Below are 57,671 nucleotides of genomic sequence, written 5' to 3'. Positions count from 1 at the left end.
CGAAGACTTGCTTGCGAAAGACCTGCCGTTGGAGCCTGCCCCGGAGGACAGGCCGCAGCCGTCCATGTCCGGCCGGCAGATCCCTTCGCTGCTCGACTGGCCGGCAGGCGAACGCCCGGCGCTCCGGATCGTCGAAAACGCCGGCCGCCGCCAATCCGACAAGGTCATCCAGCTCGAGGAGCGTCGTTCCAACCGCCGCGACGGGCTGACCCCCGTCGAACAGGCTGCTTTCCGCGAGATCGCCCGCCAGCTCGACAATTTCGTCGGTCGCCGTAACGAGGAAAAGAAGCCGGGGACCCCGGTCGAGGCGGACGTATCCGTTGTCGAACAGAACGAGCCGACCGCGATAGAGCCCACCCAGCTCGAACAGGAGACTGTGCGCGAGGAACCTGTCGCCCCCGTTTCAGAAGAGATTTCCGAGGAAGAGGCGGTCGCATTCGCCGAAGGAGCGAACGAGGCTTTTGCCGACGCGCCGATCGAGCCCACTGAAGAGGCGGAAGATGCCGCAGAGGCGCCTGCCGACCCGCATCCGGAACTGTCCGACCGTGAACTGTTGAGCCAGATGATCCCGGTCCGCGAGCGGATCGGTCTTTCCGCGGAAATCGTCGACCAGATGCCGGTGGCGCTTCTCGTGCATAGCGGCGACCTTTTGATCCACGGAAATCCTGAATTCCTGCGGCTGACCGGTTATGCTTCGATCGACGAACTGGCGGAAGTCGGCGGTCTCGATGCGCTGCTGCAGCGCCAGGATCTCGAAGGCAAGACGGCTGAGGCCGGCGGCATGGTCGTGGTGCGCGCCGACGATGAACTGGTGCCGGTGACGGCACGCCTTCAATCCGTCCGCTGGGACAATTCGACTGTCCTCATGCTGGCGCTGATGCCGGTCGTGGCCGAGGTACAGGGCTCCACCGAGGACGGCCAAGCGGCAGAAGTCATTCCGTTGCGCGCACCGCGCGCCGCCGACCAGCTGGCAAAGCTGCAGGTCGAGGTAACGGAACTGCGCGCGATCCTGGAAACGGCCACCGACGGCGTGGTCATCATCGGTGCGGAAGGCGACATACGTTCGCTGAACCGGGCGGCGAGCGCGCTCTTCAACTACGATAATGAAGAGATCAGCGGCAAACCCTTCGTCACGCTGTTTGCGCACGAGAGCCAGCGGGCGATTCTCGATTATCTCGCAGGCCTTGCCGGCCACGGCGTCGCCAGCGTCCTCAACGACGGCCGCGAAGTGATCGGCCGCGAAGCTTCCGGCGGATTCCTGCCGCTGTTCATGACGATCGGCAAGCTGACCTCCTCGAACGGGTATTGCGCCGTCATCCGCGACATCACCCAGTGGAAGCGCACCGAAGACGAGTTGCGTACCGCCAAGCGCGCCGCCGAGACCGCAAATGCCCATAAGAGCGAATTCCTCGCCCATGTGAGCCATGAAATCCGCACGCCGCTCAACGCGATCATCGGCTTTGCCGACATGATGGCGAGCGAGCGCTTCGGCCAGATCGGCCATGCGCGTTATGTCGAATATGCCAACGACATCAGCCGCTCCGGCCGACACGTGCTCGATATCGTCAACGACCTCCTCGACATTTCCAAGATCGAGGCGGGCGAGATGGAGCTTGATTTCGTGGCCGTCGGCCTCAACGAAGCCGTTTCGGAAGCCGTCTCGCTGGTGCAGCCGCAGGCAAACGGCCAGCGCGTCATCATCCGCACGGCCCTCTCGCATGCCGTGCCGCAGGTGGTCGCCGATCCGCGCTCGATCAAGCAAATCGTCCTGAACATCCTGTCGAACGCCATCCGCTTCACGCCCTCGGGCGGCCAGATCGTCGTCTCCACCGCCTACGAGACCAATGGAAACGTGGTACTTCGCGTCCGCGACACCGGCATCGGCATGACCCGCTCGGAACTGGAGCTTGCCATGAAGCCGTTCCGCCAGGTGTCGAGCGCCTCGCACAAGCGCGGCGACGGTACCGGTCTTGGCCTGCCGCTGACAAAGGCGATGGTCGACGCAAATCGCGCCGCCTTCGCGATCACTTCGGCGCCGAACGAGGGCACGCTGGTGGAGATTACCTTCCCTTCGCCGCGGGTGCTTGCGAATTGATCAGGAGATTGTAACCGGATTTGGCATGCCGCAGGTAATACCCTGTTTCTCGCCAACGGGACACGGTTGCGATCTGGAATATCAGCATCTCAGAGTTGAGAATAACGTGAAAAGAAAGGCAGCCGAAGCTGCCTTTGAAGTTTAATGCTGTCCAACGAGGGTCGGTGGAGACGTCATGTCTATGAAAGCTCGCGGCTAGGCGTATTTCATACACGAGACGAAACCATGTTGCTCCACTTTTGATCAAAGCGGCTTAATAGCGCGTTAACGGCGCTCCATTTCTGGAATTTATGCTGGAGATGTACCGTATCGATACATCTCGCCTCGTCGGGGATACCCGGCCATTCAGCTTTTCAACTCGGCAAGGCCGTCGAACAGATCAAGCGCTTCCGGGTTGGCGAGCGTCTCCTTGTTCCTGACCGCCCGGCCGTGCACGACGTCGCGGACTGCGAGTTCGACAATCTTGCCGGACTTGGTGCGGGGGATATCGGCGACCTGAATGACCTTGGCCGGCACGTGGCGCGGCGATGCGCCGGTGCGGATGCGGGCCTTGATCGCCTTGCCGAGATCGTCACTCAGCGTCAGGCCGTTCGCGAGGCGGACGAAGAGGATGACGCGGACGTCGTCGTCCCAGTCCTGGCCGATGCAGATGGCTTCCGCGACCTCCTCCATCTGCTCCACCTGATTATAGATCTCGGCGGTGCCGATCCGCACGCCGCCCGGATTGAGCGTCGCGTCCGAACGGCCGTGGATGACGATGCCGTCATGTTCGGTCCATTCGGCGAAATCGCCGTGGCACCAGACATTCTCGAAGCGCTCGAAATAGGCGGCGCGATATTTCTGGCCTCCGGGATCGTTCCAGAACATGAGCGGCATGCACGGGAAGGCCTTGGTGCAGACGAGCTCGCCCTTTTCCCGGCGCACCGACTTGCCGTCGTCGTTCCAGACGTCGACGGCGAGCCCCAGGCCCGGCCCCTGGATCTCGCCGCGCCAGACCGGCTTCAGCGGATTGCCGAGCACGAAGGTGGAAACGATGTCGGTACCGCCCGAAATCGAGGCCAGATGCACGTCGGATTTGATGCCTTCGTAGACAAAGGAAAAACCTTCCGGCGATAGCGGCGAACCGGTGGAGATGACGAGCCTGAGCGCGGCCAGATCGTGGCTCTGCTTCGGTGCGATGCCGCCCTTGCGGACCGCGTCGATGTATTTTGCCGAGGTGCCGAACACCGCGAACTTTTCAGCTTCGGCATAGTCGAACAGGGCATTGCCATCCGGCGCAAACGGCGAACCGTCGAACAGGCAGAGCGTGGCGCCGACTGCAAGGCCTGACACCAGCCAATTCCACATCATCCAGCCGCAGGTGGTGAAATAAAACAGCTTTTCGCGGGGCTTGAGGCCGCAATGGAAGCGATGTTCCTTGAGATGCTGTAGCAGCGTGCCGCCGGCCGAATGGACGATGCATTTCGGCACCCCGGTCGTACCGGACGAGAAGAGAATGTAGAGCGGATGGGAGAATGGCAACGGCGCGAACTCGATCGCCCGCGCCTCGTAAGGGGCCGTGAAATCCGTAAGCGTGCGGGCATCGGCAAGCGATGCAGCGAGCGTGGAGGCGTCGCCGGCATAAGGCACCACCAGAACCGGTGTCTTCAGGACCGAGGAAACCGCCCTCACCTTGGCGGCGACGTCCTGAAGCTTGCCGTTGTACCAGTAGCCGTCGCAGGTGATGAACAGCTTTGGGTCAATCTGGCTGAAACGGTCGAGCACGCCCTGTTCACCAAAATCAGGTGAACAGGAAGACCAGATGGCACCGATCGAGGCGGCGGCCAGCATGCAGGCAATGGTTTCCGGCATATTCGGCATCATCGCAGCAATCCGGTCGCCCTTCTCGATACCGAGCACCCTGAAGGCCTGCTGCAGACGAGAGACTTCGGCGCGAAGCCTATCCCAGGACCAGCGATAGCTCACCTTGTCCTCGCCGCGGAAGATCAGCGCGTCTCCGGCGCCTGTTCCGGAGAGCAGATTTTCGGCGAAATTCAGCGTGGCATCAGGGAAAAAGCGAGCGTCAAGCATGTCTTCGCCGTTGATCAGCACTCGGTCGCCACGCTCGCCCTTGACGCCGCAGAACTCCCAGACCGCGGACCAGAAATCGGCGCGCTCGCCGATCGACCACGCGTAGAACGCATCATAGTCGGGAAAACTTTTGCCAAAGCGCTCGGCGCACCAGCTGATGAAATGATAAAGCGGGGTTTTCTGCTGTGCTTCCGCCGAGGGGCTCCAGAGCGGCTGTTCATTGCCCATTCCCATTCCTCCACCCTCGGAGAACCCCACCCCGACATCGGAACCAGGGTTCTGCCCCATCTCCCTCCACGCCAGATCCTGCAAGGTCGCAGCGTATCGGTTTTTATAGCATGTTGCACCGCATTATAAAGGAGACCGCCAGGGAAGTTTCACGGATTTGCGCGAACCCGGCATTTCCTATAATGCGCGTGTGATCATGCTCACCAATCCGTTCGGACATCTGCGGAAGAACCTGAGCCGCCCGCTGGGCCGGCGGTCGCGCCGCGTTCTGATCGGCGCCATCGTCGCAGTGTGCCTCTTTTCGCTTTTCCAGCTCATCGCGCCGTTCCTGGTTTCATCGACCGTGGTGCGCGAAAGCATGGAGCGGGCGGTCGCCGAATGGACCGGCCACGATGTGACGATTGAGGGGACGCCGGATATCCGCTTCTGGCCGGAGCCCAGGATCACGCTCAGGGAGATCACCATCCGCAAGCAGGCAGAGGGTGGTGAGCGGGTGCTCGGCCGGGTCTCGCGGCTTTCGGCCTCCTTCGATCTTCTTCAGGCTCTGCTCGGACAGCCGGAGTTCAAGGATTTTCGCCTGACGAACCCGGAGATCTATGTCCTCAGGGAGGCCGACGGCAGGCTCGACTGGGCGAATGACGGGCTGCTCAGCCGCGCCGTGCGCGATGCGCGGCCGGACGGCAGCAGTCAGGCACTGGCGACGGATGACGATGCGCGGATGGGCGATGTCCGCATCAGCAACGGGACATTCGAGATCTCCGACGTCGCCAGCGGCCGGATCACGCGGTTCCAGTCGATAAACGGCACGCTCGACTGGCCCTGGCTGTCCCGGGGCCTGGAACTGAAGGCGGATGCCAATCTCAACGGCCAGGCGCTGACGCTGGATATGAGTTCGACGCAGCCGCTGCTGCTGCTCTCGGGCAAAAGCGGCAATATCTCCGGCACGATGGCATCCGCTCTCTTTCATGGCCAGTTCCGCGGCGTCGCCAATCTGGCGGCGCATGCGTTTCTTTCCGGCGATGCCGAACTGACAGTTCCCGACCTTTCGACGGCGATGCGCTGGGCCGGGCTGAACTTTGCCGGTGTCGAGCGCCTGAAGAGCTTCTCGTTGAATACCCGCCTCGTCACCAACGAAGACATCCTGCGCTTGGACAACCTGTCCCTCGGCCTGAACGACGCCAAGGCGACCGGCATACTCGATCTCGTGCTGCCGCCTGACCGGCCGGCGAGGCTCACCGGTACGCTCGCCTTCGACCGGATGGACCTTTCCGCAGCGCTTGCCGCCATCGCGCCGCGCGCCATGGGTGACACCAGTCGGGGCAATAGCCATCTCGCCGGCCTGGAACTCGACCTGAGGCTTTCCGCCCGGCAGGCGACGCTCGGGCCTTTCCAGCTTTCGGAAGCCGCCGTAAGCATCATGAACGTCGGCGAGCAATCGCGCATCGACATCGCCGACAGCGATTTCGAGACCGGCCGACTGACCGGCCGGATCGCTACGGTGAAGGGCGGTACGGCCGGAGCCGTGGCGCTGCGCCTTGCCATCCAGGACGCGGATTTCGGCAATATCGTCAGGGAACTTGGCCTCGCCGGCCCGCTTCCGGCGGCGCGCGGGTCGCTGGATCTGGCGCTCGACGTCGATCGGCCGCTGGAACCGGAAGCCTGGCGCAATGCGAAAGGCACGCTCCGCTTTCGGACGGACCGCGGCTCGCTTTCCGGCGTCAATCTTGCCGGTGTCCGGCAGCTTGCAGCCCAAAAACCCTATTTTCCATTAAGCGATGCCGGTAGCGGCAGCCTGGAATTCGACCATATCGACATCTCCGCCAATCTCGCGGATGGTTCGGCGGATATCCGCGAAGGAAAGATCACCGGCCCTTCCGAGAACCTGACGCTTTCCGGCGTTGTTCCCTATATCAACAGCAGCCTCGCGCTCTCCGCAACCATCGAGCCGATTGCGCAGGGCACCAAGGCGGCACCGCTGATAGTCTTCATCGGCGGCTCCTGGCCGAACCCCGTCATCTGGCCCGTTTCGCAAACTCCGGCGAAGCCCCTACAATGAACCGAACCAACCGGATGGGGGTTATCTGGTGTCGAGATTCCTGATCAATCTATGCAAGGCGCTGCTCGCCTGCCTCATCATGGGCGCAGTGCTCAGCTTCTTCGGCATCACCATGCCGACGCTACTGGCGCTCCTGCATCTGACGCCGGACGATATCAGGGTCGGGCTCGAAAACGCCTATATCTGGTCGGTGCCGCGCATCGTGCTCGGCGCCGTCATCGTGCTGCCGGCGTGGCTGCTCATCTATATCTTCCTACCGCCGCGGGGCGAATGATCGTCAGGTCGTGCCGCGAGCGGCGACATGCTCGTCGCGGATGCGGCGCATTTCCGTCTGCTTGGTGCTGATCGAGGCGATGATGACGCCGATCGTCACCAGCCCGATCAGGATGGTGCAGATCGCATTGATCTCCGGTGTGACGCCCAGGCGCACCTGGCTGTAGATCTTGATCGGCAGCGTCGTGGCACCCGGACCGGTCGTGAAGCTCGCGATGACGAGGTCGTCCAGCGACAGGGTGAAAGCCAGCATCCAGCCGGCGATGACGGCGGGGAAGATCAGCGGCAGGGTGATCTTGAAGAAGGTCTTGACTGGAGGACAGCCGAGATCGAGCGCCGCCTCCTCGAGGCTGAGGTCGAAGGTCAGCAGCCGCGACTGCACGACGATCGCCACGTAGCACATGGTGAACGTCGTATGCGCGATAACGACCGTCCAGAAACCGCGATCGATACCGACGGCGACGAACAGCAACAGCAGCGACAGGCCGGTAATCACTTCCGGCATGACGAGCGGCGCATAGATCATCCCGGAAAACAGCATCCGGCCGCGAAAGCGCGTGAACCGCACCAGGGCAAGCGCCGCAAGCGTGCCCAGCACGGTGCCGATCGTGGCGCTGATGACGCCAACGCGTGCGGTCACCCAGGCGGCATCCATGAGGCCCTGGTTCGACCACATGGTGCGATACCATTGCAGCGAAAACCCGCCCCAGACCGTGACGAGCTTGGAAGCATTGAAGGAATAGACCACCAGGATGATGATCGGGATGTAGAGGAAGGCAAAACCGAGGGTAAGGACGGTGGCGTCGAAGCGGGATGATTTCATCTCAAGCCACCTTCTTCTGCTGGTTCTGGAAAATCATGATTGGCACGACCAGCATGATCAGCAGGATGACCGCCACGGCCGATGCCAGCGGCCAGTCGCGATTGCCGAAGAACTCCGTCCACAGCGTCTTGCCGATCATCAGCGTGTCGGCGCCGCCCAGCAGGTCCGGGATGACAAATTCGCCGGTGATCGGAATGAAGCAGATCATCGAACCGGCAATAACGCCAGGCAGCGACAGCGGGAAGGTGATCTTCCAGAACGCCTTCCAGGGCGGGCAGCCGAGATCGCTTGCGGCCTCCAAGAGCGTATTGTCCATCTTCTCCAGTGCCGAATAGAGCGGCAGGACCATGAAGGGCAGGTAGGAATAAACGATTCCGATGAAGACGGCATAATCGGTGCGCAGGATCTGCACCTGATCGTCTACGCCGAGCAGGCCGACCGACCGGAACAGCAGCGTCAGCAGTCCATCGGGTTTCAGGATGCCGATCCAGGCATAGACGCGGATCAGGAACGACGTCCAGAACGGCAGGATGACCAGCATGACCAACGTCGGCCGCAGCATCGTCGGCGCGCGGGCCATGGCGAGCGCCATCGGATAACCGATCAGCAGCAGCAGGAAGGTTGAGATCACGGCGATGCGCAGCGAAGACAGGTAGGCTTCGATGTAAAGAGGGTCGCCGGTCAGGAAGAGGTAGTTGTCGAAGTCGAGTTCCGAGACGAAGTCGCCGAATGCGCCAAACCCTTCAAAGAGCGGCGTATAGGGCGGCATGGCGATCGTCGTCTCCGACAACGATATCTTGAAGATGATCAGGAAAGGCGCTGCGAAAAACAGCAGCAGCCAGAGATAGGGAACCGCGACCACCAGCCAGCGGGCGGGATTGGGTTTGTTGGCGGGGTGGGTTTCGGAAACGCTTGCCATCTCCCTGTCCCCCGCTCAACGCGTCAACACGAGGCCGGCATCGAGCGGCCAGGTGAGCCACACCATGTCGCCGAATGTGATCGGCCGGTCGACGAGGCGGGAGACGTTGGCCTGCGCCGCACGCACCACTCGGCCATCCGCGAGCCTGACGAGAAAAACCGAGAAGTCGCCGAGATAACCGATGTCCCAGACTTCGCCGTAAACCGCATTGGCCGAGATATCGGCCGGCTGATCGGCCGAGATACGCACCTTTTCCGGCCGCACCGCGAAAGCGACCTTGTCGCCCTTCACCGCCTGGCATTCCTGCTCGACGGAGACGGCGATCCCGTCGCAGTCGATCCTGACCGAGCCGGGCATGCCGAGGGCGCTGTCCGTCGAGGTGACCGTGCCTTCGAGGATATTGATGTCGCCGATGAAATCCGCAACGTAGCGGCTGTTCGGCGCTTCGTAGATCTCGGCCGGCGTTGCCACCTGCATGATCAGGCCCTTGTCCATGACCGCGATACGATCGGACACGGTCATCGCCTCTTCCTGGTCGTGGGTGACGATCAGGAAGGTGAGGCCGAGCTTGGTCTGCAGGTCCATCAGCTCGAACTGCGTCTCTTCGCGCAGCTTCTTGTCGAGCGCACCGAGCGGTTCGTCGAGCAGCAGCACCTTGGGGCGCTTGGCGAGAGACCGGGCGAGCGCGACGCGCTGGCGCTGACCGCCGGAAAGCTGGTTCGGCTTGCGTTTGGCGAACTGCTCCAGCTTGACGAGCTTCAGCATCTCCTCGACACGGGCGGCGACCTCACCCTTCGGAAGATTGTCCTGCTCCAGGCCGAAGGCGACATTCTTTTCGACCGTCATATGCGGGAAGAGCGCGTAGGACTGGAACATCATGTTGGTGGGCCGGCGATAGGGTGGCACGCCGGAAATATCCTTGCCCTGCAGCAGGATTCGGCCTTCGGTCGGCTCCTCGAAGCCGGCGAGCATGCGCATCAGCGTCGTCTTGCCGCAACCGGACGGCCCGAGCAGCGAGAAGAACTCCCGCTCGTAGATATCGAGCGTCAGGTTATCCACGGCGGTGAAGGTGCCGAACCGCTTGGTGATGTTTTCGAAACGGATGAACGGAACCGCTGAAGGATCAGCCCAGGGAGAAAATTTGCGTTTAACCGGCCCAAGAGATTTCGCCATGCCTTACCCCATTTCGCCCCGATGGCCGCCCGAAAGTAATCGGGGCAGACGTTTCCGCCTGCCCCGCCCTTGATCAGCTACCGGTCTTGATCTGCGTCCAGACCCGGTTCAGGACCCGCTGCTCGCGCGGCCCGTATGGCGAAATGGTGAAGAGCTTCTTGACGACGTCTTCCGGTGGATAGGCGGAGGGATTTTCCAAGACTTCCTTGTCGATGAACTTCTGCGAAGCCAGGTTGCCATTGGCGTATTGAACGAAGTTGGAAGCCTTGGCGATGACTTCCGGCTTCATCAGGTAGTTGATGAAGGCATGCGCCTCATCGACATGCTTCGCGTCCGCGGGGATCGCGAGGTTGTCGAACCACATATACGTGCCTTCCTTGGGAATGACGAACCGGATCTTGACGCCGTTCTTGGCTTCCTCGGCGCGGGTCTTGGCCTGCAACACGTCGCCCGACCAGCCGATGGTGATGCAGCTGTCGCCATTGGCGAGTTCATCGATATAGGCCGACGAATTGAAGGTCTTCACCGACTTGCGAATTTTCGAGTAGACGGCGCCGCCGGCTTCGAGGTCCTTGGTGTCCTTGCTGTCGGGGTTCTTGCCGAGATAGTTCAGCGCGATCGCAAAAGTCTCGTCGGATGCATCGAGGATGTTGATGCCGCAGGACTTCAGTTTTGCGGCGTTTTCCGGCTTGAAGAGAACATTCCAGCTGTCGATCGGCACGTCGCCGAGTGCGGCCTTCACCTTGTCGACGTTATAGCCGATGCCGGTGGTGCCCCACATGTAGTTGACGGCATACAGATTGCCGGGATCGTATTTCGCCAGCCGCTCGGTAACCACCGGCCACATGTTGGAAAGATTAGGCAGTTTCGACTTGTCGAGCTTCTGGAACACCTTGGCCTGGATCTGACGGGCCAGGAACGGGCCGGTCGGCACGACGACATCGTAACCGGAGCCGCCAGCCAGAAGCTTGGTCTCCAGCATCTCGTTGTTGTCGAACACGTCGTAGATGACCTTGATGCCGGTCTCCTTGGTGAAATCCCCCAGGATCGATTCATCGATATAGTCCGACCAGTTGTAGACGCGGACTTCACGCTCCTGGGCCAGAGCAGCCGTCGCGGCGAAAGCCGCCGCGGCAACTGCGGCGGCAAGGCTGAGCAAATGACTTTTCATGATCTCTCCTGTTCCAGTTTTGTCTGCGCAATCGTCAAATCGCGCCTAATTCCCTTATATTTTTTCGCGAGAGTAAAAAGTAATTTTACACCCCACAAGGGGGAATGTGCGCCGCCGCAAAACTCATTGAAAATCGAAGGCACTGAGACCGGTCACCATCTCATCCAGACCGAGCGGTCTCGTGACCGGAGGCTCGGCGCGGGAGAGGCAACCCTGCCTTTCGCAGAGCCGGCAGGCGGTGCCGGCAAGCACCGTTCCGACGGCCCCCGGCAGTGCCTCGCCATAGACGGTGTCGCCGCCGCTCGACAGATCGCAGCCGAGAAGAATTGCCGTACGGCGGATACGCTCGCCGAATCCCGCCTGCGGGCCTTCGAGCGTGCGCGACACCGTTAGGAATGCGGCGCCATCCGGCATCTCGACCCGATCGACGAGAACCTGCCCCGGCTGAAGGAAGGCGGCATGAAGGCCGAGCTTCGGACAGAGCCCGCCGAAACGTGCTTGCGGGAACCCCTGCGCACCGGCACGGCGGATGGCGTTACCGGCGTGATCGACTTCCATCAGGAAAAACGGAATGCCCGGCGTGCCGGTCCGGGCAAGCGACGTGAGCCGGTTGGCGGCCTGCTCGAACGACACGTCGAAACGGGAGCGCAATACGTCGAGGTCGTATCGGGCACGCTGGGCCGCCGTGAAAAAAGCCCCATAAGGCATCATCAGCGCATGGGCGGCATAACGGGCGAGCTCGAAGCGGCCGATGCGACGCGCCTCGTTGGTGGAAAGTTTTAGATCATCGAGTTCGGCGGCGATCTCCTGGCCCAATGCAAGCAGCGCCACTTCCATGGCAAGCTCGCGCGTCCGGTCGAAGGGCGAGAGCCGTTCTGACAGAAACAGCCGCATGGAATGGCGGTCGTACCGCCGGCGCAGGTTCGGCATGGCATGAACCGGCAGCGTACGCACCACGATGCCGTGCTCGTTCTTCGCCCAGGCCTTCAAGGCGCCAGGCAGTTCGTCGCCGGTCCCGAGCCTAGCCATGAAAGTTTCGGCCGCATCCTCGACACGCGCGAAAAAGTTGGGGCGACGCTGCAGCGTCTCGCGCACCTCGTCGATCGGCAGGCGCGTGCCGGCGATCGAGGTCTCGTGACCCTCGCGGGCCAGCAGATCGGAAAGATCCGAAAGCCGGGCCGCTTGCTCGCGATAAGCGCGATAGAGCTTCATCAGCCCCAGCGCCGCGTTGGGGGCAGCTTCCGCCACCTCGATGATTTCCTGATCCCCCGGGATCTCGCCCGCCAGCAGCGGATCGGCGAACACCTCGCGCAGCCGCCCCGCAAGGCCGCCACCTTCCCCCTGCAGCGTATCGAGATCGACCTTGTAGACCGAGGCAAGCTTCAAGAGGAGCTGGACCGTGAGCGGCCGCTGGTTGCGCTCGATGAGGTTGAGATAGGAGGGCGAAATGCCTAGCGCTTCGGCCATGGCCGTCTGGGTGAGCCCAAGCCCCAATCGCACCCGCCGTACCCGCGGGCCGGCAAAAATCTTTCGCTCCGTCACTTTTGTCACCGCTTTTACAAAATCGGCCAGCCCGCCGCATTTACCATTGTGACATCTTCACAGAACCCTTTGTGAAAGACAAGACAACCTAACCCCTTTCATACCCGCATTTTTGTATCTTTTCTGGCAGTGCAGCATTCTTTTCTGTAAATTCAGTCACATCAAAAGCGCCATATCTTGGCTCGCCGATTTACATAGGAGGAAAGCAATGACAGATTTTTACACGCTGGTTCCAGGCGCTCAAAAAGGGCGTTTCGAGGGTGTCGAACGCCCTTACTCCGCCGAGGACGTGAAGCGGCTGCGCGGTTCGGCCGAGATCCGTTATTCGCTTGCCGAGATGGGCGCCAACCGGCTGTGGTCGCTGCTGCACCGCGAAGACTTCGTCAACGCGCTCGGCGCGATGACCGGCAACCAGGCCATGCAGCAGGTCCGCGCCGGGCTGAAGGCAATCTACCTCTCCGGGTGGCAGGTCGCGGCCGATGCCAATACCGCATCCGCCATGTATCCGGACCAGTCGCTCTATCCGGCCAATGCGGCACCGGAACTGGCGCGGCGCATCAACCGCACCCTGCAACGTGCCGACCAGATTGAGACCGCCGAAGGCAAGGGTCTTTCGGTCGAGACCTGGTTCGCGCCGATCGTTGCGGATGCGGAAGCTGGGTTCGGCGGGCCGCTCAACGCCTTCGAGATCATGAAGGCATTCATCGAGGCGGGCGCCGCCGGCGTCCATTACGAAGACCAGCTCGCATCGGAAAAGAAGTGCGGCCATCTCGGCGGCAAGGTGCTGATCCCGACCGCCGCACATATTCGCAACCTGACGGCCGCGCGGCTTGCCGCCGACGTCATGGGCACGCCGACGCTGGTCATCGCCCGCACCGATGCAGAAGCGGCCAAGCTGCTCACCTCGGATATCGACGAGCGCGACCAGCCCTTCGTCGACTACGATGCCGGCCGGACAGTGGAGGGCTTCTACCAGGTCACGAACGGGCTCGAACCCTGCATCGCCCGCGCCGTCGCCTATGCGCCCTATTGCGATCTCATCTGGTGCGAAACCTCGAAGCCGGATCTCGAACAGGCCCGTCGGTTTGCGGAAGGGGTCCACAAGGCGCATCCCGGCAAGATGCTCGCCTATAACTGCTCGCCGTCGTTCAACTGGAAAAAGAACCTCGACGACGCGACGATCGCCAAGTTCCAGCGGGAACTGGGTGCGATGGGCTACAAGTTCCAGTTCATCACGCTCGCCGGTTTCCACCAGCTGAATTTTGGCATGTTCGAGCTCGCCCGTGGCTACAAGGACCGCCAGATGGCCGCCTATTCGGAGCTGCAGGAGGCGGAATTCGCCGCCGAGATCAACGGTTATACCGCCACCAAACATCAGCGCGAGGTCGGCACCGGCTATTTCGACGCCGTCTCCGTCGCCATCACCGGCGGACTTTCGTCCACCACCGCAATGAAGGAATCCACGGAACACGACCAATTCCGGCCGGCTGCGGAATAAGCCTGAACCCCATCACAAGGAGGAGAACCGACATGAACATCCAGACCCACGTCAAGGAACGCGCAGAAGAGCAGTCGACGGCGATGACGCCCGACCAGCAGGCAGCAATCCGCACGCTTGCCAACGATCTGCACCGCCTCAACCATGCAATCATGAAGGCGGTCGAGGCCGGGGTTTCGGTGGAGCTCGTCCGTTCCGCCCGGCACCATGGCGGCGGCGGTCATTGGGGCGACCTGATGATCCCGGTCGTCGTCACCAACCGGATGCAGTGATCGAAAGACAGGTTTAAGGCTGGCGGCCTGCGAAAAGCGGGCCGTGGCCGCGGACGAACTTCACCATCCGATCGACCACCGCGCGGATATCCCGGCGGTGGCGATCGTCGTTGTTCATGACGATCCACTGATTGTGGCGCAGGCTTTCGATCTCTCCTCCGACGCGCTCCAGCCGCATGTCCTGATCGCCGACGAAACAGGGCAGGACCGCGGTCCCGGCGCCGCCAAGTGCCAGATCACGCAGAGAACGCGGGCGGTTGACGGTGACGACCACCTGACCTCCCCGTTCCTGATGCGGCCAGCGCAAATAGGCGGAAATCGCGTCCTCCTCCGAGACCGCAAGCCAGCGTTCGGCAGCCGAGGGATGGGCGTTGCGGGCCCGATAGGCCGCATAGGCGACTTCCCCGAGCCTGGTCGCCGCGAGGTTCGGCTCGTCCGGTTCGAACGCGCGGATGCCGATATCGCTTTCCCGATGCACAAGGCTCGCTCGTCGCTCGGCGACATAGAAATCGAGGCGGAAGTCATCGCGCTCAGTGCGGATAAGCGAGAGATTGCGGGTGAACATCCAGGCAAGCCAGGTGCCGCAGGCGACCCGCACCAGTGTCGAACCGGCGCCTTCCCGTTTCCAGCTCTCGATGCGGCGGGCGGCGCCTTCCATCTCCAGAATCTGGGCAAGCAACGCAGACCCGTCGGCGGTCAGCTGATAGCCGGTACGGCTGCGTAAAAACAACGGCCGCCCGACTGCCTCTTCCAGATCGAGCATCCTCCGGCCGATCGTCGCGGGGCTCAATCCGGTGATGCCGGCAGCACCGGACAGGCCGCCAAGCCGGGCGACCTGCATGAAAAGCTCGTAGGCATCCCAGTTGATGTTTTTCATGAGTGAAAGACATAGCGGGAAATCGGCGGTACAAGAAGCAGTTTTTGAGGTTTAATAGAGGAGACGATTTCCACAAACGGAGCAATTCCGATGCATGAGAACATCGTCGCAGCCGCCTTTTCCTATCCCTTCGGAACAAAGTCCATCCGTCGTGACGTAGCCGCGGAAAACGATTTTTATGAACGTTACGCCCAGCCCTATCCGAGCTGGTTCGCCAGCCTGCTGCGGTTCAGGAGCAGACGTAAAGGCGGCGTCACCCCTACTTTGACATCCGCAAATATTACGCAGCGCGAGAGTAACGGGAACGACTGCTCGTATCGATGCGGAACTGCTCTACCAGTTCAAGCAGGGCATCCGCTTCGCTTGCAAGGCGTCGGCTCGCTTCCGTGGTTTCGCCGACCATCGCGCCGTTCTGCTGGGTCATCTGGTCCATGCGGTTGACGGAGTTGTTGATGTCCTGCAATGCGGCCGACTGATCCTGGCTGGCGGTCGCGATCATTTCCACGTGCTGGCTGACGCCGGTGATCTGCTGGCTGATCGCCGCCAGCACTTCGCCCGCCTCCTGCACCAGGCCGGCACCGGAGCCGACCTCCCGGCTCGACTGGGTGATCAGGTCCTTGATTTCCTTGGCGGCACTGGCGGAACGTTGCGCCAGTTCGCGAACTTCCTGCGCCACGACGGCAAAACCCTTGCCGGCCTCGCCGGCACGGGCCGCCTCGATGCCGGCATTGAGCGCCAGCAGGTTGGTCTGGAAAGCGATGTCGTCGATCACCTCGATGATCAACTCGATCTTTCCCGAAGCCTCCTCGATGCGTCCCATGGCGCCGACCGCATTGCTCACCACCGTGCCGGAACTGTCGGCACTTTTCTTGGTGAGCGAAACGGCGCGGTTGGCCTCGTGGGCGCGTTCGGCCGAAGAACGGACCGTTGCGGTGATCTCATCAACGGCGGCGGCCGTCTCTTCGAGGGAAGCTGCCTGGGTTTCGGTGCGTCGCGAAAGCTCTTCCGAGGAATGGCTGAGATCGGCACTGCTCTTCTGGATGGAGAGCGTGCTTTGGCGGATGTGAGAAAGCGTATCGCGCAGCCGGATGATAGAGCCATTGAAGTCGGTGCGAAGTTGTTCCAGCCGACCGGAGAACTGCGTCTCGATCGTGCTCGACAGATCGCCATCAGCCAGGCGGGCCAAAGCCGCACCCAATTCGCTGACTGCCGTGTCGATTTGACGGTCGACACGTTGTTTTTCGGCATCGTTGCGGCGGCGTTCGGCCTCCGCTTCGGCGCGATCCTCGGCACTGCGGCTTTCCATCTGTCGCTTCTCACGCGCCGCTTCCCGGAAGACTTCCAAGGCGCGGGCGATATTGCCGAATTCGTTGCGGCGTTCAGCATAGGGTATTTCGGTGGCGTCATTGCCTTGGGCAAGCGCATGCACGGTGCCAGTCAGCACGCCGAGCGGCCGGAGCAGCATGCGAAGGGCGAACAGGCTTGCAATGCCGACGACGAGGAGAGCGGCGAGCGACGTGCCGATGACGACATAGCCCGCGGTAGCGATATGGGCGAAATAGACTTCCATCGGAATGCCGATGAAAAGCAGACCGGTGACGCCGTTCGAAGCATTGGTGATCGGGAAATAACCCGTCATGAAATCCTTGCCGAACAACACTGCGGGACCGAAATAGGCCTCTCCGCGCACCAGAAACGGCTGCGCCGGGTGCTCTGCGGCAAGCTTGGTCCCGACCGCCCGCTCGCCCTTTTCCGTCTTCACATTGGTCGATATCCGGACATAGTCGGTGCCCTTCTTTTCAAACAGGGTCGCGACGCCGCCGATGGCTGTTGCCGTGCGATCGACCATGTCATGATCTTTCACCGTCCCCTCGCCTTGGCTGACACGGATGACCGCGCCGTCGCGGATCTCGCTTTTGGCGCCATCCAGCTCAAGATCGTAAAGCAGGCTCATGGTGCGTATCGCCTTGCGCGCATCTCCCCTCGCCGTATCCATGATATCGCCGCGCAGGTAGGCATAGGTGAGACCGCCAACGGCCATCACCGCGAGGAAGATCATCAAGAGGCAGAGAAGAACGATCCGCGATACCACGGATGACGGCAGGATTTTGATCATAAAAGGCCAGCTTCCCCACAAAACTATGAACTGACCGAATATCGCTGGCGGAAGTGAAAAATTACTAAATTTGAATGTATTGAATTAAAGAGGCCGCCGAGGTGCGGAGCTGACGCAAACCGTAGGTCGGAAATGCGCAAAACAAGACGCCAGCGCTCGCGAGCGTGGCTTAAGACCGCCGCCATTCAGGCGCGCGATAAGATCGAAGAGCGGAAGCTCTTAGAAGAAAAGCGTCGGAAGCGCGAGGAGCGCGGCCGTTGCACCGATGGCGATCGCGAGAAAACGCAGGCGAATGAGCTTCTGGTTATCCTGAACCTTAGCGATTGCGATTGCGCGGGCACGGCTGGGTCTCTGCATGGAAACGGCACTCCAAGGCAAGTTGCTCTGGCGCTCCAGCCGCCACCGGCAGGAAGCGCATGCCTGCCTTAAACCACAGGAATTGGCTGGCATTAAGGCAGGATGGGGCGCTCACATTAACAACTGCTGAATCAACTTATACTACAATGCGTCCCCACAAACATGGCCCGAAGCCCAGGCCCATTGGAAATTGTAACCGCCGAGCCAGCCGGTCACATCCACGCATTCGCCGATGAAATAAAGGCCGGATACCGCCTTTGCCTGCATCGTCTTCGAGTCCAGTTCGGACGTATCGATGCCACCGAGCGTCACCTCGGCCGTCCGGTAACCTTCCGAGCCGGCGGGTCGGATGGGCCAGGTCTGGATCGAGGCGGCCAGGCCCTCGATCGCCTTGTCGGGCAGATCGGCGAGGTGGGCTGTCAGGCCGCGCGCCTCGACGAAGAACTGCGCCAGCCGTTTCGGCAGCACCTCCGCCAGCACCGTCTGCGCCGCCTGGCGACCGTTGGCCTTGCGGGCTGTCTTGAGCATCGCTGCGATATCAAGATCGGGCTCGATGATCAGCGTCACATCATCCCCTTCGCGCCAATAGGACGAGATCTGCAGGATGGACGGACCGCTCAAACCCCGGTGGGTGAAGAGCAGTGCCTCGCGAAACGCTGTCCTGCCGTGACGGACCTCGGCCGGCACCGAGATGCCGGAAAGCGGCGAGAGCTTTTCGAGCAGGTTCGGGTCGAGCGTCAGGGGCACGAGCGCCGGCCGCGTCTCGACGATCTTCAGGCCAAACTGCCGGGCGATATCGTAGGCAAAACCGGTGGCGCCCATCTTGGGGATCGACTTGCCGCCGGTCGCAACCACCAGGGATGCCGCCTCCACCGGTCCATCGGAGGTGCCGATGCGGAAACCTTCTGGCGTCTTCTCGATCGACGTGACCTGCTTCTGCAGTTCAAGCACCACATTCGCCGCCTTCATCTCGGACAGCAGCATGCGGATAATGTCCTTGGCGCTGTCGTCGCAGAAGAGCTGGCCGAGCGTCTTTTCGTGCCAAGGAATGCCGTGGCGTTCGACCATGTCCAGAAAATCGCGCGGCGTGTAACGCGCCAGCGCCGACTTGGCGAAATGCGGATTGGCGGAGAGATAGTTTTTCGCGCTTGCATGGATATTGGTGAAGTTGCAGCGTCCGCCGCCGGAAATGCGGATCTTTTCGCCCGGCGCCTTGGCGTGGTCTAGCACGAGCACCGAACGGCCGCGCCCGCCTGCGCGGACGGCGCACATCATGCCAGCCCCGCCGGCGCCCAAAACCACCACATCGAATTTCCGCGTCACCGCATGCTCCCTGTTTCGATATCTGCTGTTTTCGATCGGCAACTCAAAGTCAATGGCGTCTCCCCCTCGCCATTCGTCAATCCGTGGTTATGATGGAACATCCGATCAACCTCACCCCGATGTGTCATGCCGCGCAAAAAAAACGCTCCCGCCCTCGCAACCGGCACCGTGGCGAAAGCCGCGACCGCCCAGCCGACGCTCACTTCGCTCAGAGGGGTCGGGGACTGGCGGGAGGCCGCCGCGTGGCTTCGGGCACGGGGGATAGAGGATATCGAGTGCATCACGCCCGATCTCGCCGGCGTGCCGCGCGGCAAGATGATGCCGTCCTCGAAGTTCACCTCGAATACCTCGCTCGCGCTGCCGTCGGCCCTCTACCGGCACACCATTTCCGGCGAATACCCGGAAGAGACCGGCACCTTCCGCTACGAGCCGCGCGACAGCGATTTGAAGCTGGTGCCGGATCTTTCGACGCTTTCGGTTGTACCCTGGGAAACCGACCCGACCGCACAGGTGATCTGCGACATCGTCGATACCGAAGGCAAGGCGGTTCCCTATACGCCGCGCAACGTGCTGAAGAACATCCTCAAACTCTATGAGGAGCGGGGCTGGAAACCGGTCGTGGCGCCGGAAATCGAATTTTATCTCGTCGCCAAGAACGACGACCCGGACTATCCGCTGCATCCGCCGAAAGGCCGGTCCGGCCGTTCCATCCTCGGCGGCCAGGGTTATTCGATCGCCGGCATCAACGAATTCGACGAGCTGATCGACGACATCTACCATTTCTCGGAAAAGCAGGGCCTCGAGATCGATACGCTGATCCACGAGGAAGGCCCGGCGCAGCTCGAAATCAACCTGCGCCATGGCGATCCTATCGAACTCGCCGACCAGGTGTTCATGTTCAAGCGCACCATCCGCGAGGCGGCCATGAAACACGGCATCTACGCCACGTTCATGGCCAAGCCGATGCAGGGCCAGGCGGGTTCGGCAATGCACATCCACCAGTCGGTGGTCGACATCAAGACCGGCAAGAACGTCTTCTCGAACCCGGATGGCTCCGCTTCGAAGGAATTTTTCCACTTCATCGGCGGCATGCAGACCTATGTGCCGAAGACGCTCGCCATGATGGCGCCCTATGTGAACTCCTACCGCCGCCTGACGCCCGACATGTCGGCGCCGGTCAACAATGCCTGGGGTTACGACAACCGGACCACGGCCTTCCGCGTGCCGGTCTCGGATGCGAATGCCCGCCGCGTGGAAAACCGCCTGCCAAGCTCGGACGCCAATCCCTATCTGGCGCTTGCGGCCTCACTCGGCTGCGGCCTGCTCGGCATCATGAACGCGATCGAGCCGGGACCGCCGACCGAGGATACAGCCAACGAGGGGTCGATCGAACTGCCGCGCGGCCTGCTCGAAGCCGTGTCGCTGCTCGAATCCGATCCGGCGCTTGCCAGCGTCTTCAGCTCGGAATTCATCGGCCTCTATGCGGGCGTCAAGCGCGGCGAATTCGAGACCTTCATGCAGGTTATCAGCCCCTGGGAGCGGGAATTCCTGCTTCTCAACGTGTGAGGGCTGCTCCTTGGATGCATGGCAGAGCCCGATCGCACCGGGGATTTCCTGGTATCAGGCAACAGTCCGCGAGCGGCCGACCTATCCGGCGCTCGACGGATCGAAGACGGTCGATGTGGCGGTCATCGGCGGCGGCTATACCGGCCTGCAGGCAGCCTATAATCTGGCAGAAGCCGGCATCTCCGTCGCACTGATCGAGGCCAGCCGGTTCGGCGACGGCGCCTCCGGCCGCAATGGCGGGCAGATGGGAACCGGACAGCGCTGGTGGCCGGAGGATCTTGAAAAGGAGATCGGCTACGAGCGCTCCAGGGCGCTGTTCGACATGGCCGAAAACGCCAAGCGGCATCTCCTCGACTTTGCCGATATCCACGGCATCGACATGGAGTACATGCCGGGACAGATGAACGTTTCCCACAAACGGGGCCACGAGAAGGACTATCGGGCGACCGCCGAGATCGCAGCGGAGCGTTACGGGTATCCGCACATCTCCTTCATGGATGGCCAGGGGACCGCCGAGCGGCTCGGCACGAAAGATTATTATTGCGGGGTGCGCGACACCGGCACCGGCCATATCCATCCGTTGAAGCTGCTGGTCGGGCTCGCCCGCGTTGCACAGGCGGCCGGTGCACAGATTTTCGAGATGACCCGCGCGACGGGCATCGAGAAAACGAGAAACGGACCGGGCGGCAAGATCCTGGTCCGGACGGCCAAGGGCACGCTGACTGCCGACCGGGTGCTGATCGCCACCAATGCCTATATCGGCGATCTCGAACCGGTTACATCAGCGCATATCATGCCGATCGGCTCCTTCATCGCCGCGACCGCGCCGCTCGACGCTTTTCCGGGCGTCCTCCCCGGTGGCGAGGCCGTTGCTGATTCGCGGTTCGTGGTGCGCTATTTCCGCAAGAGCCGGGACAACCGGCTGCTATTCGGCGGTCGCGAGGTCTATACCTCAAGCAATCCGGCGGACACTGCGACCGCCATCCGCAGGCAGATCGTCGACACCTACCCGGCGCTGAAGGACGTTGAAATCACCCATGCCTGGGGCGGAAATGTCGGCATCACCATGCCGCGCCAGCCTTTCGTGCGCGAAGTCATGCCCGGCGTCACCTCGATCGGCGGTTATTCCGGCCATGGTGTGATGCTGTCAAACTATTGTGGCAAACTTTATGCTGATATGGTCGGCGGCAAGGCGACGGATCTCGACCACCTCGCCGCACTCAAAATTCCCGCCTTCCCAGGCGGGCGTCACATGCGGACCCCACTGCTTTTCCTCGCCCTCACGTGGTTTGCGCTGCGCGACAGGCTCTGACAAGAGGGGTCCGCAACACACTTCGGAAGCCAATTCGGGCTAGCGTTTTTAAATCGATTAGAATAAGTATGCACCCAACCATGCAGGACGAAAGAACAGCGATGAGCAGCCAGATCATCCCAGTTGAACCCTTTGATTGTATCGTGTTCGGCGGTACCGGCGACCTTGCGGAACGCAAGCTCCTTCCGGCCCTCTACCACCGGCAGATCGAGGGGCAGTTCACCGAGCCAACCCGCATCATCGGCGCCTCGCGCAGTGCGCTTTCGCACGAGGATTACCGCAAGTTCGCCCAGGATGCCCTGAAAGAGCATCTCAAGCAGGGCGAATACGACGAAGCGGAAGTCCAGAAATTCCTCCAGCGGATCTATTACATCTCGGTCGATGCAAAGGCCGAAGGAGGCTGGGCGGAACTGAAGAAACTGCTCGACGATGGCAAGGAGCGTATCCGCGTCTTCTATCTGGCCGTGGCGCCGGGTATTTTCGGCCCGATTTCCGAAAAGATCCGTGACCACAAGCTGATCACCAGGTCGACCCGCATCGTCGTCGAAAAGCCGATCGGCCGCGACCTCGCATCGGCGCTGCAGCTCAACGACATGATCGGCAAGGCCTTCCACGAAGACCAGATTTTCCGCATCGACCACTATCTCGGCAAGGAGACGGTGCAGAACCTGATGGCGCTGCGCTTCGCCAACGCGCTTTATGAGCCGCTGTGGAACGCCGACCATATCGACCACGTGCAGATCACGGTCGCCGAAGCCGTCGGCCTCGAAGGCCGCGCCGGTTATTACGACACGGCGGGTGCGCTGCGTGACATGGTGCAGAACCATATCCTGCAGCTCCTCTGCCTTGTCGCCATGGAAGTGCCCTCCTCGATGAATTCGGAATCGGTGCGTGACGAAAAGCTCAAGGTGCTGCGCGCCCTGAAGCCGATCACCGAGGCCAATGTCGAGCAGATGACGGTGCGAGGCCAGTACCGCGCCGGCGCATCCGCGGGCGGTCCGGTCAAGGGTTATCTCGATGAACTCGAAGGCGGCGTTTCCAACACCGAGACCTTCGTCGCCATCAAGGCCGAGATCGGCAACTGGCGGTGGGCCGGCGTTCCCTTCTACATCCGCACCGGCAAGCGGCTTGCAGCGCGCATGTCCGAGATCGTCATCACCTTCAAGCCGATCCCGCACAATATCTTCGACGCGGCTGCCGGTCGCATTTCGGCCAACCAGCTGATCATCCGCCTGCAGCCGGACGAAGGCGTCAAGCAGTCGCTGATGATTAAGGATCCGGGCCCGGGCGGCATGCGGCTGCGCAATGTGTCGCTCGACATGAGCTTTGCGGAAGCCTTCTCGGTGCGCAATCCGGACGCCTACGAGCGGCTGCTCACCGACACGATCCGCTCCAACCAGACGCTGTTCATGCGCCGCGACGAGGTGGAAGCCGCATGGCGCTGGGTGGATCCGATCCTCAAAGGCTGGGAAGCGGCCGGCCAGCAGGTGCAGGGTTACACCGCCGGCACCTGGGGTCCGAGCCAGGCCATCGCCCTCATCGAGCGCGACGGCCGGACATGGCATGAGGGTTGAGGGTCATGACCGCGAAGATGCATGAATTTGCGGATGCCGCAGCCCTCGCCGCCAGCCTGGCGGACGAGGTAACGGCACAGCTTGAAACCGCTTTCCGCGACCGGGGCACCGCCTCGATCGCGGTTTCGGGCGGTTCGACGCCGAAGAAGTTCTTCGAGGCACTGGCGACCCGTGATATCGACTGGGGCAAGGTTTCGGTGACGCTGGTCGACGAACGGTTCGTGCCCGCCGACAGCCCGCGTTCCAACCACCTCCTGGTGTCGACGCATCTTCTGAAGGACAAGGCGGCGGCGGCGCATTTCATCCCGCTCTACTACGAGGCGCCGTCGATCGATGAAGCGGCCGTGATCGCGACCGAAAAGACGGCCGGCATCGGCCATCCTTTCGACGTGGCGATCCTCGGCATGGGCGGTGATGGCCATACGGCATCCTTCTTCCCGCATGGGAATAATCTTGCCCGAGCACTCGATCTTTCCGGGCCGCGCGGCGTTCTGACGATGCAGGCGGAAGGTGCCGGCGAGGAGCGACTGACCTTCTCGTTCGCCAGCCTTTCGGATGCCCGTTTCCTGGCGCTGCATATCGAAGGCCAGGGCAAGAAGGACGTGCTCGAAGCGGCAAAGGCCGGCTCCGACGAAACGGACATGCCGATCCGCGCCGTGCTCAACCGCGCCGCATCGCCGCTGCAGATTTTCTGGGCGCCTTAAAGCGCCGACTTTTCAACGCGAGCAATCCCGGTGGCTTAGGGCCCTCCCGAAGGTCCTGTCCCTCCCAAGCCGGGGTTGAGCACAAGAGGACAAGACCATGGCCGCTCATTCCAGCATCGAGGCAATCACCGCCCGTATCGTCGAACGCTCGAAACCCCATCGTGAAGCCTATCTCGGCCGCGTGCGGCGGGCGGCTACGCAGGGGCCACACAGATCGACGCTCTCCTGCGGCAATCTCGCCCATGGCTTTGCGGTCTGTTCCCCCGCCGAGAAGGACGCGCTTGCAGGAGACGTCATCCCGAACCTCGGCATCATAACCGCCTATAACGACATGCTCTCGGCGCACCAGCCCTACGAGGCCTTCCCGCCGATCATTCGCGAGGCGGCACGGGAAGCCGGCGGCATAGCGCAGGTCGCCGGTGGCGTGCCGGCCATGTGCGACGGCGTCACCCAAGGGCAGCCGGGCATGGAACTGTCGCTGTTCTCGCGCGATGCGATCGCCATGGCGGCTGGCATCGGCCTGTCGCACAACATGTTCGACGCAGCCGTCTTCCTCGGCATCTGCGACAAGATCGTGCCGGGCCTGGTCATCGCGGCGCTTAGCTTCGGGCACCTGCCCTCGGTCTTCATTCCGGCCGGCCCGATGACCACCGGGCTTCCGAACGACGAGAAGTCGCGCATCCGCCAGCTTTATGCGGAGGGCAAGGTCGGCCGCGCCGAACTGCTCGAGGCGGAATCCAAATCCTATCACGGCCCCGGCACCTGCACCTTCTACGGCACCGCCAATTCCAACCAGATGCTGATGGAGATCATGGGCTTCCACATGCCCGGCGCCTCCTTCGTCAATCCGGGCACGCCGCTGCGCGAAGCGCTGACCCGCGAGGCCGCCAAGCGGGCCCTGGCGATCACCGCCCTCGGCAATGAATTCACCCCGGCCGGCGAGATGATCGACGAGCGCTCCGTGGTCAACGGCGTCGTCGGCCTGCATGCGACCGGCGGTTCGACCAACCACACGCTCCACCTCGTCGCCATGGCCCGCGCAGCGGGCATCCTGCTCACCTGGCAGGATATTTCCGAGCTCTCCGATGTCGTGCCGCTGCTTGCCCGCGTCTATCCGAACGGGCTTGCCGACGTGAACCATTTCCATGCCGCCGGCGGAATGGGGTTCCTGATCAAACAGCTCCTGAAGACCGGCATGGTGCATGACGACGTACGCACGGTCTTCGGCCATGGGCTGGAAGCCTATACGGTCGAGGCGAAGTTGGACGCCAACGGTCAGGTCACCCGCGAAGCGATCCCGGATCAGAGCGGCGATCTGAAAGTCCTGGCGCCGATCGAGACCCCCTTCCAGTCAAATGGTGGCCTCAAGATGCTGAAGGGCAACCTCGGCAAGGCGGTCATCAAGATTTCCGCCGTCAAGCCGGAACGCCACATCATCCAAGCGCCGGCGATCGTCTTCCACGACCAACATGGGCTGCAGGAAGCGTTCAAGCGCGGCGAGCTCAACAAGGATTTCATCGCCGTCGTCCGCTTCCAGGGACCGAAGGCGAACGGCATGCCGGAACTGCACCGCCTCACCCCGCCGCTCGGCGTGCTGCAGGACCGCGGTTTCAAGGTGGCGCTGGTGACCGACGGGCGCATGTCCGGCGCCTCCGGCAAGGTGCCGGCGGCAATCCACATCACCCCGGAAGCCTGCGATGGCGGCCCGATCGCCAAGATCAAGGACGGCGACATGATCCGCCTCGACGCTGTCGCAGGCACACTGGAAGTGCTGGTGGACGCCGCGGAGTTTGAGGCTCGCACACCGGTCGTCGTCGACCTTTCCGACAATGAGTTCGGCATGGGCCGCGAACTCTTCGCCCCCTTCCGCCGCCATGTCGGCACCGCGGACATGGGTGCCAGCGTGTTTGTGTAAACGGCCGATTTCCGGTAGAAACGAAAACGGCGGCCCTGGAGCCGCCGCTTCCATGTCAAGCCACGAGCCGCGTTACCAGGAGCGGATATCCATCGTCCGGTCGCGATGGTTCGGATGCGTCGAGAATATGAAGATGCGATCAAGCTCCTTCTTGGTGAGAAGAGACAGGAAACGAACCTCGATCGTGTTGTTGGCATTGGTGCGCATCAGCAGGCAACCGACCTTGGAAATGCGCGCGTCGGGAATGTCGAGATAAAACTGCTTCGGCAGATTATATTGGGTCAGGATGCCGAGAACGGCGCCGCTCATCGAGATCCGGATGACGTCGCAGCGACGCTGCGCCATGTTCATCACGCCATTTTCGGTATATTCGATCCGCGCCGCATTCATCGTGTCTTCCATTTTGAACCGGGCTTCCCGGTCGTACATGAAAGACTCTTCCTTGTTCAAAAAGTGATTTTTGTTACTTGGAGCCGCGCTCACGACATCCCTCCATTGCTTTACAGGAGAAGCCTAGCCGGCGAAATTTAACAGAGAGTTTTGAAGTCCCAAATCAGAACAACTCCAATTGCATATCGCAAGATCACGGTAAACGGATGGTTACTCCTAGATGCGGTAGGCCTTACCTTCTGCATCGAAAAGGTGCAGTTTCTTGAGGTCTGCTGAGAAGCGCATCGTCTCGCCCTTCTTCACCTGCAGAATGCCGGGGATCTTGGCGATGATCGGCTCCTGATCAGCCAATCCTTCGATGTAAAGCAGCGTAACCTCGCCGAGCGCCTCGATAATCCCAATCTGGCCTTCGAAGAGGTAGTCCTCGCCCGAGGCAATCGACAAATCTTCCGGCCGTACCCCGAAACTGGCGGTCTTGCCCTTTTCCGAAGCCGCTGTCGGCACCGGCATGCGCACCGATTTTCCACCCTTCAGCGCAACCGTGGTCATCTCGCCGGTTTCCGTCACCGTAGCCGGGATGATGTTCATCGCCGGCGAGCCGATGAAGCGGGCGACGAAGAGGTTCTGCGGCCGCTCGTAGAGTTCGAGCGGCGCGCCGACCTGTTCGATACGACCGGCCGAAAGCACGACGATGCGGTCGGCGAGCGTCATCGCCTCGACCTGGTCGTGCGTCACGTAAACCATCGTCGTATCCGGCATTGAATCCTTCAGCTTGGCGATCTCGATGCGGGTGGCGACGCGCAGTGCGGCGTCGAGATTGGAAAGCGGTTCGTCGAACAGAAACACCTTCGGATCGCGGCAGATGGCGCGACCGATGGCGACGCGCTGGCGCTGCCCGCCGGACAGCGCCTTCGGAAGGCGGTCGAGATAAGGCGTGAGCTGGAGGATATCGGCCGCCGCGCGCACCCGGCGGTCGATCTCGTCACGGCTTTCCTTGGCGATCCGCATGCCGAAGGCCATGTTGTCATAGACCGTCATATGCGGATAAAGCGCGTAGGATTGGAAGACCATGGCGATGCCGCGCCTCGACGGCGGCACGTCATTGACGACCTGGCCGTCGATGAACATCTCGCCGCTGGTGATGCTTTCGAGGCCGGAGATCATCCGCAGCAGCGTGGACTTGCCACAGCCGGACGGGCCGACGAAGACCACGAACTCGCCCTGGGTGATCTCCAGGTCGATGCCATGCAGCACCTTCACCTGGCCATAGGCCTTGCGGATATCCTTCAGAACGACACCAGCCATTTTTTCCTCCCCTTTGTTCTCGTTACGCGTGATGGGCGAAGAACGCCCCCCAGGCCGGTAGCTCCACTCGCCTGCCTTCCAGCCCACTGTCGAAGCCGTGGCCGGTCAGCACTTCCCAATCGCCGGTCGGCAGCTCGGTTGCCGTTTCCGCCGCGCTCATGTTGAACAGGCAAAGCACCGTCTCGTTTCCGTATTGGCGCTTGTAGCCGAGAACGGCGCCGTCCTCGGCCAGGAATTCGATCTCGCCCTTGGCAAAAGCCGGGTGCTGCTTGCGGAAGGCGAGGAACCGTCGGTACTGTTCCAGAACAGATGCTGGATCGCCGTACTGAGCGCCGACGGCCCGAAGCTGATGCTCGACCGGGATAGGCAGCCAGGTTTTCTCCGCCGTCGAGAAGCCCGCCTGCAGTGCCTGACTGTCCCACACCATCGGGGTGCGGCAACCGTCGCGGCCCTTGAACTCCGGCCAGAACTGGATGCCGTAGGGGTCCTGAAGATCGGCATAGGCAATGTCGGCCTCGGTCAATCCGAGTTCCTCTCCCTGATAGATGCAGACCGAGCCGCGCTGGGACATCAGGATGGCGGACGCCATCTTGGCGTAACTGTCGCGATCGAGAACGTCATGGCCCCAGCGGCTGACATGGCGGACCACATCGTGGTTGGAAAACGCCCAGCAGGCCCAGCCGTCCGGTGCGGCGATCGAAAATGCTTTCTGCACCTCGGAGACCCGCGCCGGCGTCAGCGGATCGGGCGCCAGGAATTCGAATGCGTAGCACATCTGCATCTTGTCGTTGCCGGACGTGTATTCCCCAACGATCTCCAGGCCCCGTTGGCTGTCACCGACTTCGCCGACGGCGGCGATTGCCGGGAATTCGTCGAGCACGGCGCGGAAACGTCTCAGGAATTCCAGGTTCTCCGGCCGGTTCTTGTCGTAGAGATGCTCCTGGAAATTATAGGGGTTCACGGCTGGCGCGGTGGAGGCGTTGCGGCGCGAGGGATCGAGCGCCGGGTTATCGCGCAGGTCCTTGTCGTGGAAATAGAAGTTGATCGTGTCGAGCCGGAACCCGTCTACGCCGCGCTTCAGCCAGAAGCGGGTCATGTCGAGCAGCGCATCCTGGACTTCGGCATTGTGGAGGTTGAGGTCCGGCTGCGAGGTCAGGAAGTTGTGCATGTAATATTGCATGCGCGTCGGGTCCCAATGCCAGGCCGACCCGCCGAAGATCGATAGCCAGTTGTTGGGTGGCGTGCCGTCCGGCTTGGCGTCGGCCCAAACATACCAGTCCGACTTGGGATTGACGCGGCTCGACCGGCTCTCGATGAACCAGTGGTGCTGGTCCGAGCTGTGCGACATCACGAGATCGATCATCACCTTGATGCCGAGCCGGTGCGCTTCGGAAATCAGACCGTCGAAATCCGACAGCGAGCCGAACATCGGATCGACATCCGTGTAGTTCGAGACGTCGTAGCCGAAATCCCGCATCGGCGACGGAAAGAAGGGCGAGATCCAGATGGCGTCGGCGCCAAGCGCTGCCACATGTGGCAGGCGGGCGGTAATGCCCTTTAGATCGCCGATGCCGTCACCGTTCGAGTCCTGATAGGAGCGCGGATAAATCTGATAAATAACGGCCCCACGCCACCAGTCCTTGTCCGGTGCTGCGGGGGCTTCTGCGGAAACGCTCATTCAATATCCTGTTGTCGTTCGATGTTGATCAGCCGCCCTTGACGGAGCCGGCAAGCAGTCCGCGGACGAGATATCTCTGAAGGGCGAAAAAGACGATAATCGGCACGACGATCGTTATGAAGGCCGAAGCCGTCAGGATTTCCCACTTTCCACCCATTGAGCCCAGAAGTGCGTTCAGAGCGCCGGTGAGGACCAGTTGATCCTTGCCGGTGCCGAGGAAGACCATGGCGACGAGGAGGTCGTTCCATGTCCACAGGAACTGAAAGATGGAGAAGGATGCGAGCGCCGGAAATGACAGCGGCAGGATGATCTTGACGAAGATCTCGAAATCGCTGGCGCCGTCGACGCGGGCGGATTCGATGATTTCCCGCGGCAGCCCGGAAATGTAGTTGCGCAGAAGATAGATCGCGAGCGGCATGCCGAAGGCGGAGTGCGCAAGCCAGATGCCCGCATAACTGCGAGACGGCACGCCGAAGAAATTGCCGATCTCGTTGTACATTTTCAGAAGCGGAATGAGCGACATCTGCAGGGGCACGACGATCAGCCCGACCACCAGGGCGATGATGAGGGCGCGCCCGGGAAATTCCATCCAGGACAGAGCGTAGGCCGCAAAGGCTGCGATCAGGATGGGAATGATCGTTGCGGGAACCGCGACCGTCAGCGAGTTGACGAAGGACTGGCCGATCCCTTGAGAGGTCAGCACCGTGCGGTAATTTTCGGTGGTGAAGGATGGCGGAGTGGCAACGGAGAGATAGACGCGTTTGCCACGCCCGCTCTCGAACGGCGCATTCTTGGAATAGGTATAACTGCCGTCTTCGTTGATGGTCAGCGTCTCGCCGTCGCCGATATCGGCGGGCTTTCCTGCTGCAAACTCGGTTGGAGCGGCGACGCGGGTGCCGAAGGCGCGCACGGTGCCCCCCTTCCCGCCTTCGAAAACCGAGCCCGAAATGACGTAAGTCGCGCCATTCTGCTTGGCTGTCGAAGGCTCGCCGAGGCGTGCGGCGCTCGTCTCGGCGGCGCCTGTGAAGGCCGTCCACCAGCCCGATGCGGTGATCTGGCCCGCTTCGCGGAAGGAGGTGACGAGGATGCCGAGCGTCGGGATCAGCCAGATAAAGCAGATGACCAGGACGGAGGCGTGGACGATGAGGCGTGGAAGGCCGATACGGCGAAGGCTCACAACTGCGCTCATCTCAATGGCCCCCCATTTCCTTGTTCGCCTGGCGGATGTTCCAGATCATGATCGGCGTGACGGCGGCCATGATGACCAGCGCTATGACCGCGCTGCGGCCACTGTCGCCCCCGCCGCGGAACATCCAGTCGAACATCAGGTTTGCGAGAACCATGGTGTTCCACTGGCCGTTGGTCATGGTCAGCACGATATCGAAGACCTTGAGCACCAGAATGGTGATCGTCGTCCAGACAACGGCGATCGTGCCCCAGATCTGCGGCACCATGATCTTCCAGAAGATCTGCCAGCCGCTGGCGCCGTCGATCACTGCCGCCTCGATCGTCTCCTCGGGGATGCCACGAAGTGCGGCCGACAGGATGACCATGGCAAAGCCCGTCTGGATCCAGATGAGGATCGCCATCAGGAAAAAGTTGTTCCAGAAGGGCAGCGAGATCCACACCTGCGGAGAGCCGCCAATGGCCTGCACGATGGCATTGAGGAGGCCGATCTGCGTTTCGCTGCCGCCGCGATATTCGTAGATGAACTTCCAGATGACCGAAGCGCCGACGAAGGAAATCGCCATCGGCATGAAGATCAGGCTTTTGGCGAGATTGCCCCACCAGATGCGGTCGGTCAGCACGGCGATGACGAGGCCGAAGAAGGTGCAGGCAGCGGGCACAACGGCCAGCCAGAGGAGGTTGTTGAAGATGGACTGGCGGAACTGCGCGTCCTGGATCGCCCAGCGATAGTTCGCAAGACCGACGAAATTGCCGCCCGACCGATCGTAGAAAGAAAGGATGAAGGTCGCGACGACCGGATAAACGAGATAGACGACCAGCAGGATCAGCGCCGGGCCGAGAAACAGCCATGGACGCACCATGGCGCGGCGGTTGAGATTGACGGAGGCGGCGCGGACATTGTCCACCGGAACGGGAAAGACGATCTGCAGGATCTTATCGGAGAGCCAGTAATATAAGGCACAGACGAAAACGCCGGCGATCACGACGCCGACGGCTGAAACGATCTGCGATATCATGGCTCTCCCCTTTTCACCGTTTTATGCGTAGCTTTTGACTGTACCGCGCCGGCGTCCGGCGCGGTCGTATTTGAGAGCCTACTGGGGGAGGCTTATTTCAGACCGTCCCATGCCTTCTGGATGTCGGTCGCCACGGTCTTTGCGTCCTTGCCGCCGACATAGTCGACCATGCCGGTCCAGAACGCGCCGGCGCCGATCTTGCCGGGCATCTGGTCGGAGGCGTCGAAGCGGAAGGTCGTGGCGGTGGTCAGAAGTTCGCCCTGCTTCTTCAGGACATCATTGGCATAGGCATTCGGATTGGCGCCCTTGAACGGCGTCAGGAACGATGACTGCGCCATCCAGACCTCGTGGGCAATCGGCGTTTTCAGGAATTCGATGAACGCCTTGGCGGCAGGCGAATCCTTGGTGATGGCAAACATCGTGCCGGCGCCGAGGACCGGCGTTCCGAGCTCCGGCTTCGAAGCATAGGTCGGCAGGTAGAAGAAGTCGGCATCGGTGCCGAGCTTGGTATCCGGCGGGAAGAAGGACGGCACGAAGGATGCCTGGTGATGCAGGTAGCATTTCGGCGGAATGCCGAAGAGGCCCTTCGGGCTGTCGCGGAAGTCGGTGGAGGCAACGGCCGCGACGCCGCCGCTCACATATTTGGGATTCTTGGCGAACTTGCCGAATTCCTCGATCGCACCCACGACGGCCGGATCATTGAACTTGACTTCATTGCTCACCCACTTGTCGTAGACTTCCGGCTTCTGGGTCCGCAACATCATGTCTTCGACCCAGTCGGTCGCCGGCCAGCCCGTCGCGCCGCCGGAGCCGAGACCGATGCACCACGGAACCCCGCCGTCCTTGACGATCTGGTCGCTGAGCTTGATCAGGTCTTCCATGGTCTTCGGAACTTCGTAGCCGGCCTCCTCGAAGTTTTCGGGCACATACCAGACCATGGACTTGAAATCGGCCTTGAAGGGGAAACCGAAATACGCCTCCTTGCCGTCCTTGCCCTTGTAGGTGCCGTAACGGATCCAGTCCCCGCCCGAACCATAGTTGGTCTTGACCCAGTCGGAGTTTTCCTGGCCGAGCGAGGTCAGGAACCCCTTGGCGGCAAGATCGGCCAGAAGGCCGGGCTGCGGAATGATGGCGATGTTCGGCGGAGAACCGGCCTGCGTGTCGATAACGATCTGCTGCTCGTAGTTTTCCGAGGAGGAATAGCGTCCGTTGATGCCGGTCGCAGCGTTGAAATAGGCCAGAACGCTGTTGAACAGCACTTCGTCCTCGCCGCGCCAGGGGCCGAAAAGCGTCAGGCTCTGCCCTTTGAGATTGGCGTGGGCAGCCTTGAAATCCTCATAGCTCTTCCAGGTAAATTTAGAATCCTGGCCAGGCGCGAATTTCAGCTCCTGGGCGACTGCGCCGCCGGCCACGAGCGCTGCCAGCGCCGTGCCGATCCAAAATGATGCCTTCATGAAATAATCCTCCCGTTGTCCCGACTTTTGCTACCTTGCCGGGAGTTTACAACATGGGAGAGATTTAACGCTCTCGCTGAGGAGTCAACCCCTGCGCAGGCGGCGTGGAACAAATGAAAAAATCCGTCCCCGCAGGATCAGAATCTGGGTGCGGTTTTGCCGGCCGTACGATAGGCGGCGATGACCGTGTTGGCCATCAGCATGGCAATGGTCATCGGGCCGACGCCGCCGGGGACCGGGGTGATGGCGCCAGCGACTTCAGCGGCTTCAGCATAGGCCACGTCGCCGACCAGCCGGGACTTGCTCTCGCCCTTGTCGGGGGCGGCAACGCGGTTGATGCCGACGTCGATGACGGTTGCCCCGGGCTTCACCCAGTCGGCCTTGACCATCTGCGGGCGGCCGACAGCGGCGACCAGGATATCGGCATTGCGGCAGACGCCCGCGAGATCCTTCGTTTTCGAATGCGCCATGGTAACGGTCGCATTGGCTGCAAGGAGCAGCAGGCCCATCGGCTTGCCGAACAGGTTGGAACGACCGATGACGACGGCGTTGAGGCCCGACAGATCACGGCCATGTATACGGTTGACCAGCAGCATGGCGCCGGCAGGGGTGCAGGAGATCAAGCCGGTCTCCAGGTCGCCTGTGGCGATCTTTCCGGCGTTGACGACGTGCAGGCCATCGACGTCCTTTTCCGGCGAGATCGACAAGATGACAGGCTCTGCGTTCAGGTGTTTCGGCAGCGGCAGTTGGACGAGGATGCCGTTGATGGCCGGATCGGCGTTGAGCTCAGCCACCAGCTTTTCCAGCGTCTCCTGGGTGGTGTCTTCAGGCAGGCTGTGCTGGATCGAGTTGAACCCACACTGCTTGGCCATCTTGCTCTTGGAATTGACATAGGCATGGCTTGCCGGATCGTCACCGACGATGACGACTGCAAGGCCCGGCTTGACGCCAGTTTCGTGTTCGAGAGAGCCCGACGCCTGGGTCACGGCAGCGATAACGGATGCTGCCGCTTCTTTACCATCGATCACCACAGCCATGCGTACCTCCCGCTTGAAACCGCCACCAATGTATACATGGAGCATGTTCTGAATTTGCCCGCCAACGCCCTATGCTGGTCGCAGACAGCAAATGCAAGCGGATTCGATGTCGCAGGTCTTATCCCCGGGAGGTATTCCGGCGCGCAGAATAGACCTGCACTCGTTCACGCAATTCCGCCATGTCGCGGCGAAGCTCGCGAAGTTCTTCGGCCTTGCGGACCTCTTCCGGCGAGGGAACCGGACGATGGGCTGCGCCATAGGACGGGGCGCCGGCAAGGCGGCCAGCCATGACGGCCGCGACCAGCGGCGGAAGCTCAGCCTCCGCAGCGGGGCGACGACTGGCCATCAGCATCTCACGGATGTGATCGGCAAGCGGGCTGTCATTGGCCGGCGCCGGATGGCGCGGGCGCCAGGGCCGCTGCGGCTCATAAGCTGGCCAATCGTAGCCAGGCTGATCGTTGACCGGGTCGTCTTCTTCGGAAAAAAAGTCCTGCTCGTCCAGATGCTCCGCCAGCAGGTGCCGATCGATCATCAGCACGGGCTTGTCGGTGAGATCCAGTTCCTCCGTCGAGATTGCCGAAGGCGTGGGGAAGCGCCTGCCCCGGGTCATGAAGGCGAGCCCGATGCCGAGGGAGAAACCGATCAGCGCACCGATGCCCGAAACCTCAGCCAATGAGGGGCCAAGGGCTGCCGCCGCTGCTGCCTCGGCCGGAACAAGTACGGTCACCTTGGCCGTCGATGCCTTCGTCTCGGTGCCGTGAAGCGCATCGAGATAGTTCCGCCGAGCCTCGTCGACCGCAGTATCGAGCGCCGTCAGCCGCGCCGCGGATTCGGTAATTTCCTTGTCGTCAGGCTTCTTTACCTGCTTCGCCTTTAGATCGGCCAAATGTCTGGCGGCTGCCGCCTCCTGCTGGCGAAGCGAGGCGCCAAGCTGTTTCAGCGCGTCCTGAATGTCGTTTTTGACATCCGCCAGAGCTGCCTGAGCCGCGGCAAGCCGCGGGTGGCGCGGGCCGAGATCACTCGAAAGCTGGTCGACGGCAAGCTTTGCCTCGACATGCCGCTGTCGCTGATAATCGAGGCCGGTATATTCGAGACTGTCCGGCAGAGGCTTGTTCAGCACGTCCGAGAGCTTCATGGCGGAGGCCTGTGCCGCCTTTTGTCTCAGGTCGCCCAGCTGAGCCGTCGCCTCGTTTATCTCTGCGACAAGCTGCTGCCCGTTGTCCTCGGTCCGGCGCAGTTCGGCAAGCTTCTGCGCATCCGTTTCGGCGATGAAACCGGCAAGGGCTGCTTCTGCATGCTCGAGCGTCTGGCGCAGCTTCTCCGCCACCGGCGCGGACGACGCTGTGCCGGAGAAGGCGATCTCGTCGTGGAAAGTGTTGCCGAGCATGTTCGCGATGCGCGCCGCCTCGCCCGGCTCTTCCGCCGTAACGGAAATCACAAGCCGCCCGGTGCGGCGGTCGTAGCTCGTGGCAATCGCCTGGGAAAGTCGCGCGCGTAACCTGTTTTCAGCCTCCGATACCGTCATCGTGTCGCCGGAGACGATATCGGACACGATCCTGACGACACTCGGACGGTCGGCAGAGAATTCACTGTCGCGGCCAAGGTTCAGGGCACGGATGACATTGTCGAGGCTGGCCTTCGAGCGCAATGCGGCGGCAGCTGTATTGACCGCCGCCTCGCTCGCCGTTTCGATCTTCAGCCTGGTTTCAACGTTGAATTTATGCGGAAACGTATCAATGAACAGCAGCGGCAAGAAGGCGCCAACCAGCGTGAGGGCGCCGACCTTGAGGACGGCGGATCGCAATCCGGTCGACACGGAACCGGCGCCGGCGAGCGATGCTGCCGGTTTGGGGTTTCGGTCGTCTTCGATTTTCGCCGACTGATACATGGGATGACCGCGCTGATCTGGTGCTGCCGACATCCCGCAGGCAGCCCTCTGATTAAGGCAGTCTAAAATTTCATGGCAAAGAAAGGGTTAACTTGTCAGGCGAAAGACGGTTGCGGCGAAGGAACATCCGCCTTTGGCACCACACGCACAGGTTTGCCTTCGATGAAGGTGGACAGTCCGGCCCCGGCCATGACCACCAATCCGGTGCGGACCAAAGCGAGCCGGCGCTCGATGCGCCGTTCCTGTGCAAGGCTTGCCGCATCGACGAGGACGAGATCGAAGCGCTGCGAGATCTCCTGGTCCAGCGCGACCACCGCCACGTCATGCCAGGGCGCATGGCGGGCGAAATGCTCGCGGAGCGCTTCGACACGTCCCGTATCCTCGCCGGCCATGCCGATGCAGTGGCTCTTTTCCATGAAGCTCAGCAGGGCTGGCACGAAGGTCCTGGCCGAAAAACGCACCGGTGCGGGTTTCTCATGCCGCGCCTTGGTGAGGAGGCTGAAAGCACGGCCGCCGCCCGGCAGAAGCACCCTGCGGCCCAGCTGACTGCGGTAGGCGGGATCGACCATCTGGCGGAGAGTAGTCCGTTCATCCAGGAAGCCGAGGGTGGAGCGGTTGCCGCGCAAGGCGATCAGGCTTTCCACGAGGCCGAGCGTGGCGTTCCATCCGAGATCGCAGACACGCAAACCGAACAGGGTCCGGGGTGACGCGGATGCCAGGAAGTCTCCGGATGCGTTCATCGATGCGCTCCCCATGGGGTAAGACCAATTCTCCCCCAAGGTCTAACAGCGCGCTCTGAAATCGCCTTTAAATCGATCGGTAAAATGCAAGCGATGCCCGTATTTTCGGGGCTTCACAACAAAAAGGCCGACCATCGCGGCCGGCCGTTATGCTCTATCGTGACCGCCGCCGCGATGCCTCGGTGCGCGTCAGTGACCCGCGGGCGCGGCTTTCGGATCGTCGATCTTCACACCCTCGACAATCTTCTTGCCCGGGTTCGGATTCTTGTTGCCGCGCGAGGCATTGTTGCGGATGTCTTCCTTCGAGAGATAGTCGAGCTGCTCGACCAGGACCTCTGCCACCAGCCCGTCGCCGAGCTTCTTGTTGAAGTCATCCTTGATGCTCGTGCGAAACTTCTCAAGGTTGAAGGCGCCGGGCTTGCTGAGATCAACCATCTGGTTGCCGATCAGCAGCGTGAAAAGCTCGTCAGTCGTCAATTCGGTGATCGGAAGCTTGGTGTTCTTGATCTTTTCCTTGTCCATCATGAACGAGACGCGGCTCAGGAAATAACCGGTGATCGCGCCGTCCGCGATCATCGGAATGGTAATGGATTCCCCGCGCACCAGCGTCTGAAGCTCCTTGCGCCTGGCCGCTTCGTCGACCGGCGCCGGCGCTGCGGACATCTGCACGGAGAAGTACACCGCCGCAAGCGTGACGATGCAGACCCATAGACCGGTGAGAAGGAGCTTGACCATCAAGCCTCGCTGTAGGTGAACTGTTCTTGGGTGTAGGTACCGTCGTCGTCCGCGTCACGGGCAGCGTTCTTCAGAAGATCCGCGACGGCGCGGACGGCGTGGAGATGCGCCTCGACCCGGCGGGCATTAAGGGCCAGCTTGCTCTTCAATCCGTGCATCTGGTCGATATGGCCGGTGGCGAGCTGCTTCGGGTCGGTGCCGCGGAACAGCATGGTCAATTCGTAGAGGCAGCGGCTTTTGTGCGCGTTCGACACTTTCAGGTCGAATTCCGGATCGCGGCCGATCCGCTGATTTTCGTTGTCGATTATCAGCTCCAACCGGCCAAGCACGGTCTTGATGCGATAGTCATTCGAAACGACTTCCATATTTTCTGCCCCAGTCTGATGCATATCAGGCCTCACTCTTCTTGCCGACGCCGAGAACCTGCCGCTCGAAATCGGTGATCATGCTTATTGCGCGGCTACGATCAGTTTCATTGGTGGTCGGATTGACCGTGGCCTGACGTTCCGCACGGGCGACCGCCTGCGAATACATCTGTTCGGCAATACCGACGCCGCCCTTTTTCGACATCTCGTCGGCAATCTTCTCAGCCATCATGCTCTTCCAGAATTCCCCGGCAGAGCCCTTGCCGTAAACGTCCTCGGTCTCCTTCGGGAGCATGGAATTCACGAAGGTCGAAAGCACCGAGGCTTCGAACTTTCGATATTCCTCCGGCATTTCGGCAACCTTGTTCGGCGCCTCCGGATTGCCGAGACCCGCCGTCGTGCCGGGTGTGTCGATGAATTTCATGGCAGCACCAAAACCCTTGCCGACTTCGGCAAGGCTGGTCGCGGCAAAGGCCGCCTTATTCGCCTTCAGCTTGGCCTGCGCTTCCTGAACGGCAGTCGGGTCCGCAGCGCGGACGACGTCCATGACCAGATCGCTCGGAGGTGAAATCGCCACGTCAGCTCCCTTCATGACTGCCGCGGGCCGCATCCCTAAAGGTGCCCGAGCGCAGCAACAGTTTGAAATGGCACGTGATCCCGCCGATCTCGATTCGAGCCGGCAATCAGTGCAATGACGAGACTATGACGTTCGAAGCTTGCTGGAGGCTGGCCAGTCTATTTGACCCGATCGAGGGCAAGCGTGATATCGATGAGCTCATAGATCGAGTCGTCCGCGGCTTCGCGATCTTCATGATCACGAGCGTCCTTCATGTTCTCTTCCAGGCGGTCTGCCTTGGTGCGCTCCTTGAGAACCTTCATTTCCTGGATCTGCTGAACGCCGGCAAGCTGGCGTTCCTTCGTCGTCAAGCGACCGAACCGTTCGGAATAATGCTGCGAGAACTGTCGATGGACCGGGTTCATCGAGCCGATCGCATCTATGACTTCCTCCATCGACTGATTGACCTCCGCGCGATAGCGGGTGGTGGCCGCAAGCTCGTGTTCGGCCATCGTCTCGAGATGCCGCTGGACCGCAACGAGACGCTTGAGCTTGTCCGACCGCTTGACTGGGCCTGCCATTGCCGCCTCCTAGAAGGACCTGAAGATCGGCGCGAACCCATCCGCATACTGGCGAATGAAGGCGGCGATCGACAGATAGAGAAGGAAAAGCCCGCCCATCAATATGAAGGGCGTCGAGATGAAGAAGATCGGGATCTGCGGCGCCATCTTGTTGATGAGGCCGATCGCCACGTTGAACATCAGGCCAAAGATCAGGAATGGGCTTGCAAGCCGCAGCATGATGACGGTCGACGCTCTCAGGGTATCCGTCAGGGTGATCAGTATCTTCTGCGGATCGATCACCGCACCGACCGGCGTTGCCGTGTAAGAATCGACCAGCGCGCGGAACACGATGTGATGGAAATCCATCATGAACAGGAGCAGCAGCCCGCTCAGCGTCAGCAGGATAGTCAGCGAGTTTTCCTGCGAGTCTTCGAAAACGTCGTGGCCGCCAGGCGCCGTGAAACCGATCGAGAGGGTCAGGACCGTGCCGGCAAACTGCATGCCGAGTGTATAAAGCCGGGCGATCAATCCATAAACGGTGCCGATCGCGGCTTCGGTGAAGATCAGGCCAAGATAGGTGGCCGTCGGTTCCGACGCTTTCGGGTAGATCTGATCCCAGAGAACCGGCAGCACGGCCATCGACAGGGCGACGGCCACAAACAACCGCACCTGCACCGGAACGCGACCGCTTCCCAGCCCCGGGAGAACCATCACGCACGTCCCCATACGGCAGAACGCAAGGAAAAGTGCGAGAATGGTCCCCTGCGGGTCGGTAATCATGCGAGAATCGTCCTTTGCGGACAGCCTATCACGAAATGGCGCCGAGTATTTTGATTTCGAGACCCTTGGCGAGTTCTACATGGGAAAGAACGGGCAGGGTCGCGAACAGCCGCTCGATGATCATGCGGACGTAGGAGCGCGTTTCCGGCGAGGTGACGAGCACGAAAGGCAGGCCGCGGTCCATGAATTCACGGATGACCTTGGTCGCCTGTTCGCTGAATTCTTCGAGCGTGCGCGGATCGATGTCGAATTCGACCACTTCGCCCTTGCCGTCCCGCTTCAGCGCCTGGTGGAACAGCATGTCCCATTTGTTGCCGAGACGGAGCACACGCAGCACGCCGTTGTCGGCCAGGTCGCCGCAGAGCTGCTGCGACATGCGCACGCGCACATGTTCGACGATCTGCTCCGTCTTGCGGACATGCGGAGCAAGCTCGGCTACCGCTTCCAGGATGAGATGCAGGTTGCGGATCGACACGCGCTCGGCAAGCAGGAGCTTCAGCACCGCCTGCAGGCCGGAATAGGACATATGCGACGAGCAGATTTCGTCGGCGAGCTTCTTGTACTCCGGATCGAGACGCTCGATCAGGATCTTGACGTCCTTATAGGACAGAAGCTGCGGAAGGTTGTTGCGGATGACTTCCGACAGGTGGGTCAGCACGACCGAGACGTTGTCGATCGGATGGAAACCCTCACGCTTCAAGTCTTCGGCAAAGGTTTCGAGGATCGACACCGCCGGCATGCCGAAGGCGGGTTCACGGATCTCGTCGCCCGGGATGCTCGGCTTGCGGCCGGAACCGGTCACCACGAGGACGTCGCCGACCCGCAGAGCGTTCGAAGCGATCGTCGTGCCATGGATGCGGATCTGGTAGGACTTTTCCTGGATCGAGATGTCGTCGGTAACCTTGATTTCCGGGACCACGAAACCGTATTGCGTCGCGAACTTCTTGCGCATCTTGCCGACACGGAAGGCAAGTTCCTGATGGGCACCAAGCAACCGGGTGGAGACCTGCTTGCCGAGAGCGAGCTCGATTTCGGAGGTCTTGAGGACCGACTTGACCGAGTCCTTTTCCGCTTCCTTGGTCTGGACGACCTTCTGCTCTTCGTCTTCGCGACGCGCCTTGTTCTCCGCCTCGATACGGCGCGGAACGAGCCAGGCGCCGAAACCCATCAGGCCGCCGAGTGTCATAAAGGGCAGGAACGGCAGCCCGGGGATGATCGCCAGAAGAGCCATCAGACCGGCCGACATCGAAAGCGCGCGCGGATAGCCGCTCAGCTGGTCGATGACGGCCTTGTCGGTGGAGCCGGCGGTGCCGCCGCGGGTGACCAGGAGGCCGGCGGCGAGCGAAACGATGAGAGCCGGGATCTGCGTGACGATACCGTCACCGACGGACAGCTTCACGAAGACATCGGCGGCTTCGCCGATCTGCATGCCGTGGCGGAAGTAACCGATGATGATGCCGCCGAAGATGTTGATGGCGGTGATGATGAGACCGGCGATCGCGTCGCCGCGGACGAATTTCGACGCACCGTCCATGGCTCCGAAGAATGAGCTTTCTTCTTCGAGCTCGGAGCGGCGGCGTTGTGCTTCCTTCTCGTCGATGATGCCGGCCGAGAGGTCCGCATCGATCGACATCTGTTTGCCGGGGATGGCATCGAGAGTGAAGCGGGCGCCGACTTCCGCGATACGGGTGGCACCCTTGGTGATGACGATGAAGTTCACCGTGACGAGGATCATGAAGACGATCACACCGATCACGAAGTCGCCGGACATGACGAGGCCCGCAAAGCCCTGGATCACGTTGCCGGCCGCACCATGGCCCTCGTTGCCGTGCGACAGGATCACGCGCGTCGTCGCGATGTTGAGCGACAACCGTATCATGGTGGCAATCAGCAGGATGGTCGGGAAGGACGAGAAGTCCAGCGGCCTCTGGATCCACAGCGCCACCATCAGGATCAACACCGAGAACGCGATCGAGAAGGCAAGGCCAAGGTCGATCAGAAACGGCGGGATCGGCAGGAAGAGGATACAGAGGATGGCGACGATGCCGCCCGCAAATCCGAGATCGCGACCGCTCGGGGCTACTTTCGGAATGGATAGTGAAGGTGGTTGCGCCATGACTTTCCCGTCTCTTCATGAGATGGCGGCAGGAAGTACTCCTGCCAGTTCATGTCCTGCCTAAAGGGCGAAGCTTGCGCGAAGGTGGGTAAGCGAAAAAGATCAGGCGGGCCACAACCGGGTCAGAACCCCGATTGCACCCGCGAAAATACCAGATGAGCAAAAAGATTGATCTGGCCGCCGATAAAAGGCGCAGTAATGCCGATCGTGATCATGATGGCGACGATTTTAGGCACGAACGTCAGCGTCATCTCCTGGATCTGCGTCAGAGCCTGGAGAAATGCAATAACGACACCCACGACCATCGCCACAAGGACCGCGGGACCGGAGGCGATCAGGATCGTCCAGATCGCCGCCTGCATGATATCAAGGGCATCGGCTTCATTCATTGCGCCGGCTCCGTCTGCTTTAAAGTTTCGGCGTCATGCCGAGGTATTCCCGATCTCAGCTACTCGCTGCGGGCTGATTCGAAAGAACGATCCCCGGCTGGATGAGAACCTTATCACCCTTCTCGGTGATCGCCACCAGACCGTCGGAATAGATTTCCACCTGTTTGATGACACCGGTGGTCTTGTCGTCGGCGCTGGTGATCGTCTTGCCGATCATGTCGGCAGCCTGCGAGAACGAGGACGCCTGGATCAGCGACTGCAGGTTCGAGTTCATCTTCACTGACTGCTCGACCTGCGAGAAGGTTGCGAGCTGGGAAATCTGCTGGCTCGCATCCATCGGATCGGTCGGATCCTGATACTTCATCTGCGCGATAAGCAGCTTCAGGAAGTTGTCGTAGTTCAGGCCCGCGGCCGACTTGTCGGACGATGCCGCCTTGCCGTCGCCGGCGGCGTAGGGGTTCTTGGTATTGATCGAGTCTACCGCCACGGTGCGATCTCCTTGCGAATCCGCTCGACTGTCGCCGGCGCGATTTCCCGATTGTTGAGGATACGGTCTTCGATGGAATAGAGCGCGCGGATCGCCTTCAGAGCGTCGAAGGCGCGACCCGATGCAACCATACCATCGATGCGCTTCAGTTCGGCCAGCATCTCATCATCGGTAAAGCAGGTCAGCAGCATGGCGACCGACTTGCGGAACAGCGCGTTCGACTGTTCCTTGCCATCCGGATTGATGAGCATCATCTGGGCGATGAAATAGAGCTGCCGAAGCGGCGTTGTCGCATCTTCCGGCTGAAGAACGTGGTTCTCCAGCAGGAACGTGACGTCGTTGAGAAATTCCAGCGCGACCTTGCGATCAACGCGCAGAACCGCGCCGTTGATGAATATCCGCTCGCCGGATTTCAAAGAGATGCGAAGCGTACTTTTCATTTAAGTCCATCCCTGATGATGGTGGTCACTTCAATAATGCCCTGGAAGTTGGTCGATTCACGGTTTCGGATCTTCTCGCATTCCTTCAGTATCCAGATTGCGATCGAGATCAGATCCGCTCGAAGTTCGTTGGCTAACTCGTTGTCCGGATGTTTCAGATCCTCGACGAAACGGATCCAGACACGCCGGGTATAGAACAACGCCTCAACCGTGGTGCGCGTATAGGCTTTCTCATCGCGCGCGGCGATCAGAAGCTCGATAGAGCGATCCAGGGCCTGCCGCTCGCGATCCTTGGCGTTGGCAACGCCGTCCTCCATGATCTCGGCATATGAAAATTGGTACATTCATGTATCCTTCGTCACGAGCCTTCCTTTATTCATCAAAGGAAGTTGGCCAGGCTCAGCTGCTGTATCTTTGCCGTTACTGTATAAGCGGTTTCGAGAAGCGTCTTCATCGTATTAAGACGGGTCGCGGCCTCCTCCGGATCGACGTTCTCCATCGATCCGAGACTGGTCGTCAGAATATCTTTCTGCGCCTGCAACCTTTCCTCAGCCTTGGAGACGCGTTCGGTATAGATACCGATCGACGTCCGCTGCTGGTTGATGCTGCCGTCGCTGTTCATCGCCTTGTTGATGAGGCTTGTGGTGCGAGTGGCGACCGCCGCGCGGGCATCCTTGTCCATCCCGGTCTGCAGGTATTCCATCGAGATGATCGACGCGAACGCAAAGTTGCGCATGCCCTGACTGTTGGCATTGGTCGAGCTTTCAACCACTTCGGTCGGGCTGATGCGGCTCTTCATATTTTCGTCGCTGGCATCCGAGAAGAAAGTCTTCCAGAAGTCCTGGCCGGCGACGGCCGCCGGATGGGGCGGGCTTGTCAACGGCGCGGAGCCGTCGAACTTGGCTTGCAGATTATCCAGAAAGCCGTCCATCTGGGCCTTCGTCATCTGCTCCTTGCTCGGAATCGCATTGGCGGAGAGATATTGCGTGAGCTCGGCGTCAACGGCGGCCTTGGCCGGCGATCCGGGCGCGAAATAGTCCTCCATCGGCTTCACGTCGGAATTGATGCCGGAGAAGATATACTCGCCCTGGACTGCGGTATTGGCGAAGTTCGTGAATGCATCGAGCGCGTCGGACATCGCCATGCGCGCCGTCGCAAGGCTCGTTTCGTCGGCCGAGCTTCCAAGCGTCAGGATCGCGCTCTGAATCTTCAAGCCCTGTTCGTTCATGCTCTTGAGCGAAAGCTCAGCGGTTTGGAGACGCTGCGTCGCGAGTGCTGCGGTCGTCAGGAGCGAGTCGGTGCGGCTGATGTCGCGGGAAAGATCGAGAGCGCGCGACGTATTGGCTCCGAGGGCGACGCCGAGATCGGCGTGTTTCTGGCTCACCGCCTCCTGGTTTGCCTTTACCATCTCGCGCTGAACGTTCGAGATGGAGTTTCGCATCGTGGTCTGGATCGACAATGTGGAAATGAAAGAGGTCTTCATGATCAGCTCGCAATATCCAAGAGGGCTTTCATCATATCGTCGACCGTCGACATGAGCTTGGCTCCCGCCTTGTAGGACTGCTCGATATCGAGAAGCAGCGACAGTTCTTCGTCGAGGCTGACGCCCGTATTGCTGGAAAATGCTTCAAGACTGCGCGACAGCATGGCCGTCTTCGTCTCGTCTGCGGCGGTCGCCGTGCTGCGAAGCTGCTCGAGCCAGCCCATGGAATCGGCCGCAAAAGAGAGGACGTCCGGCGCATCGGCGATTTCCGTGTCCGTATCGAAGGCCATCGGGCTGGTCAGGTTTTGGTTGTACTTGTCGAGGAGGTCCCCGTAACTGCTGCCACCCGTGTTTACGATATAGGTCGCGCCGTTGATGCCACCGTCGCGCACCTTGTCGGGCGTGCCTGCCGGGGGGACGACCACCGGATTGACGAAGATCTTGGAGGCGAGGCCCGGAACGATCGTGCCGGCAGCGGGAATGGCCGTCTGCTGGACGCCGGCGCCATCCTTGTATGTGAAGAGACCCGTCATCGGCGTCAAAGCGCCGGTCGGCCCGGTTTCCGCAAACGAGGTGATCAGACCGCGGGCGATTTCGTCGAGCTGGCTCTGGAAGGTCGGTGCGATCTTGTCGCGGATCTGCATATGGGCCTGAATGGAGCCCTTGGCGGTGGTGTTGCCCGAATCTCCGGGCTTGAGCGCCACGCCGTCGATATAAACACCGTTGCCGGAGGTCGATGCGTCGAAAGCGGCTGTCTGCTGGAATGTCACCTTGCGCGGTACCGCCTCGAACAGCGTCGTGCCGTCCGTGGTGTAGAGCACCATGTCGTTGCCGCCGCGCGTATAAGACGTGACGCCGACGATTTCCGAGATCTTCTTGACGAGGCCATCGCGCTCGTCGAGAGAGTCGTTCGGGTCGGCGCCGCTGGAGACCGCGTTCTTGACCTGGTTGTTGACGGTCTCGAATTTCGCAAGCAGCGCGTTCAGATCGATGACGTTCTGCTTGATCTGATCGTCCGCGTCCTTGCGGATCTGCTGAAGCTTGTCGGAAGCGATATTGAGGCCGGCCGCCACGTCCCGCGCGCTCGAAATGAAGGAGATGCCGATGCCGGTATCGTTCGCCTTTCCGGCGAAGGCATCGAGGTTGTTGCGGAATGCCGCGATGAGCTTGGCGGGGGAGAGCTCGTTGTCGTTCCCCCCCATCAGGTTCTTGATCTCCTGGAGGCCGTCCAGCACCGTCCGCTGGCCGCTTGCGATCGACGAGCTTGCGATCGTCTGGCGCAGGAGCGGCTCGTTCTGGGACCGTGTAATGTCGCCGATCATGGCCCCGTTGCCGCCGGTCACGACCATCGCGGATCGGCGGCTGTAATCGGGGTTTTGTGCATTAGCGATGTTCTTCGCCGATACCGCCGACTGAGTGCCGGAGTTGGTGAAGATCGATTGTGCCGTAGACAATGCTGATGCGAGCGACATTTTTTACTAACCTCTTGAGACTTATTCTCTCGATCGTCGGTCCGATTATCTCTTCAGATTGATCAGGACGTCCATCAGGTCCGAACCGGTCTGGAAGACCTTTGAATTCGCGGTGTAGACACGCTGCGATTCGATCATTTCAGTGAGCTCGCTGGCGATATCGACGTTGGAGCTTTCAAGCGCGCCGGAATAGACCTGGCCGAAGGCGCCGGATTGCGGGAAGCCGATGGTGACGACGCCCGAGTCATTGGTCGGCAGGAAGACGTTGCCGTTCTGCGGAAGTAGCTTGTCGATGCTCGGAACTGTTGCGAGCGCGACCTGGTAGATAGGGCGACGGCCACCATCCTGGTAGACCGCCGTGACCAGACCGTCGCCGCCGATTTCGACATCGGTGATCGGGCTCGGCGCATTGCCGTCAATGATACCCTTGCCCGGCGTGAAGGCGGCTGCGAACTGCGTCATTTCCGAAAGGTCGATCTTGATCGCCTGCGAGGGAGTTGCGCCGTCGGTCGGGTCGACGAAGGTGATGGACTTGTCGGAACCTGTCGGCGGAGGACCAGCGGAATAAGCGGCCGTCTGCAGCTTGTTCGTGTTCGGGTCGAACACGAGATTTGCCGTCTGCTTGACGAGGTTTGCAGCCGGAACCGCCACGTAGGGGAAACCGCCGTTGGTCGACTGATCCTGGCGATAGACCGACACTTCCCATGTATCGGGACCGGTACCGGTCTTGGTGTAGTAGAAGTCGTAGAGCACTTTGCTACCGGCATGGTCGTAGGCCGTCAGCGAGCTCTTGTTGGTGATGACACTGCCTGCGACGTTGTCGCTCGGACGAGTGCCGGCAGGCACAACGGCCGCTCCCTTGTCCAGGTTGGCAGGGAAGCTGCCCGTGCTGGACGGCGAAGAGACCATCCCGAAGTCGTTGATGTTGATTTCTTCGAGACCGTTGAAGCCGTTGACGACGGCTGCCGGCGGGTTCGAGCCGTAGGGATAACCCATCAGGTTGAAGCCGGCAGTGTTCTTGAGGAAGCCCGTCGCATCCTTCACGAAGGCACCGGCGCGGGTCAGGTAAGGAGTACCGTTCGGATCGCTGACGATGAAGAAGCCTTCGCCCTGGATGGCAAGATCGGTCGAGGAGGTGGTGTACTGGATGCCACCCTGGTCTGCGATGCTGTAGCGAACGTTGGTTTCGACACCGCCGGAAGAATACGAACCCTGAGTCGAGGGCAGGACCAGCGTTGAGAACGCCGTGGAAGAACGCTTGTAACCGACGGTGCTCGAATTCGCGATGTTATCGCCAACAGTACCGAGACGGTTTGCCTGAGCGTTCATGCCCGAGACGGCCGTTTTCATCGTGCCGAAAATACTCATAGGAAATCTCCTTTTTGTCTGATGGAGAGAGTAAGTGGCGGGCCTTGCGTGAAGCTGTCTGCTTACGGTTCCCGCCGAAAATATGCGGCAAGGCCCTTTTGGAAAATCAGCTCCAGTCGATGCAATAACCAAGGAAACGCTTGGAATCGACCGGATCGAAGCCGAGCTTCTTGCGCAGCTTCTTGCGCAGCTTGCTGATGTGGCTTTCGACGACGTTCTCTTCGACTTCTTCGTCGAAGATGCCGTAGATGGCGTTGAAGATCTGAGTCTTGGAAACGCGACGACCGCGGTTGGAGACCAGGTATTCGAGGATGCGGCGCTCGCGGCGCGGCAGGGCGAAGACATCGCCGTCAATTTCCGGATCGCGACCGTCGGAAAACACCCGGATCGAACCGATGTCGGTGAAATTCGAGATTGCCTTCAGCCGACGACGTATCGCCGCGGCACGCGCCAGGATCTCGCGAGGATGGATGGGCTTGCGCACCACGTCGTCCACGCCGCTGTCGAAGAAGGCAAGGGTCGCCTCCAGGGAGGGCTGATCGCTGACTGCGATCACCGGTGCCATGGACCGGTCCCGGATAGCCCGCGGCAGTTCGAGCGTCCGCTCGCCCTGACCGATCAGGAAGGCTTCGACCGCGGCGATGTCCGAATCAGCCGCCGTGCTTACCCATTCGCCGAATTCTTTTGGATCGAACCCCTGGGACGGAATTCCTTCGCGTCCAAAAAGAGATGTGTATCCGTCTTTCACGAGCTCACGCTCATCAACCACTACGATCATTCGTCCGCCTCCGAATCACTTGTGGTGCTCCAATATGTCTATGGGTACGAATCGGCGGAATCCGAGACAAGCTGTGTGAAGTTAACCAAACAAATTAATAGTTGATTAATAACTGCACCGCGATTTGCACTAGATGTAGTGGGTGTATCGATTTTGAACACAAGTTTCCGGTGGAAAAATTAACGCATCGTAAAAGAAGGCTTGCATGGCCATTTTTGCCATAAATGCAAACCGCTGCAATTTTGCGATTCTTTATTTTAACGATTCAACTACAGATTGCTTAGCTGGCGCAGAACCGGGAAGCGTTGGAGGTCCACTCTCCGTAGCCTGTGGCGACGAGATTGCTGATCACCCGGCAGACATATTGCTTCTGAGCGGGATTGTTATTCGGTCCGGCGTGGTATCGCGCCACCGCCATCGTCCAAGTTTCGTGTTTGTCGTGCAGGTTCCGGAGGAACTTTGCCGCGTATTCAACATTGCGTTTCGGGTCGAACATCTCTTCCGGGGACGAAAAATTTTCGCCGTGGAAGTAGTGGTTGATCTGCATGCAGCCGATGTCGATGAGCTTCATGCCCTGCCGCTTGGCGTCGTAAAAGGTCGTCATCGCCGCCTGCTGCGAGGGTGGAAAAAAGGCCTTTCCCTCGACATTCATGGCATAGGCGCTGAGGCTGCCCTTGCGGCCGGTCTCGGTTAGACCGACCGAATAGAGAATACCTTCCGGTACGCCGTATTTTGCCGCAGCTGCCTGTATTTCCCGTTCGCAGACGCCGGAATTGACGGGCGAACCTGTGGCCGGCGCGCTGCTAGCCGGCGTTCTGACGGGCGCGCGGCGCGTGATGGCAGCTCGGCTCGGAGGTGGCGCGGGCGCAGCTGCGCCCTGCTGCGTTCCCCAACCTCCAGAACTGAAGAGCGACCCGGCGTCGACGTCAAAGGTAGAGCTGACCAGGACGAGCGCCGCCAGGAGCGGTCCCCGCCACATTGTCCGATGCCGCGTCATTTGCATTCCTCGTCCCCTGATCGGCGGCCTGGCGCTCCCCATTCTGCTGCTGGCCACGACCGGCAGCCTGGCCTTGGCGCCCACCTTCGGCCATGGCCTGCTGGCCCGTCTGGCCGGGTTGCCCCTGCTGGCTGCTGGCACCGTCGGAATCTGCCGTCGGCGCGATGCTGATGGTCACCTGATCGACGGCAAAGCCCTGCGCACGCAGCGCATCGAGAATACCGCCGCTGTCCTCGCTGAGCTGTCTGTAGGCCGCCCGCGTCTCGACGGTGAGATGAACATTCAGCTCCTCGCCGTGAAGCCGCAGCATGGCCGTCACCGCGCCGAGATCGTGCGGGTTCATCTGCAGCTTCAGCGTGTTGACGACAGTACCGGTGCTGCTTTGCGCAGCGGCATTCGAAAGAGCCGAACTCGGGCTCATGGCGCCGGCCCATTCCGGGTCACCCGACAACATCGCCGTGAGATTGGCGCCGTTCGAATTCGCTGCGAGCCCGAGGAACCGGCGCGCGTCGAGCACGGTAACGTTTTCCGCGACCCCGTTCGACGGCACTCTGGGCTCCATGGCGCCGCGTTCGCCTCGACCACCGACAGTCATATCGACATGCTGGTCGCCACGTGCATTGCTGAAACGGAAGACACGGGTGCCGGGAGCGCTCGTGTCGGTATCCACCGGTGTCGAAAGCGGATCACCGTCCGCCTCACTCCGCACGCCGGCGTGCTTGGGATCCTTGACGGCAAGAGCATCGCCTTCGTGCCCGCTGCCGTCCTGACCTTTTGCTCGCTTGTTCGGCTGCTGCCCGGACGCATTCTTCGATATCATCGCGCTGATCTCGCCGACGCTCGTTTCGCCGCTCGTCAAAAGCGAGAGCATGTCGGTGATCTTGGCATCGTCTGCGACCAGCATGGAGAGGTCGAGATCTTCGCTGCCGTCCGTCTCCGTCGCCGCAGCCTTTTCGGATCTGGCGGCGCGCTTGCCCTGAACCTCGTCCGACTTCCGCGCGACGGCTTTCGCGGCCTCCAGGGCCTCGCGAAGCTTTTTCTCGGCAGGGGTCACCTGCTTTTCCTTGTGCTCGTTCGCCGCGGCCTGCTTCAGAGCGCCTGCGGTTTCTTCCGTCTCCTCGATCGGGCGACGGAGTGATTCCGGTTTGATGTCGATGATCGGCTTTGGCTTGCCATGCTTCACATCGCCGGCCATGTGCTCTTCCGCAGAAGACGCGCGAGCGCCCTCCTCCGGTACGTCCTTATTGTTCGGAGATGCATCGCGGTCAAAACCGGAAAGAGCGTCGGAGAACCCAGAGGAACCATCGGCGCCTTTGCGACCGGCAACACCCTGCTTCGTGGACGAAGCCGCATCGGCCGCGCCAGTCTTACCACCACCAAGAATGTCTGTAATCATTTGGAAGCGTTCTCCTCCTTCAGCATTGCGTCGATAGCACTCAATTTCGAACGACCGCTATCGACGAATGTCTGGAAGGCCGGATCGAATTTGGCAGCGGTGCCGGCCATCGGACGTTCCGTGGCGGAGGCAGGCCCAGCGATCTCATTCCTGGGCAACGCGACTGGAGATTTCGCGTCTTCTGTATTAGTCAGTTTGATAGCTTTATCTTGTGCGAGGCTGTCGGCGACGGGCCGGCTAACGACCTGCTCTGCCACTGTTTTTGCCGCCTGCCTCAATGCGCGGTCACGCGGCGAAAGAGTTTCCTCGGGAACGTCGGCTATCGCCTGGATGGCCTGCCCGATGTCCTTGGTAGGAATATTGGCAAATCCGCCGTAAAGCTTCGCGAGCGCCTCGGGCGTCGGACTTTTGGCGAGTGTTTCGGCCTTTGCGGAGGCGAGGCGCGCAAGATCGTTCTTGCCGGCGATTGCCGCCGAGCGAGCGATGCGCAGGAAAATCTCGCGCCGCCGGTCGGCGTCCATGAATTCCACCGCTCCGTCGATATCGTCCTGCGTGATCTCACCGAAGTGGCCGACGACCAGCTGCACGAAGAAATCGGCGAATTGGCTGGCATAGGGCGAATGGATGAAACGCCGCGCGTATTTGCGTGAATAGGAGAGCGCCTGGGCCACCATGTTGGCATCGACGGTGATCGCGACCGATCGGCGCAAAGCGGCTTCCTCGATGATCGTGCCCGGCGCGGTCAAGCGCGCCCAGTCATAAAAGACCAAAGCGCCCTTCGGATCCTTGGCGACCATCACGTTTCCGCTGACGAGCGAAAGGTAGGGGCCGATCTTCTCGTCGCGATATTCCTTGGCCATTTCGCTCAGACTTTTTTCGATCAGCGTCCCGCGGCCGCCGAGATACTTTCTCAGCCCATCGGCGACACGATTGTCGAAATTGCCTGCAACGTCGCGCGAGGCGAGATATTCGAGCGTCGCGGGATTGCCGCCGCTCATGGCATAGACCAACGCAGCGTCGACATTGCGCGGATCCTCGAAGACCGACGGGTCGGCAGTCCGCAGGCGCTGATCGATCGTTTCCAGCATGAAGCGTTGCATTTCGGCGGCCGAATGGTCGCCGAGCACAACGGAATCCTGCACGAACTGCAGGGACCTGAGCATTGCATAGGGCGCAAGGTCCGCACGATCCTGAGCCGATGCCGCAGGCGCGAGCGCAACCCCGAGCACGAGGCCAGCCGCAACTAAGGACTTTATGCCCACAGCCATCACTATCCCTCGTCCGACCCGATCAGGATTTCGATACGCCGATTGCCAGCGGCGAGCGGATCCGCCGGGACCTGCAGGCGCCTGTCGGCGAAGCCGGAAACCTGCTTGATACGATCCTCCGCCAGGCCGCCATGTACCAGCATGTAATAGGCGCTGTGAGCGCGGGACATGGAAAGACGCCAGTTGTCGTTCTCGGTGCCCTTGAACTGACGGCCGTCGGTGTGTCCGCGCAGGACGATACTGCCCTTGCGGTCCTTGAGGATCTGGCCGATCTTCTCCATTGCCAGCACCATTTCGCGACGCGGTACGGCCGAACCGATATTAAACATCGGATCGTCGGTCTGGTCCGAAATCGAGACGAGCAGACCGCCTTCCGCAGGCGTTACGACGAGACCTTCCGCCAGCTTGCCGGCAATGCCGGAAATCTGCTGCTGGATTTCCTTCTTCAGCTCGTCGGCAGCCTTCAGCTCGGCCACTTGTTCCGCCTTCGCGCCATCCTCCGGCTTCTGGCCCTTGAGATTGGCCGGTTTCACGGCCTCGGCACCCGACGGCGTCTGGGGCTTGTCCAGCTGGGTCGGATCCGGGCGCGGAGTCGGGATGGCGACAGCCATCTGGGTCTGTTGCAGCTGTGTCTTGGCTTCCGTGGACTGCGGGGCCTGCTGATATTGCGGAGCCTGCCCCATCTGGGCCAACGGATCGTCGCTCGCCGTGGTCTTGACGGCTTTTTCAGGTCCGTCGGCGCGGGTCACCTGCATTTGTTTGGTCCAAAAGTCCGGATCGAACGGATCGCGATAGGCCTGACCGCCGTCGGCACCGGTCGCGGGGCCCGAGTCACTGGCGCCGCCCTCGCCCTTGGCGCTGACATTGGCCTGCTGGCCAACCTGCTGGGCAATTTCGGCAAGAACGGAATAGGGATTTTCGAAGAAATCCGCTTCGGAATAATTGGGTTCGTCGCCGGACGTCGAGGTCATGTCCTCGCCGGTCGCTGCCGCGGAGCCCTGAACGTCACCCTCCGCCTTGACCTTCGACTTCTCGCCCTTCTCCTGACCCTCGGCCGCATCGACCGGCTTTTCCAATCCCTTCGAGGCCGGGGTCTCGTCGGAAAGCTTGATCGGGTTGAAATAGCTCGCCATCGAGGCCTTCGTCTCCTCGTTGGCGGCGTTGACCAGCCACATGACGAGGAAAAACGCCATCATCGCAGTCATGAAGTCGGCATAGGCGATCTTCCAGGCGCCACCATGGACGCCTTCGTCGTGTGCGCCGCCATGTCGCTTGACGATGACGACCTCGTTCTTGCCGTGGTGATGGTTTTCGCCTTCGCTCATCCCAATACCTTCTTCAGACCCGCCAACCACGCAGACATGCGGGTCACAAGGGCGGTTTCGCCGATGTCGACCGCAATATCGAGGTCAGGCGCTTCGATATGGCGCAGGAGTTGGGTGGGCGCTCCAAGCGCAGTTTTCAGTTTTTCGAACAGATGCACCGGACCGCGAACCGTCAATGTGCCGACGTCGCCCTCGAGCATGGCGCCGCGGATGATGTCGGCCATGTCGGAGATCGCCTTGGCGACCAGCGCTTCGTCGAGGAGGGGCGACAGGATCCGTGCCGTCTGGTCGCTGACGGCCTGCGCCGTCAGCCCGGCAATGTCCTGAAGGCCCATCGAGATCGTCGCAGCCACTTCGGTCTCATATTTTTCGTGCAGCGCTGCGATTTCCTGCGCATGTGCGGCCAAAAGCCCTTGCCGCTCTTCGTCAAAACGCTGCTGAAGTTCCTCCGACGCTGCCTCGTGACCCTTCGCATAAGCCTCGGTGCGCTCGGCTTCAATATCGATTGGTTCTTCGACCATGGCGGGAAATGCCAGATCGTCTTCAAGACCATCGCCGAAACCATCGGCCGACAGGGATAAAGGCAGGGTCTGCGGCTCGCTGAAATCCTTCAGATAGCGGGCGATCGAAGCACTCATCGTGAGCCCCCCCGCCCTGCCGTCGCCTTTCGTGCGGGGCTCGTCATGAGCCTCCCGAAAGCGCAAATCGTCACCGCTGCAATCATCGTATCATCCCGACAAGGTTGCCATTCATCTGTCCTCGGCGACACAAGACACTTCGCCGGACTTTAACGGAACGGTAGGAAGTTAAACTTGCGCGAGGATGAAGATGCCGTATCGCCTCGAACCTCGCGGACAGGTCCGGCCGAGTATTATCGGGCGACGGAGTGACCGGCGCCGCTCAATCTTACCCCTGCCGGAACAACTGCAGGATGTTTTCGGCGTTGCTGTTGGCGATCTGAAGCGACTGAATGCCGAGTTGCTGCTGGGTCTGGAGCGCCTTCAGACGAGTCGACTCTTCGTTCATGTCCGCATCGACCAATCGGCCGACACCCTTGTCGATCACGTCCGTCAGCGAGGCCACAAAGCTCTCCTGCAGATCGATGCGCTTCTGGATCGAACCAAGGCTCGAAGCAGCACTGGTCATGGCCAAAAGCTGTTTGTCGAGGAAACGCTCCATCATATCGAGCACGGCATCCGTGTTCGGCGCCGAGCCAGGGACCATCGTGTTCATCTTCACCACGAGATCATTCAGCTTGTTGATGTCGAGATTGGTGACGGACATCCCAAGTTTTCGATTGTTGAGATTGTTCGCGGCAGTGACGACGAAGTAATATTTTGTGGTGCCGTCATCATGCGCCGGCGTCGTTACCGCGGGCGCCGTCGCCGGATCGGTCGTCGTCACCTGCGCCCATTTGCCTTCGGCGACCTTCAGATAGAAATTACCGCCGACGGCATAGATGCTCGTATCGATTGTATTCGTGTCGGCACCGAGTGCCGTCAGCTGGCTTTCCGTCAGGAACGAGACGGCGTAGGATGCGTTGGTCGCGCCCATCGTGCCGTTGCTTGTGGCAATATCGACGGGCGTCTCGCTCTCGGCAACGAACTTGACGGACGAATCGAGAATCCCAAGATTGCCTCCGTTGAGGTCGAAAAGAACGGTCTTGGAATCGAGCGTATAATCGACGGTCTTGACCGCGACATCGCCGGAAGCGGTGCGGGTGAACGACGCGACGACCTGTTTGATGACCGGCCGTTCCTGGGCGTTGGTACCGCCGTCGCTGATATAATCCTGAAGCCAGTTCTCGCCGGAGAAGGTCGCTGAGTCCGAGATGCTCTTCAGCTGTTCCTGGAGCTGGGCGATTTCTTCCTGGATCTTGCCGCGATTGGCGCCGACGCCATAGGCAGCAACGATCTTGGACTTGATTTCGACGACGGTGTCGATCGCACTTTCCATCGCCGTGTAGGCCGTATCGACCTTGGCGGCCCCGAGACCAAGCGCGTCCTGGATCGTCGAAAGCGCGTGATTGTCCGACCGCATCGTCGTTGCGATCGACCAATAGGCGGCATTGTCGGCTGCCGTCTGGACACGCATGCCCGAGGAAACCCGCGCCTGGGTCACTTCCATACTGCGGTCGATCGAGCGCAGCGTCTGCAGGGCAGCCATAGCGGCGGGATTGGTCAGGATACTGGTCATAGGCCGTGCCTCGGTCAAATATTCTGGAAATCCGGGGTATTTTCACCGGAAACGACGAGAGGCATCATGCGTACCGCCACTCAGCATCACAGAATGCGGGCGGTCTGTCGTTCTTAACAAATCGTTAAGTCGACAGTTAGCAAAGGCAATTGTGGATTGGCAAGATGTTAATGAAGTCTTAACGGCGGTATCCGACAACCGTGCAGGTTTCGCGCAAGCCACGCGCCAAAATGCGGAAAAACCGCGTCCCTTTCGAGACGCGGTCTTCTTTTCCGGAATATTTGCTGCCACGTCAGAGCGGGACGAACCGCTCCTAGCCTAGAGCGCCGCTTACTGACGGAACAGCGACAGAATATTCTCGGAACTGGAGTTGGCGATCGAAAGCGACTGGATCGCCAGCTGCTGCTGGGTCTGCAGTGCCTTGAGCTTGGTCGACTCTTCGCTCATGTCCGCATCCACCAATCGGCCGATACCCTTGTCGATGGAGTCGGTCAGCTTGGAGACGAAGTCGGACTGCATATCAATACGCTTGGAGATCGACCCGAGTTTTGCGGTAGCGCTGATAAGCGCTTCGAGCTGGCCGTCGACGAAGGAGTTGAGGGCCCCCATGAGGTCCGCGTCGGTGGCCTTGGTCCCCATGCCGAGGTAACTGACACCGTTGGAATTGCGGTAATCGTCCAGCTTGGTGATATTCAGTTCGGAGATCGAAACGTTGGCGGCGTATTTGATACCGCCCGTTGCGGTCGCACCGGCCGAGTAGTCGTAGCCCTTGGTGGTGTAGATGGCATCGATATAGGCGCCACCGATCTTGATGAGGTAGGTGCCGCTGGAACCCGAGGTATAGACGCCGTTGGTATCGCCCTTCATGTAGACGCCGCCGCCAACATCCTTCCAGATCGCGTCCGTTGCGTATATCGCGGCTGTATTGATCTTGCCGAAGTATTCCTTGTGATTGGTCGTGCCGTCGTCGTAGTTGATCGAGCGGAAGCCGCTGTAGGAATTGCCGTCGAGCAGACCGGCATGGCCGCCGCTCAAGTCGAACAGAACATTCGTTTCGTTCAGGACGACATCCACCGATTTGACCGCAACATTGCCGTCCGGATCACGGATGAACGAGCTGACAACCTGCTTGACGACCGGGTTGGCCGCATAAATGAGGCCTGTAGTGGCGTTCGTGGCGCCACCGACTTCTGCCTGCAGCCAGTTTTCACCGGAGAACGAGGCGGAGGATGTGATGCTTTTCAGCTGATCCTGGAGCTGCGAGATTTCTGCCTGGATCTTCGACTTGTCGACGCCTGCTTCAGAGGCGGTAACGAGCTTGTTCTTGATTTCCTTGACGACGTCGACAACGCTTTCCATTGCGGAATAGGCTGTATCGACCTTGGCTGCGCCGAGACCGAGTGCATCCTGCACAGCGGAAAGCGCACCGTTGTCGGAACGCATGGTGGTCGCGATCGACCAGTAGGCAGCGTTGTCGGACGCGGTACCGACGCGCAGGCCGGAGGAAACCCGGCTCTGGGTGGTCTGCATCTGACCATCGAGATTGCGCAGAGTCTGGAGTGCAGCCATGGCTGCGACATTGGTAAGAATGCTGGTCATTTGATTGCCCCTTGATTGGCTAGATGGAAGGGACATTTCCGGGATCACACCGGTGAACGTTGGCTTGGCCTGATGCCTGTTAACCTCTTCTTCGTCTTGGTTAACCCATCGTTTCGATGAGCTCAGTTAAGGTGGAAATGGTTAACAAAGGTTAAACGGTATTTACGAAAGTTAACAAAAACTACCGGGGCATAAAAAAAGCCGCGCCTGGGAAGGGCGCGGCTCCTTGATGCGATATCTGCGCGTCTTACTGACGGAAGAGCGACAGGATGTTCTGCGAGTCGGAGTTGGCGATCGAAAGCGACTGGATCGCCAGCTGCTGCTGGGTCTGCAGTGCCTTGAGCCTGGTCGACTCTTCGTTCATGTCGGCATCCACCAGTCGCCCGACGCCCTTGTCGATCGAGTCCGTCAGCTTCGAGACGAAGTCCGTCTGCATCTCGAGGCGTTTCGATACCGCACCGAGCTTGGCCGCCGCACTCGCCATGGATTCCAGCTGACCATCGACGAACGAGGTCAGTGCGGCCATGAGGTCTTCATCACTGGCCTTTGTGCCGAGACCGAGGTAGCTCGCCCCGTTGGAGTCGCGATAGTCCTTGAGCTTGGTGATGTCGAGGTCGGAAACCGAGACGTCAGAAGAGTACTTGATGCCGGCTGTTGCAGTCGCACCGGCCGAGAAGTCGTAACCCTTGGTGGTGTAGACGGCATCGATGTAAGCGCCGCCGACCTTCATCAGGTAAGTACCGTTGGAACCCGACGAATAGACGCCGTTGGTATCTACCATGTCTCTAATACACATCT

At 60.8% G+C, this 57,671-nt stretch carries 51 protein-coding genes (1 of these 51 running past the window's edge); 10 read left to right on the top strand and 41 right to left on the bottom strand.

Annotation, left to right across the window (positions count from 1 at the left end):
• On the top strand, positions 1–2,095 hold the 3' portion of the coding sequence (locus AC1D3C_RS17230) for an ATP-binding protein (RefSeq protein ID WP_477483737.1). Its footprint begins 1,814 nt before the window's first position; 2,095 of the gene's 3,909 nt are visible here — the last part of the coding sequence; its start codon lies off the left edge, out of view; its stop codon occupies positions 2,093–2,095.
• A 345-nt stretch (positions 2,096–2,440) separates the two neighbouring features.
• On the opposite strand, the gene AC1D3C_RS17225 is transcribed toward AC1D3C_RS17230, so the two are convergent.
• Positions 2,441–4,393, bottom strand: a complete 1,953-nt coding sequence (locus AC1D3C_RS17225) for an acetoacetate--CoA ligase (RefSeq protein WP_477483736.1) — start codon at positions 4,391–4,393, stop codon at positions 2,441–2,443.
• Between the two features lie 157 nt (positions 4,394–4,550).
• Here AC1D3C_RS17225 and AC1D3C_RS17220 point away from each other — a divergent pair, with 157 nt between their 5' ends.
• Together AC1D3C_RS17220 and AC1D3C_RS17215 are read left to right on the top strand one after the other, a co-directional pair.
• Entirely contained in the window at positions 4,551–6,449 is a 1,899-nt protein-coding gene (locus AC1D3C_RS17220) for an AsmA family protein (RefSeq protein WP_477483735.1), read from the top strand.
• Positions 6,450–6,477: 28 nt separating this feature from the next.
• A complete protein-coding gene (locus tag AC1D3C_RS17215) occupies positions 6,478–6,723 on the top strand; it encodes a DUF6460 domain-containing protein (RefSeq protein ID WP_477483734.1) in 246 nt (81 codons plus the stop codon).
• 3 nt (positions 6,724–6,726) lie between these two features.
• Here AC1D3C_RS17215 and AC1D3C_RS17210 read toward each other — a convergent pair whose 3' ends face one another.
• From AC1D3C_RS17210 to AC1D3C_RS17190, 5 genes are all read right to left on the bottom strand, one after another.
• The gene (locus AC1D3C_RS17210; RefSeq protein WP_477483733.1) at positions 6,727–7,545 is read right to left on the bottom strand and encodes an ABC transporter permease; all 819 of its coding nucleotides are present in this window, start codon (positions 7,543–7,545) and stop codon (positions 6,727–6,729) included.
• Between the two features lies 1 nt (position 7,546).
• Positions 7,547–8,464 carry an ABC transporter permease subunit gene (locus AC1D3C_RS17205; RefSeq protein ID WP_247033491.1) on the bottom strand — a complete coding sequence of 306 codons (918 nt, stop codon included), beginning with the start codon at positions 8,462–8,464 and terminating at the stop codon, positions 7,547–7,549.
• A gap of 15 nt (positions 8,465–8,479) precedes the next feature.
• On the bottom strand, positions 8,480–9,637 hold the full coding sequence (locus tag AC1D3C_RS17200) for an ABC transporter ATP-binding protein (protein ID WP_477483732.1): 1,158 nt from the start codon (positions 9,635–9,637) through the stop codon (positions 8,480–8,482).
• A 73-nt stretch (positions 9,638–9,710) separates the two neighbouring features.
• On the bottom strand, positions 9,711–10,808 hold the full coding sequence (locus AC1D3C_RS17195; protein WP_038539870.1) for a polyamine ABC transporter substrate-binding protein: 1,098 nt from the start codon (positions 10,806–10,808) through the stop codon (positions 9,711–9,713).
• A 123-nt stretch (positions 10,809–10,931) separates the two neighbouring features.
• A complete protein-coding gene (locus AC1D3C_RS17190) occupies positions 10,932–12,350 on the bottom strand; it encodes a helix-turn-helix domain-containing protein (protein WP_477483731.1) in 1,419 nt (472 codons plus the stop codon).
• Positions 12,351–12,558: 208 nt separating this feature from the next.
• On the opposite strand from AC1D3C_RS17190, the gene aceA reads away from it, so the two are divergent.
• Together aceA and AC1D3C_RS17180 are read left to right on the top strand one after the other, a co-directional pair.
• A complete protein-coding gene (gene aceA / locus AC1D3C_RS17185; protein ID WP_247033487.1) occupies positions 12,559–13,848 on the top strand; it encodes an isocitrate lyase in 1,290 nt (429 codons plus the stop codon).
• Between the two features lie 32 nt (positions 13,849–13,880).
• Positions 13,881–14,120 carry an SMc00767 family acetate metabolism repressor gene (locus AC1D3C_RS17180; protein ID WP_038539861.1) on the top strand — a complete coding sequence of 80 codons (240 nt, stop codon included), beginning with the start codon at positions 13,881–13,883 and terminating at the stop codon, positions 14,118–14,120.
• 13 nt (positions 14,121–14,133) lie between these two features.
• Here AC1D3C_RS17180 and AC1D3C_RS17175 read toward each other — a convergent pair whose 3' ends face one another.
• The 4 genes from AC1D3C_RS17175 to AC1D3C_RS17160 all read right to left on the bottom strand — a co-directional run bounded on the left by AC1D3C_RS17175 (position 14,134) and on the right by AC1D3C_RS17160 (position 18,793).
• Positions 14,134–14,997, bottom strand: coding sequence for a LysR family transcriptional regulator (locus tag AC1D3C_RS17175; protein ID WP_247033486.1), 864 nt, complete (start codon positions 14,995–14,997; stop codon positions 14,134–14,136).
• A gap of 280 nt (positions 14,998–15,277) precedes the next feature.
• Complete coding sequence (locus tag AC1D3C_RS17170) at positions 15,278–17,113, bottom strand: methyl-accepting chemotaxis protein (RefSeq protein ID WP_477483730.1); 1,836 nt, start codon at positions 17,111–17,113, stop codon at positions 15,278–15,280.
• A 219-nt stretch (positions 17,114–17,332) separates the two neighbouring features.
• Complete coding sequence (locus AC1D3C_RS17165) at positions 17,333–17,470, bottom strand: hypothetical protein (protein ID WP_247033482.1); 138 nt, start codon at positions 17,468–17,470, stop codon at positions 17,333–17,335.
• Positions 17,471–17,611: 141 nt separating this feature from the next.
• Positions 17,612–18,793, bottom strand: a complete 1,182-nt coding sequence (locus tag AC1D3C_RS17160; RefSeq protein ID WP_477483729.1) for a BaiN/RdsA family NAD(P)/FAD-dependent oxidoreductase — start codon at positions 18,791–18,793, stop codon at positions 17,612–17,614.
• A 126-nt stretch (positions 18,794–18,919) separates the two neighbouring features.
• Here AC1D3C_RS17160 and AC1D3C_RS17155 point away from each other — a divergent pair, with 126 nt between their 5' ends.
• The 5 genes from AC1D3C_RS17155 to edd all read left to right on the top strand — a co-directional run bounded on the left by AC1D3C_RS17155 (position 18,920) and on the right by edd (position 25,864).
• Positions 18,920–20,359 carry a glutamine synthetase family protein gene (locus tag AC1D3C_RS17155; RefSeq protein WP_038539852.1) on the top strand — a complete coding sequence of 480 codons (1,440 nt, stop codon included), beginning with the start codon at positions 18,920–18,922 and terminating at the stop codon, positions 20,357–20,359.
• 10 nt (positions 20,360–20,369) lie between these two features.
• Positions 20,370–21,671: an NAD(P)/FAD-dependent oxidoreductase gene (locus AC1D3C_RS17150; protein ID WP_477483728.1), complete on the top strand. Its 1,302-nt coding sequence runs from the start codon at positions 20,370–20,372 to the stop codon at positions 21,669–21,671.
• Positions 21,672–21,772: 101 nt separating this feature from the next.
• Positions 21,773–23,245, top strand: coding sequence for a glucose-6-phosphate dehydrogenase (zwf, locus tag AC1D3C_RS17145; RefSeq protein WP_038539846.1), 1,473 nt, complete (start codon positions 21,773–21,775; stop codon positions 23,243–23,245).
• A 5-nt stretch (positions 23,246–23,250) separates the two neighbouring features.
• Positions 23,251–23,949 (top strand): 6-phosphogluconolactonase, encoded by a 699-nt coding sequence (gene pgl, locus AC1D3C_RS17140; RefSeq protein WP_477483727.1) that lies wholly within the window; start codon positions 23,251–23,253, stop codon positions 23,947–23,949.
• Positions 23,950–24,046: 97 nt separating this feature from the next.
• Entirely contained in the window at positions 24,047–25,864 is a 1,818-nt protein-coding gene (gene edd / locus AC1D3C_RS17135; RefSeq protein WP_477483726.1) for a phosphogluconate dehydratase, read from the top strand.
• A 72-nt stretch (positions 25,865–25,936) separates the two neighbouring features.
• Here the strand turns inward: edd and AC1D3C_RS17130 are convergent, their stop codons facing one another.
• From AC1D3C_RS17130 to AC1D3C_RS16980, 31 genes are all read right to left on the bottom strand, one after another.
• Positions 25,937–26,293, bottom strand: a complete 357-nt coding sequence (locus AC1D3C_RS17130) for a hypothetical protein (RefSeq protein WP_038539838.1) — start codon at positions 26,291–26,293, stop codon at positions 25,937–25,939.
• A 177-nt stretch (positions 26,294–26,470) separates the two neighbouring features.
• Entirely contained in the window at positions 26,471–27,559 is a 1,089-nt protein-coding gene (locus tag AC1D3C_RS17125; protein ID WP_477483725.1) for an ABC transporter ATP-binding protein, read from the bottom strand.
• Between the two features lie 22 nt (positions 27,560–27,581).
• Complete coding sequence (gene bglA, locus AC1D3C_RS17120; RefSeq protein ID WP_477483724.1) at positions 27,582–29,237, bottom strand: beta-galactosidase BglA; 1,656 nt, start codon at positions 29,235–29,237, stop codon at positions 27,582–27,584.
• Positions 29,238–29,265: 28 nt separating this feature from the next.
• Positions 29,266–30,426 carry a carbohydrate ABC transporter permease gene (locus AC1D3C_RS17115; protein ID WP_477483723.1) on the bottom strand — a complete coding sequence of 387 codons (1,161 nt, stop codon included), beginning with the start codon at positions 30,424–30,426 and terminating at the stop codon, positions 29,266–29,268.
• Between the two features lies 1 nt (position 30,427).
• Entirely contained in the window at positions 30,428–31,441 is a 1,014-nt protein-coding gene (locus AC1D3C_RS17110) for a carbohydrate ABC transporter permease (RefSeq protein WP_477483722.1), read from the bottom strand.
• 92 nt (positions 31,442–31,533) lie between these two features.
• Positions 31,534–32,895, bottom strand: coding sequence for an ABC transporter substrate-binding protein (locus tag AC1D3C_RS17105; RefSeq protein WP_477483721.1), 1,362 nt, complete (start codon positions 32,893–32,895; stop codon positions 31,534–31,536).
• A gap of 137 nt (positions 32,896–33,032) precedes the next feature.
• Complete coding sequence (gene folD / locus AC1D3C_RS17100; RefSeq protein WP_477483720.1) at positions 33,033–33,932, bottom strand: bifunctional methylenetetrahydrofolate dehydrogenase/methenyltetrahydrofolate cyclohydrolase FolD; 900 nt, start codon at positions 33,930–33,932, stop codon at positions 33,033–33,035.
• A 118-nt stretch (positions 33,933–34,050) separates the two neighbouring features.
• Positions 34,051–35,853: a GumC domain-containing protein gene (locus AC1D3C_RS17095; RefSeq protein WP_477483719.1), complete on the bottom strand. Its 1,803-nt coding sequence runs from the start codon at positions 35,851–35,853 to the stop codon at positions 34,051–34,053.
• Positions 35,854–35,915: 62 nt separating this feature from the next.
• On the bottom strand, positions 35,916–36,560 hold the full coding sequence (locus AC1D3C_RS17090; RefSeq protein WP_477483718.1) for a hypothetical protein: 645 nt from the start codon (positions 36,558–36,560) through the stop codon (positions 35,916–35,918).
• A 189-nt stretch (positions 36,561–36,749) separates the two neighbouring features.
• Positions 36,750–37,295, bottom strand: coding sequence for a hypothetical protein (locus AC1D3C_RS17085; RefSeq protein WP_247136090.1), 546 nt, complete (start codon positions 37,293–37,295; stop codon positions 36,750–36,752).
• On the bottom strand, positions 37,295–37,660 hold the full coding sequence (locus AC1D3C_RS17080; protein ID WP_038592804.1) for a hypothetical protein: 366 nt from the start codon (positions 37,658–37,660) through the stop codon (positions 37,295–37,297). Before AC1D3C_RS17080 ends, AC1D3C_RS17085 begins: the two co-directional genes overlap by 1 nt.
• A 25-nt stretch (positions 37,661–37,685) precedes the next feature.
• Complete coding sequence (locus tag AC1D3C_RS17075; protein ID WP_247033464.1) at positions 37,686–38,237, bottom strand: rod-binding protein; 552 nt, start codon at positions 38,235–38,237, stop codon at positions 37,686–37,688.
• Positions 38,238–38,395: 158 nt separating this feature from the next.
• Complete coding sequence (locus AC1D3C_RS17070; RefSeq protein ID WP_038539812.1) at positions 38,396–38,797, bottom strand: hypothetical protein; 402 nt, start codon at positions 38,795–38,797, stop codon at positions 38,396–38,398.
• A 9-nt stretch (positions 38,798–38,806) separates the two neighbouring features.
• Positions 38,807–39,559 carry a flagellar biosynthetic protein FliR gene (fliR, locus tag AC1D3C_RS17065; RefSeq protein ID WP_038539809.1) on the bottom strand — a complete coding sequence of 251 codons (753 nt, stop codon included), beginning with the start codon at positions 39,557–39,559 and terminating at the stop codon, positions 38,807–38,809.
• Positions 39,560–39,587: 28 nt separating this feature from the next.
• Entirely contained in the window at positions 39,588–41,675 is a 2,088-nt protein-coding gene (gene flhA / locus AC1D3C_RS17060; RefSeq protein WP_038539807.1) for a flagellar biosynthesis protein FlhA, read from the bottom strand.
• Positions 41,676–41,797: 122 nt separating this feature from the next.
• Complete coding sequence (gene fliQ / locus AC1D3C_RS17055) at positions 41,798–42,064, bottom strand: flagellar biosynthesis protein FliQ (RefSeq protein WP_038539804.1); 267 nt, start codon at positions 42,062–42,064, stop codon at positions 41,798–41,800.
• Positions 42,065–42,119: 55 nt separating this feature from the next.
• A complete protein-coding gene (gene flgD / locus AC1D3C_RS17050) occupies positions 42,120–42,551 on the bottom strand; it encodes a flagellar hook assembly protein FlgD (protein WP_038539801.1) in 432 nt (143 codons plus the stop codon).
• Complete coding sequence (gene flbT, locus AC1D3C_RS17045; RefSeq protein ID WP_038539798.1) at positions 42,542–42,991, bottom strand: flagellar biosynthesis repressor FlbT; 450 nt, start codon at positions 42,989–42,991, stop codon at positions 42,542–42,544. Before flbT ends, flgD begins: the two co-directional genes overlap by 10 nt.
• On the bottom strand, positions 42,988–43,335 hold the full coding sequence (flaF, locus tag AC1D3C_RS17040; protein WP_038539795.1) for a flagellar biosynthesis regulator FlaF: 348 nt from the start codon (positions 43,333–43,335) through the stop codon (positions 42,988–42,990). The genes flbT and flaF overlap by 4 nt, the downstream gene beginning before the upstream one ends.
• 35 nt (positions 43,336–43,370) lie before the next feature.
• The gene (locus AC1D3C_RS17035; RefSeq protein ID WP_477483717.1) at positions 43,371–44,474 is read right to left on the bottom strand and encodes a flagellar hook-associated family protein; all 1,104 of its coding nucleotides are present in this window, start codon (positions 44,472–44,474) and stop codon (positions 43,371–43,373) included.
• A gap of 2 nt (positions 44,475–44,476) precedes the next feature.
• Positions 44,477–45,946: a flagellar hook-associated protein FlgK gene (gene flgK, locus AC1D3C_RS17030; protein ID WP_477483716.1), complete on the bottom strand. Its 1,470-nt coding sequence runs from the start codon at positions 45,944–45,946 to the stop codon at positions 44,477–44,479.
• Positions 45,947–45,991: 45 nt separating this feature from the next.
• Positions 45,992–47,314: a flagellar hook protein FlgE gene (locus AC1D3C_RS17025; protein WP_038539787.1), complete on the bottom strand. Its 1,323-nt coding sequence runs from the start codon at positions 47,312–47,314 to the stop codon at positions 45,992–45,994.
• A gap of 106 nt (positions 47,315–47,420) precedes the next feature.
• Entirely contained in the window at positions 47,421–48,092 is a 672-nt protein-coding gene (rem, locus tag AC1D3C_RS17020) for a transcriptional activator Rem (protein WP_038539784.1), read from the bottom strand.
• A gap of 280 nt (positions 48,093–48,372) precedes the next feature.
• Entirely contained in the window at positions 48,373–48,930 is a 558-nt protein-coding gene (locus AC1D3C_RS17015; RefSeq protein WP_477483868.1) for a transglycosylase SLT domain-containing protein, read from the bottom strand.
• 88 nt (positions 48,931–49,018) lie between these two features.
• A complete protein-coding gene (gene fliK / locus AC1D3C_RS17010) occupies positions 49,019–50,485 on the bottom strand; it encodes a flagellar hook-length control protein FliK (RefSeq protein WP_477483715.1) in 1,467 nt (488 codons plus the stop codon).
• A complete protein-coding gene (gene motC / locus AC1D3C_RS17005) occupies positions 50,482–51,753 on the bottom strand; it encodes a chemotaxis protein MotC (RefSeq protein WP_477483714.1) in 1,272 nt (423 codons plus the stop codon). Before motC ends, fliK begins: the two co-directional genes overlap by 4 nt.
• A 2-nt stretch (positions 51,754–51,755) precedes the next feature.
• A complete protein-coding gene (locus AC1D3C_RS17000) occupies positions 51,756–53,078 on the bottom strand; it encodes a MotB family protein (RefSeq protein WP_038539781.1) in 1,323 nt (440 codons plus the stop codon).
• On the bottom strand, positions 53,075–53,716 hold the full coding sequence (locus AC1D3C_RS16995) for a hypothetical protein (protein ID WP_477483713.1): 642 nt from the start codon (positions 53,714–53,716) through the stop codon (positions 53,075–53,077). Before AC1D3C_RS16995 ends, AC1D3C_RS17000 begins: the two co-directional genes overlap by 4 nt.
• 268 nt (positions 53,717–53,984) lie before the next feature.
• Positions 53,985–55,274 carry a flagellin N-terminal helical domain-containing protein gene (locus AC1D3C_RS16990; protein WP_038539774.1) on the bottom strand — a complete coding sequence of 430 codons (1,290 nt, stop codon included), beginning with the start codon at positions 55,272–55,274 and terminating at the stop codon, positions 53,985–53,987.
• 330 nt (positions 55,275–55,604) lie between these two features.
• Positions 55,605–56,873: a flagellin N-terminal helical domain-containing protein gene (locus AC1D3C_RS16985; protein WP_038539771.1), complete on the bottom strand. Its 1,269-nt coding sequence runs from the start codon at positions 56,871–56,873 to the stop codon at positions 55,605–55,607.
• A 247-nt stretch (positions 56,874–57,120) separates the two neighbouring features.
• Positions 57,121–57,671: flagellin (locus tag AC1D3C_RS16980; protein ID WP_477483712.1), on the bottom strand; the 551-nt coding region annotated here is incomplete at its 5' end.

This window comes from Neorhizobium sp. P1_A6 (assembly GCF_056406795.1).
This window is presented reverse-complemented; position numbering and strand designations above follow the sequence as displayed.

Bases quoted from the DNA above. Each gene is read 5' to 3' on its own strand.
- AC1D3C_RS16995 (WP_477483713.1), bottom strand. From the start codon at position 53,716: ATGAGTGCTTCGATCGCCCGCTATCTGAAGGATTTCAGCGAGCCGCAG.
- AC1D3C_RS17115 (WP_477483723.1), bottom strand. From the start codon at position 30,426: ATGAGCGCAGTTGTGAGCCTTCGCCGTATCGGCCTTCCACGCCTCATC.
- AC1D3C_RS17210 (WP_477483733.1), bottom strand. From the start codon at position 7,545: ATGAAATCATCCCGCTTCGACGCCACCGTCCTTACCCTCGGTTTTGCC.
- flhA (WP_038539807.1), bottom strand. From the start codon at position 41,675: ATGGCGCAACCACCTTCACTATCCATTCCGAAAGTAGCCCCGAGCGGT.
- AC1D3C_RS17105 (WP_477483721.1), bottom strand. From the start codon at position 32,895: ATGAAGGCATCATTTTGGATCGGCACGGCGCTGGCAGCGCTCGTGGCC.
- AC1D3C_RS17095 (WP_477483719.1), bottom strand. From the start codon at position 35,853: ATGTCGGCAGCACCAGATCAGCGCGGTCATCCCATGTATCAGTCGGCG.
- pgl (WP_477483727.1), top strand. From the start codon at position 23,251: ATGACCGCGAAGATGCATGAATTTGCGGATGCCGCAGCCCTCGCCGCC.
- AC1D3C_RS17225 (WP_477483736.1), bottom strand. From the start codon at position 4,393: ATGGGCAATGAACAGCCGCTCTGGAGCCCCTCGGCGGAAGCACAGCAG.
- AC1D3C_RS17200 (WP_477483732.1), bottom strand. From the start codon at position 9,637: ATGGCGAAATCTCTTGGGCCGGTTAAACGCAAATTTTCTCCCTGGGCT.
- AC1D3C_RS17165 (WP_247033482.1), bottom strand. From the start codon at position 17,470: ATGCAGAGACCCAGCCGTGCCCGCGCAATCGCAATCGCTAAGGTTCAG.
- edd (WP_477483726.1), top strand. From the start codon at position 24,047: ATGGCCGCTCATTCCAGCATCGAGGCAATCACCGCCCGTATCGTCGAA.
- rem (WP_038539784.1), bottom strand. From the start codon at position 48,092: ATGATCGTAGTGGTTGATGAGCGTGAGCTCGTGAAAGACGGATACACA.
- AC1D3C_RS17085 (WP_247136090.1), bottom strand. From the start codon at position 37,295: ATGGTCAAGCTCCTTCTCACCGGTCTATGGGTCTGCATCGTCACGCTT.
- AC1D3C_RS17130 (WP_038539838.1), bottom strand. From the start codon at position 26,293: ATGTACGACCGGGAAGCCCGGTTCAAAATGGAAGACACGATGAATGCG.
- AC1D3C_RS17070 (WP_038539812.1), bottom strand. From the start codon at position 38,797: ATGGCAGGCCCAGTCAAGCGGTCGGACAAGCTCAAGCGTCTCGTTGCG.
- flaF (WP_038539795.1), bottom strand. From the start codon at position 43,335: ATGTACCAATTTTCATATGCCGAGATCATGGAGGACGGCGTTGCCAAC.
- AC1D3C_RS17205 (WP_247033491.1), bottom strand. From the start codon at position 8,464: ATGGCAAGCGTTTCCGAAACCCACCCCGCCAACAAACCCAATCCCGCC.
- AC1D3C_RS17025 (WP_038539787.1), bottom strand. From the start codon at position 47,314: ATGAGTATTTTCGGCACGATGAAAACGGCCGTCTCGGGCATGAACGCT.
- AC1D3C_RS17175 (WP_247033486.1), bottom strand. From the start codon at position 14,997: ATGAAAAACATCAACTGGGATGCCTACGAGCTTTTCATGCAGGTCGCC.
- AC1D3C_RS17155 (WP_038539852.1), top strand. From the start codon at position 18,920: ATGCCGCGCAAAAAAAACGCTCCCGCCCTCGCAACCGGCACCGTGGCG.
- fliR (WP_038539809.1), bottom strand. From the start codon at position 39,559: ATGATTACCGACCCGCAGGGGACCATTCTCGCACTTTTCCTTGCGTTC.
- AC1D3C_RS17195 (WP_038539870.1), bottom strand. From the start codon at position 10,808: ATGAAAAGTCATTTGCTCAGCCTTGCCGCCGCAGTTGCCGCGGCGGCT.
- flgK (WP_477483716.1), bottom strand. From the start codon at position 45,946: ATGTCGCTCGCATCAGCATTGTCTACGGCACAATCGATCTTCACCAAC.
- AC1D3C_RS17000 (WP_038539781.1), bottom strand. From the start codon at position 53,078: ATGAGCGAAGGCGAAAACCATCACCACGGCAAGAACGAGGTCGTCATC.
- AC1D3C_RS17180 (WP_038539861.1), top strand. From the start codon at position 13,881: ATGAACATCCAGACCCACGTCAAGGAACGCGCAGAAGAGCAGTCGACG.
- AC1D3C_RS17090 (WP_477483718.1), bottom strand. From the start codon at position 36,560: ATGAACGCATCCGGAGACTTCCTGGCATCCGCGTCACCCCGGACCCTG.
- aceA (WP_247033487.1), top strand. From the start codon at position 12,559: ATGACAGATTTTTACACGCTGGTTCCAGGCGCTCAAAAAGGGCGTTTC.
- fliK (WP_477483715.1), bottom strand. From the start codon at position 50,485: ATGATTACAGACATTCTTGGTGGTGGTAAGACTGGCGCGGCCGATGCG.
- AC1D3C_RS17170 (WP_477483730.1), bottom strand. From the start codon at position 17,113: ATGATCAAAATCCTGCCGTCATCCGTGGTATCGCGGATCGTTCTTCTC.
- AC1D3C_RS16990 (WP_038539774.1), bottom strand. From the start codon at position 55,274: ATGACCAGTATCCTGACCAATCCCGCCGCTATGGCTGCCCTGCAGACG.
- motC (WP_477483714.1), bottom strand. From the start codon at position 51,753: ATGGCTGTGGGCATAAAGTCCTTAGTTGCGGCTGGCCTCGTGCTCGGG.
- AC1D3C_RS17035 (WP_477483717.1), bottom strand. From the start codon at position 44,474: ATGAAGACCTCTTTCATTTCCACATTGTCGATCCAGACCACGATGCGA.
- bglA (WP_477483724.1), bottom strand. From the start codon at position 29,237: ATGAGCGTTTCCGCAGAAGCCCCCGCAGCACCGGACAAGGACTGGTGG.
- AC1D3C_RS16985 (WP_038539771.1), bottom strand. From the start codon at position 56,873: ATGACCAGCATTCTTACCAATGTCGCAGCCATGGCTGCACTCCAGACT.
- zwf (WP_038539846.1), top strand. From the start codon at position 21,773: ATGAGCAGCCAGATCATCCCAGTTGAACCCTTTGATTGTATCGTGTTC.
- AC1D3C_RS17125 (WP_477483725.1), bottom strand. From the start codon at position 27,559: ATGGCTGGTGTCGTTCTGAAGGATATCCGCAAGGCCTATGGCCAGGTG.
- AC1D3C_RS17110 (WP_477483722.1), bottom strand. From the start codon at position 31,441: ATGATATCGCAGATCGTTTCAGCCGTCGGCGTCGTGATCGCCGGCGTT.
- fliQ (WP_038539804.1), bottom strand. From the start codon at position 42,064: ATGAATGAAGCCGATGCCCTTGATATCATGCAGGCGGCGATCTGGACG.
- AC1D3C_RS17080 (WP_038592804.1), bottom strand. From the start codon at position 37,660: ATGGAAGTCGTTTCGAATGACTATCGCATCAAGACCGTGCTTGGCCGG.
- flbT (WP_038539798.1), bottom strand. From the start codon at position 42,991: ATGAAAAGTACGCTTCGCATCTCTTTGAAATCCGGCGAGCGGATATTC.
- folD (WP_477483720.1), bottom strand. From the start codon at position 33,932: ATGGCTGTGGTGATCGATGGTAAAGAAGCGGCAGCATCCGTTATCGCT.